The organism is Micrococcus sp. KRD026, assembly GCF_017168445.1.
Classification (GTDB): domain Bacteria; phylum Actinomycetota; class Actinomycetes; order Actinomycetales; family Micrococcaceae; genus Micrococcus; species Micrococcus luteus.
In genome coordinates this window covers 120,461-160,897 of sequence record NZ_JABFBA010000023.1, presented here as the reverse complement: position 1 = coordinate 160,897, position 40,437 = coordinate 120,461, and the positions used below count along the sequence as shown (strand labels likewise).

38 protein-coding genes and 1 pseudogene are annotated in these 40,437 nt (G+C 72.0%); 12 read left to right on the top strand and 27 right to left on the bottom strand.

The genetic code is table 11. From position 1 onward, the window contains the following. Positions 1-86 precede the first annotated feature (86 nt). From J1M40_RS08390 to J1M40_RS08385, 4 genes and pseudogenes are all read left to right on the top strand, one after another. Positions 87-1,286, top strand: coding sequence for a glutamate--cysteine ligase (locus J1M40_RS08390; protein ID WP_206450694.1), 1,200 nt, complete (start codon positions 87-89; stop codon positions 1,284-1,286). Between the two features lie 365 nt (positions 1,287-1,651). Continuing rightward, positions 1,652-1,798, top strand: coding sequence for a transposase family protein (locus tag J1M40_RS13050; protein WP_356972578.1), 147 nt, complete (start codon positions 1,652-1,654; stop codon positions 1,796-1,798). A 9-nt stretch (positions 1,799-1,807) separates the two neighbouring features. Then, positions 1,808-1,885 (top strand): annotated as a pseudogene (locus tag J1M40_RS12995) (hypothetical protein); the annotation flags it as partial. Next, a complete protein-coding gene (locus J1M40_RS08385; protein WP_342356895.1) occupies positions 1,886-2,920 on the top strand; it encodes a transposase in 1,035 nt (344 codons plus the stop codon). A gap of 125 nt (positions 2,921-3,045) precedes the next feature. On the opposite strand, the gene J1M40_RS13045 is transcribed toward J1M40_RS08385, so the two are convergent. The 13 genes from J1M40_RS13045 to J1M40_RS08320 all read right to left on the bottom strand — a co-directional run bounded on the left by J1M40_RS13045 (position 3,046) and on the right by J1M40_RS08320 (position 17,738). After that, positions 3,046-3,846, bottom strand: a complete 801-nt coding sequence (locus tag J1M40_RS13045) for an O-antigen ligase family protein (RefSeq protein WP_356972599.1) — start codon at positions 3,844-3,846, stop codon at positions 3,046-3,048. A 476-nt stretch (positions 3,847-4,322) separates the two neighbouring features. Further along, positions 4,323-5,318, bottom strand: coding sequence for a Gfo/Idh/MocA family protein (locus J1M40_RS08375; protein WP_206450692.1), 996 nt, complete (start codon positions 5,316-5,318; stop codon positions 4,323-4,325). Then, on the bottom strand, positions 5,315-6,418 hold the full coding sequence (locus J1M40_RS08370) for a DegT/DnrJ/EryC1/StrS family aminotransferase (RefSeq protein ID WP_206450691.1): 1,104 nt from the start codon (positions 6,416-6,418) through the stop codon (positions 5,315-5,317). Before J1M40_RS08370 ends, J1M40_RS08375 begins: the two co-directional genes overlap by 4 nt. Next, positions 6,411-7,028: an acyltransferase gene (locus J1M40_RS08365; RefSeq protein ID WP_206450690.1), complete on the bottom strand. Its 618-nt coding sequence runs from the start codon at positions 7,026-7,028 to the stop codon at positions 6,411-6,413. Before J1M40_RS08365 ends, J1M40_RS08370 begins: the two co-directional genes overlap by 8 nt. Beyond that, on the bottom strand, positions 7,025-8,335 hold the full coding sequence (locus tag J1M40_RS08360; protein ID WP_206450708.1) for a nucleotide sugar dehydrogenase: 1,311 nt from the start codon (positions 8,333-8,335) through the stop codon (positions 7,025-7,027). Before J1M40_RS08360 ends, J1M40_RS08365 begins: the two co-directional genes overlap by 4 nt. A gap of 58 nt (positions 8,336-8,393) precedes the next feature. Next, positions 8,394-9,563: a lipopolysaccharide biosynthesis protein gene (locus J1M40_RS08355; RefSeq protein ID WP_206450689.1), complete on the bottom strand. Its 1,170-nt coding sequence runs from the start codon at positions 9,561-9,563 to the stop codon at positions 8,394-8,396. 77 nt (positions 9,564-9,640) lie between these two features. Next, positions 9,641-11,089 (bottom strand): hypothetical protein, encoded by a 1,449-nt coding sequence (locus J1M40_RS08350; RefSeq protein WP_206450688.1) that lies wholly within the window; start codon positions 11,087-11,089, stop codon positions 9,641-9,643. Then, positions 11,086-12,237, bottom strand: coding sequence for a glycosyltransferase family 4 protein (locus tag J1M40_RS08345; RefSeq protein WP_206450687.1), 1,152 nt, complete (start codon positions 12,235-12,237; stop codon positions 11,086-11,088). The genes J1M40_RS08350 and J1M40_RS08345 overlap by 4 nt, the downstream gene beginning before the upstream one ends. Next, positions 12,206-13,495 (bottom strand): glycosyltransferase family 4 protein, encoded by a 1,290-nt coding sequence (locus J1M40_RS08340; protein WP_206450686.1) that lies wholly within the window; start codon positions 13,493-13,495, stop codon positions 12,206-12,208. The genes J1M40_RS08345 and J1M40_RS08340 overlap by 32 nt, the downstream gene beginning before the upstream one ends. After that, positions 13,492-14,133 (bottom strand): NeuD/PglB/VioB family sugar acetyltransferase, encoded by a 642-nt coding sequence (locus tag J1M40_RS08335; protein WP_206450685.1) that lies wholly within the window; start codon positions 14,131-14,133, stop codon positions 13,492-13,494. The genes J1M40_RS08340 and J1M40_RS08335 overlap by 4 nt, the downstream gene beginning before the upstream one ends. After that, positions 14,130-14,768 carry a sugar transferase gene (locus J1M40_RS08330; RefSeq protein WP_270618484.1) on the bottom strand — a complete coding sequence of 213 codons (639 nt, stop codon included), beginning with the start codon at positions 14,766-14,768 and terminating at the stop codon, positions 14,130-14,132. The genes J1M40_RS08335 and J1M40_RS08330 overlap by 4 nt, the downstream gene beginning before the upstream one ends. Beyond that, on the bottom strand, positions 14,765-15,895 hold the full coding sequence (locus tag J1M40_RS08325; RefSeq protein ID WP_206450684.1) for a DegT/DnrJ/EryC1/StrS aminotransferase family protein: 1,131 nt from the start codon (positions 15,893-15,895) through the stop codon (positions 14,765-14,767). Before J1M40_RS08325 ends, J1M40_RS08330 begins: the two co-directional genes overlap by 4 nt. Further along, positions 15,888-17,738, bottom strand: coding sequence for a nucleoside-diphosphate sugar epimerase/dehydratase (locus J1M40_RS08320; RefSeq protein ID WP_206450683.1), 1,851 nt, complete (start codon positions 17,736-17,738; stop codon positions 15,888-15,890). Before J1M40_RS08320 ends, J1M40_RS08325 begins: the two co-directional genes overlap by 8 nt. A gap of 532 nt (positions 17,739-18,270) precedes the next feature. Here J1M40_RS08320 and J1M40_RS08315 point away from each other — a divergent pair. From J1M40_RS08315 to J1M40_RS08295, 5 genes are all read left to right on the top strand, one after another. Further along, positions 18,271-19,707 (top strand): polysaccharide biosynthesis tyrosine autokinase, encoded by a 1,437-nt coding sequence (locus tag J1M40_RS08315; protein WP_206450682.1) that lies wholly within the window; start codon positions 18,271-18,273, stop codon positions 19,705-19,707. Positions 19,708-19,779: 72 nt separating this feature from the next. Beyond that, positions 19,780-20,955 carry an alcohol dehydrogenase catalytic domain-containing protein gene (locus J1M40_RS08310; RefSeq protein ID WP_145015318.1) on the top strand — a complete coding sequence of 392 codons (1,176 nt, stop codon included), beginning with the start codon at positions 19,780-19,782 and terminating at the stop codon, positions 20,953-20,955. After that, the gene (locus J1M40_RS08305) at positions 20,952-21,983 is read left to right on the top strand and encodes an NAD-dependent epimerase/dehydratase family protein (protein WP_206450681.1); all 1,032 of its coding nucleotides are present in this window, start codon (positions 20,952-20,954) and stop codon (positions 21,981-21,983) included. The genes J1M40_RS08310 and J1M40_RS08305 overlap by 4 nt, the downstream gene beginning before the upstream one ends. Positions 21,984-21,988: 5 nt before the next feature. Continuing rightward, positions 21,989-22,483: an ABC transporter substrate-binding protein gene (locus J1M40_RS08300; protein WP_069941270.1), complete on the top strand. Its 495-nt coding sequence runs from the start codon at positions 21,989-21,991 to the stop codon at positions 22,481-22,483. Then, a complete protein-coding gene (locus tag J1M40_RS08295) occupies positions 22,480-23,511 on the top strand; it encodes a cation diffusion facilitator family transporter (protein WP_206450680.1) in 1,032 nt (343 codons plus the stop codon). Before J1M40_RS08300 ends, J1M40_RS08295 begins: the two co-directional genes overlap by 4 nt. Positions 23,512-23,519: 8 nt before the next feature. Here J1M40_RS08295 and J1M40_RS08290 read toward each other — a convergent pair whose 3' ends face one another. From J1M40_RS08290 to galE, 12 genes are all read right to left on the bottom strand, one after another. Beyond that, on the bottom strand, positions 23,520-24,050 hold the full coding sequence (locus J1M40_RS08290; protein WP_206450679.1) for a hypothetical protein: 531 nt from the start codon (positions 24,048-24,050) through the stop codon (positions 23,520-23,522). A 50-nt stretch (positions 24,051-24,100) separates the two neighbouring features. Then, entirely contained in the window at positions 24,101-25,192 is a 1,092-nt protein-coding gene (gene tsaD, locus J1M40_RS08285; RefSeq protein ID WP_070708738.1) for a tRNA (adenosine(37)-N6)-threonylcarbamoyltransferase complex transferase subunit TsaD, read from the bottom strand. Between the two features lie 26 nt (positions 25,193-25,218). Beyond that, complete coding sequence (locus tag J1M40_RS08280; protein WP_206450678.1) at positions 25,219-25,806, bottom strand: GNAT family N-acetyltransferase; 588 nt, start codon at positions 25,804-25,806, stop codon at positions 25,219-25,221. Further along, positions 25,803-26,474, bottom strand: a complete 672-nt coding sequence (gene tsaB / locus J1M40_RS08275; protein ID WP_206450677.1) for a tRNA (adenosine(37)-N6)-threonylcarbamoyltransferase complex dimerization subunit type 1 TsaB — start codon at positions 26,472-26,474, stop codon at positions 25,803-25,805. The genes J1M40_RS08280 and tsaB overlap by 4 nt, the downstream gene beginning before the upstream one ends. A gap of 10 nt (positions 26,475-26,484) precedes the next feature. Further along, positions 26,485-27,111 carry a tRNA (adenosine(37)-N6)-threonylcarbamoyltransferase complex ATPase subunit type 1 TsaE gene (tsaE, locus tag J1M40_RS08270; protein ID WP_036315863.1) on the bottom strand — a complete coding sequence of 209 codons (627 nt, stop codon included), beginning with the start codon at positions 27,109-27,111 and terminating at the stop codon, positions 26,485-26,487. After that, positions 27,108-28,313, bottom strand: coding sequence for an alanine racemase (gene alr / locus J1M40_RS08265; protein WP_206450676.1), 1,206 nt, complete (start codon positions 28,311-28,313; stop codon positions 27,108-27,110). The genes tsaE and alr overlap by 4 nt, the downstream gene beginning before the upstream one ends. Further along, complete coding sequence (locus tag J1M40_RS08260; RefSeq protein ID WP_206450675.1) at positions 28,310-29,887, bottom strand: NAD(P)H-hydrate dehydratase; 1,578 nt, start codon at positions 29,885-29,887, stop codon at positions 28,310-28,312. The genes alr and J1M40_RS08260 overlap by 4 nt, the downstream gene beginning before the upstream one ends. Continuing rightward, positions 29,884-30,264, bottom strand: coding sequence for a holo-ACP synthase (locus tag J1M40_RS08255; protein WP_036338002.1), 381 nt, complete (start codon positions 30,262-30,264; stop codon positions 29,884-29,886). The genes J1M40_RS08260 and J1M40_RS08255 overlap by 4 nt, the downstream gene beginning before the upstream one ends. Then, entirely contained in the window at positions 30,261-30,992 is a 732-nt protein-coding gene (locus tag J1M40_RS08250) for a hypothetical protein (protein WP_070709052.1), read from the bottom strand. The genes J1M40_RS08255 and J1M40_RS08250 overlap by 4 nt, the downstream gene beginning before the upstream one ends. Further along, a complete protein-coding gene (glgX, locus tag J1M40_RS08245) occupies positions 30,989-33,118 on the bottom strand; it encodes a glycogen debranching protein GlgX (protein WP_036315853.1) in 2,130 nt (709 codons plus the stop codon). The genes J1M40_RS08250 and glgX overlap by 4 nt, the downstream gene beginning before the upstream one ends. A gap of 157 nt (positions 33,119-33,275) precedes the next feature. Next, the gene (gene glmS, locus J1M40_RS08240) at positions 33,276-35,147 is read right to left on the bottom strand and encodes a glutamine--fructose-6-phosphate transaminase (isomerizing) (RefSeq protein ID WP_206450674.1); all 1,872 of its coding nucleotides are present in this window, start codon (positions 35,145-35,147) and stop codon (positions 33,276-33,278) included. A 50-nt stretch (positions 35,148-35,197) separates the two neighbouring features. Continuing rightward, positions 35,198-36,253, bottom strand: coding sequence for a UDP-glucose 4-epimerase GalE (gene galE, locus J1M40_RS08235; RefSeq protein ID WP_041103284.1), 1,056 nt, complete (start codon positions 36,251-36,253; stop codon positions 35,198-35,200). Positions 36,254-36,363: 110 nt separating this feature from the next. Here galE and coaA point away from each other — a divergent pair, with 110 nt between their 5' ends. Genes coaA through mscL form a run of 3 tightly spaced genes read left to right on the top strand, consistent with a single transcriptional unit; the run spans position 36,364 to position 38,573 of the window. Continuing rightward, the gene (coaA, locus tag J1M40_RS08230; RefSeq protein WP_227717996.1) at positions 36,364-37,338 is read left to right on the top strand and encodes a type I pantothenate kinase; all 975 of its coding nucleotides are present in this window, start codon (positions 36,364-36,366) and stop codon (positions 37,336-37,338) included. 3 nt (positions 37,339-37,341) lie between these two features. After that, a complete protein-coding gene (locus J1M40_RS08225; RefSeq protein WP_206450673.1) occupies positions 37,342-38,091 on the top strand; it encodes a D-alanyl-D-alanine carboxypeptidase family protein in 750 nt (249 codons plus the stop codon). Positions 38,092-38,150: 59 nt separating this feature from the next. Further along, on the top strand, positions 38,151-38,573 hold the full coding sequence (gene mscL, locus J1M40_RS08220) for a large conductance mechanosensitive channel protein MscL (RefSeq protein ID WP_095353616.1): 423 nt from the start codon (positions 38,151-38,153) through the stop codon (positions 38,571-38,573). A gap of 94 nt (positions 38,574-38,667) precedes the next feature. Here mscL and J1M40_RS08215 read toward each other — a convergent pair whose 3' ends face one another. Both J1M40_RS08215 and glmM read right to left on the bottom strand, forming a co-directional pair. Beyond that, complete coding sequence (locus J1M40_RS08215) at positions 38,668-38,895, bottom strand: hypothetical protein (RefSeq protein ID WP_010080407.1); 228 nt, start codon at positions 38,893-38,895, stop codon at positions 38,668-38,670. 8 nt (positions 38,896-38,903) lie between these two features. Further along, a complete protein-coding gene (gene glmM / locus J1M40_RS08210) occupies positions 38,904-40,259 on the bottom strand; it encodes a phosphoglucosamine mutase (protein WP_179288534.1) in 1,356 nt (451 codons plus the stop codon). Positions 40,260-40,437: the final 178 nt, after the last annotated feature.

The following is a 40,437-nucleotide window of genomic DNA, read 5'->3' as shown; positions in this document are numbered from 1 at the left end:
GGGCGGGGGCGGGCCATGCGCCCCACCCTAGGTCCGAAGCGTGGACCCCGGGCGCAGACCCGGCACGGGCTTCTAGGATGGGCGGCATGACTCTGCCCTTCGCCGACTCCGCGCAGTCCACTCTCGGAATCGAGTGGGAGCTCGCGCTCGTGGACGCCGTGTCCGGCGAGCTGCGCTCCGAGGCCCCGGACCTGCTGCGCGCCCTGCATGTGACCGAGGGCCTCGCCGAGGACGACGTGAACCCGCACATGACCAGCGAGCTCCTGCAGAACACGGTGGAGCTCGTCACGGGTGTGCACGAGCGCGTCGACGCCGCGACGGCGGACCTCGGCCGGATCGCCGCGCGCGTGGCCGACGCCGCGGCTGCGCGGGGCATCTCCCTGTTCTGCCAGGGCACGCACCCGTTCGCGGACGCGATCGCGCAGCCCTCGACGCCCAGTGAGCGCTACGACCGCATGCTGGATCTCACCCAGTACTGGGGTCGGCAGCTGCTGATCTTCGGCGTGCACGTGCACGTGGGCCTGGACGACGTCTCCAAGGCCATGCCGGTGGTGAACGGCCTGGTCAACCGAGTGCCGCACCTGCTCGCACTCTCGGCCTCCTCCCCCTTCTGGGCGGGCACGGACACGGGCTACCAGTCCCAGCGCACCCTCCTGTTCCAGCAGCTGCCCACGGCCGGCCTGCCGTTCCAGTTCCAGGAGTGGGAGGACTTCGAGCGCTGCGTGGCCCAGATGGAGCAGGTGGGCATGATCGCGGACGTCACCGAGTGCCGCTGGGACGTGCGGGCCGTGCCCCGCCTGGGCACGGTGGAGATGCGCGCGTGCGACGGCCTGGCCACGCTCGAGGAGATCGCCGCCGTGACCGCCTACACGCAGTGCCTCGTGGATGACCTGTCCGCGAGCCTGGAGCGCGGCGAGACGGTCGAGGTCCTGCCGCCGTGGCACGTGCAGGAGAACAAGTGGCGCGCCGCCCGGTACGGCATGGACGCCACCGTGATCGTGGACGCCCTCGGCACCCAGGTCCCGCTGGCGGAGCACCTGCCGGCGGAGATCGAGCGGCTGGCCCCGGTTGCCGAGCGGCTGGGCTGCGCGGCGGAGCTCGCCGGCGTCCAGGCGATGATCGACGACGGCGGCGCCACGGCCCGGCAGCGCCGTGTGGAGGCGCAGGCCCTGGCCGGCCCGCCGGCCGCGGGTGAGGACGCGGATGACGCGGTGGCCCCGCTGCGCGCCGTGGTGCTCGACGCGGCGGCGCGGACTCGTGATTCGTTGCAAGGGACATCACTCTGAACGGCAGCCTCTGCTCATCACAGGGCCGGACCACACTATGCTTCCAGGCAGCACGCACCCGCTAATGGTTTAACCCATCTGGGGCTCTTCGCCGTTGAGCGTGGAGTGAGGGCGACGCGCTGAAATGCTGGGGTCCGCCGGGTAGGGGTCGAGGCCCTAGAGGATACGAGGACTTCTACCTCTTCTGATCGCAAGGACTTCGACGTGAATGAGCCCACTTCGTGCTGCCCTGACAGCGGCGACTGCGACCGATGCGACCTACTGGTCGGGTTGCCGGGGCTGAGCGTGGCCTCGGTCGCGAGTGAGGGTGGAGACGCCTTGACGATCACGGTGGAGTCGCCGCCGACAGTGATGGGCTGCCGAGAATGCGGGGCATCGCTCATGCCCATGGCCGGGTCGCTGTGCGCCTGGTCGACGCGCCGGCGTTCGGCCGGCCGGTGCGGATCGTATGGCGCAAGCGCCGCTGGCTGTGCCCGGAAACCGGCTATCCTGTCGGGTCGTTCGTCGAGTAAGACGAGAACATCGCGGCACCTCGCTCGAAGCTCACGGCACGGGCGGCTCGGTGGGCGATCGAGCAGATCGGTCGCCAGCACGCGTCCGTGAACGGTGTCCGACGTCAGCTTGGCTGCGGCTGGCGCACGGTGTGGGACACGATTAAGCCGCTCCTGCAGGCTGCGGCCCAGGACCCGGCCCGGTTCGAGGACGTCACCCGACTCGGCGTGGACGAACATATCTGGCACCACGTCTTCAGCAAGCCGATCGAGGACGGCGGGCATGGCCCGAGAGAGCTGACCGGGATGGTCGACCTGTCCCACCACCCCGACAGCACGGGTGAACTGAGGGTCAGGGCGCGACTGCTGGACCTGGTCCCGGGCCGCTCCGGTCAGACCTACTGGACCTGGCTTCAGGATTGCGGCGACGCCTTCCGAGCGCGGGTCGGGGTAGCAACACTGGATCCGTTCCACGGGTACAAGAACGCCATCGATGACCAGCTCCAGGACGCCCGCTCGGTCATGGACGCGTTCCATGTCTTCACGCTCGCCACCGCCGTCGTCGACGATGTCCGCCGCCGCGTCCAGCGGGAGATCCGCGGTTACTGCGGCCGCAAGAGCTATCCCCTCTATCGGATCCGGAACATTCTGCGCTCCGGACGAGAGAACCTCACCGACCGGCAACGCGTCCGACTCCAGGCGGCGTGGGCAGCCGACGAACGGCACATCGAGGTCGAGGTCGCCTGGCTGTGCGCCCGACAGGTCTGCTCCGTCTACCGCCAAGACACACCCGCCACCGGCAGAGCAATCGCCGAGGTAATCCTCGGGGCCTTCGCGACCTGCCCGATCGCAGAGGTCAAGCGCCTCGGCAAGGCCCTGAACCAGTGGCGCAGCGAGATTCCTAGGCTACTTCGACACCGGCGGCGCGAACAACCGCGGCACCGAAGCCATCAACGGACTCATCGAGCTCCACCGCCGCATCGCCCGCGAGTTCCGCAACCGCGATACCCGCCGCCTGCGCATGATCCTCATCGGCGACGGACTCAACCTATGACCCCACAATCAACGGCGAATAGCCCCATATGGCATGAAGCGGGGCGCGGCCGACGATCGGCCCGTGGGACCTCTGGCACCCCGCGTTGACTGCCAGACAAGTACTAGATTGCATAGTTACCAAGCTTACTTCCTGACAGCGGCGGATGCTCCAATTCGAGCTCTACAGGTGGAGCAAATTTGCCAAAGTCTCGCCGCTATCCGTTTCGTCAAGCTCACATCCTTCTAGAAGTGAGAACGCACCCCTGGGCGTTGGTGCGAAGTGGTGACTTAAGACGGTTCGAAGAGTTGCAGCTTACCATTCGACCCGCAGACCGGCTACGACCACCTACGGCAATTCCCCAGGCGGCTGCAGCCGTAATCCACAGCAATCGGTTGTCATTTATATCGCCAGAAAACATAGCATTAATTACAGAAAATACAAAGAGGCTAAATGTGGACAAAACCAGGGAGCTTGACCCCGCCAGGAACCAGAGGCGAAATCCAGACGAAAGAAGGACTAGTAGCACAAACCCGCCAATGATCCACCCGGCCTCCAATATCAACTCTATGGCAAAGTTGTGGGGGTATCGATAGTAATCTGAAATGAAAGGAAGATCCGTAAACCCACCCCATCCGAGGCCAAGGGGGTTGTGACGCGCGGCCAGCAACCCCTGCTCCCAGAGAAACTGACGCGCCTGAGTGGACGTGTCACGCTCGCCCGACAACCAGGCGACCGATCGAGACTCCAAATCAACAGCGTCGGACTGGATTAGACGCCACAATGCCATCACAGAAAGGAGTGAACCTGAAAAGATAAAGGCCGAACGTAACCTGTTGCTTCGACCTGCGACTAACAATACCACGAGGACCATCGCCACACCGAGAGCCAAAAGGGGGGCGCGACTTCCCGTCTGAAGCATTCGAGCGCCAAGAAATACAACTGCGGCGATGGATAGAATCCTAACGAGCCACTTGAGCTTGCCCTTCCACGTCAGACCCAGAACCCAGAGGACGATTGCCCCAGACCCAATCATTCTAGCCGTCCCGATAGTGTTGGCCCCTTCGAGAATTGTGCGATCCTCGATGCCGCCTTCAAATGTAACTGTTGACGACCCCGCTAGCAGCGCGATGCCGACGAGAGTGGCTACAAATCCGAGTCTACCAGCACGTTCCACAAATAGTGGCAGAACCCCCAATAGCTAAACTGGCATTACGACGAGTAGCGCGATTAATTTGGAATGCGCATACACGGATCCACCCGACCATGCGGCCGGGATAAGCAAAAGAATCCAGACAAAAATGGGGACAACCGACGATGCCGGGAAGCGAACTCCCGTCAACGCAAGGATGGCACTCGAGGCCACGGCCACCGCAAGAGATGCTGCGAGAAAATTAACGGGGAACCAGGAGAACCACGGACTGGCTGCGAGCTGCCCACCGTAGACCACGGCGGCCAACGCGCTTCCGCCCGCAAATCCAACGAATCGGCGCGAGCGCATGAAAGGCCGCGTCATTTGGATTGCAGGGAGATATAATCCCCCCGTTCGGCGGACGCGATGAGGGCCTCGGCCACGCGCAGTGTGGCCAGACCCTCCGCCATGGACACGTGCTCCTGCCGGACTCCGAGGATCGCGTCGCGGAATGCCTCGTGCTCGGTGTGCAGCGGCTCGGGCTTCTCGATCGCCAGACGGGTGACGTCCCCCTCGGAGACGCCACGGAACGCGGACACCGCGTCCCAGCGGGTGCGGACCGATCCGTTGGCCTGGAAGGTCAGGTCCGCGTGCACGGTGTCCGCCACGAACGCGCCGAGCTCGCCGGTGACGACGGTCTGGCGGATCTTCACCGGCGAGAGCCAGTTCACCACGTGGCTCGTGATGGCCCCGCACTCGAGGCGGCCGTTGGCGACCACCATGTCCTCGTGCTCACGGCCGGAGTTGGTCATGGTCTCCGCGGCCACGCGCGTGAACGGGCTGTCCGCCAGCCACGCGGTCAGGTCGATGTCGTGCGTGCCGAGGTCCTTGACGACCCCGACGTCGGCGATGCGGGCGGGGAAGCCGCCCTGGCGCACGGTCGTGATCTGCAGGACCCGGCCCAGCTCGCCGGCCTGGATCCGGCGGCGCATCTCCTGGAGGGCGGGGTTGAACCGCTCGATGTGGCCCACGGCGCCGACGAGGCCGGCCTCGTCGAAGGCGCGGACCAGGCGGGTGCCGGCCTCGGTGCTGTGCGCGATGGGCTTCTCGACCATCACGTGCACGCCGGCCTCGGCCAGGGCCAGGCCGACCTCTTCGTGCAGGCCGGTCGGGACCGCGCACATGACGGCGTCCACGCCGTGGTCGATCAGGCCCTGCACGGAGTCGTACAGAGGCAGATCCCCGGCCACGCCGTGCGGATCACCCATCGCGTCGGCGACGGCGACCAGCTCGGTGCCCTCGATCCCGCGCATGACGCGCGCGTGGTGGCGTCCCATCATGCCCAGGCCGATCAGTCCAGTGCGCAGCACGCTCATGCGCCGGCCTCCGCCACCACGGTGTTGACGGCCTCGACGACGCGCGTGACGTCCGCGTCCGTCAGGGACGGGTGGACCGGGATGGAGAACACGGTGGACGCGGCCACGCGGGTGTTCGGCAGGTCCGCCTCGACGCCGAAGGAGGGCAGCTCATTGGTGGGCACCGGGTAGTAGACACCCGTGCCGACCCCGAACTCGTCCTTCAGGCGGGCGAGCATGTCCGCCCGCGTCCCGGCCAGCTCCTCGGGTAGGCGGACCGTGTACTGGTGGTACACGTGCTCGGCGCCCTCGAGCACCGTCGGCACGGTGACCCCGCGCAGCTCGGCGTCGAAGCGGGCGGCGATCTCCTGCCGGCGCCGGGTCCATGCGCCGACCTTGGTCAGCTGCACCCGGCCGATGGCCGCGTGGATGTCCGTCATGCGGTTGTTGAAGCCCACGAGCTCATTGCGGTACTGGACCTCCATGCCCTGGTTGCGCAGCAGGCGCAGGCGACGAGCGACGTCATCCTCCCCCACGGAGACCATGCCGCCCTCGCCCGAGGTCATGTTCTTGGTCGGGTAGAGGCTGAACATGCCCCACGCCCCGAAGGTGCCCACGGGGCGCCCCTTCCAGCGGGCGCCGTGCGCCTGCGCCGCATCCTCGAACAGCTGGAGACCGTGCTCGCGGCAGATCACCTCGAGCTCGTCCATGCGGGCCGGGTGGCCGTACAGGTGCACCGGCATGACGGCGGCGGTCCGCTCCGTCACCTTGGCGCGCACGTCCTGGGGGTCGAGGGTGTATGTCTGGAGGTCCACGTCCGCGAAGACCGGGGTCGCACCCGTCAGGGCGACGGCGTTGCCGGTCGCCGCGAAGGTGAAGGCGGGCACGATGACCTCGTCGCCGGGGCCGACGCCCGAGGCGAGCAGGCCGAGGTGCTGGCCGGAGGTGCCGGAGTTGACGGCGACGCAGTCCCAGCCCTCCACGAGGACCTCGCCGAACTCCTCCTCGAAGGCCTTGACCTCCGGTCCCTGGGCGACCATGCCCGAGCGGAGCACGCGGTCGACGGCGGCGCGCTCCTCGTCTCCGATGATGGGCTTGGCGGGCGGGATGAACTCAGCCACGGGTCTCCTCCTGGTCCTCGGCCGGGCGCAGCACGCCGTCGGCCTCCACGAACGTCTCGGACGTGTCCGGGCAGACCCAGACCCCGTCCCTCTCCTCGAGCCGGCGGCCGGTGCGGCCCACCCACCCGATCCGACGCGCGGGCACCCCGGCCACGAGGCCGAAGTCCGGCACGTCACGGGTCACCACGGACCCGGCTGCCACGAGCGCCCACGCGCCGATGCGCACGGGGGCCACGCACACGGAGCGGGCGCCGATCGCGGCCCCGTCCCCGATGTCCACGCCCACGGCGTCCCAGTCCGAGGCGGACTTCTGGGACAGGTCCGGGTTCACGGCGCGGGGGTAGGTGTCGTTGGTGAGCACCACGGCGGGGCCGATGAACACGCCCCGGCCCAGCGTGGCCGGCTCGTACACGAGCGCGAGGTTCTGGACCTTGCAGTCGTCGCCGAGCTCCACCCCGGTGCCGATGTAGGCCGCGCGACCGACGATGCAGCGTTCGCCGAGGCGGGCCTGCTCACGGACCTGCGCGAGGTGCCAGACCTTGGTGCCGGCGCCGAGGACGGCGTCCTCGGCCACGTCGGCCGAGGCGGCGGTGAAGACGTTCCCGCTCACCGGGTGGCCTCGGCGTCCTGCGGCAGGCCGATGACCCGACGGGTCACGCCCGCCCAGGCGTCGGCGTCGGTGACGTTGCGGCCGTCCACGAAGGTGCGCACGCCCGGCAGGTCGGCCGGGGTGAGGGCGCGGTACTCGGCGTGGTCCGTCTGCAGGATGGCGGCGTCGACCTCGGCGCCCGCGGTGTGCGGGGTGAAGCCCAGCGCGGTGAGCTCCTCGTCCGTGTACATCGGGTCGTCCACGGTGACCTCGGCGCCGCGGGTGCGCAGGGCGCCCACGGTGGCGAACACACCGGAGAACGCGGTCTCCTTCACGCCGCCGCGGTAGGCGGCGCCCAGCACGACGACGCGCTGACCGGCGAGGTCGCCGTGGGCCTGGGCGAGCAGGTCCACGGCGAAGTCCGGCATCGAGGCGTTCACGGCGCGCGCGGTGCGGACGATGTCCGCGGCCGGGTCGTTCCACAGGTACAGGCGCGGGTAGACCGGGATGCAGTGGCCGCCCACCGCGATGCCCGGGCGGTGGATGTGGCTGTACGGCTGCGAGTTGGAGGCCTCGATCACCTGGTAGATGTCGATCCCGGCCGAGCCGGCGTAGCGGGCGAACTCGTTCGCCAGGCCGATGTTGACGTCGCGGTAGGTGGTCTCCGCGAGCTTGGCCATCTCGGAGGCCTCCGCGGAGCCGAGGTCCCACACGCCGTTGGGACGGGACAGGTCAGGCCGCTCGTCGAAGTCCAGCACGGCCTCGTAGAACTCGCGGGCGCGCTCGGCGCCGGCCGGGGTCAGGCCGCCGATCAGCTTGGGGTAGCGGCGCAGGTCCTCGAACACGCGGCCCGTGAGCACGCGCTCCGGGGAGAACACCAGATGGAAGTCCTCGCCCTCGGTCAGGCCGGAGCCCTCCTCCAGCATCGGCTTCCAGCGGGTGCGGGTGGTGCCCACGGGCAGGGTGGTCTCGTAGGACACGAGCGTGCCCGGGGTCAGGTGCTTCGCCAGCTCGGCGGTGGCCCCGTCCATCCAGCCGAAGTCGGGGCGCGCCTCCTCGTCCACGAACAGCGGCACCACGAGGACCACGGCGTCCGCGCCGGGGATCGCGTCCCCGTACTCGGTGGTGGCGCGCAGCCGGCCGTCGGAGACGGCCTCGGAGAGCTTCTCCTGCAGGTGGGCCTCGCCGGGGAACGGCTCGGTGCCCGCGTTGACCAGGTCCACGACGGCGGCGTTGACGTCCACGCCCACCACCTCGTGTCCCTTGCTGGCGAACTGCACTGCGAGCGGCAGGCCGATCTTGCCGAGGGCGACGACGGCGATCTTCAAGGGTGTGGGTTGAGTCACGGTATTTCTCTTTCCAATGGGCAGATGCGCGGAGACCACCTTAGGCAGATCCCGCCGGGCTCAGCGAGAGGTCATGGGCGCGGGCGCTCTGTAGCACCAGCGCCAGGTAGGCGAGGTAGCAGACGCCGAGCACCGAGGCGAGGGCGACCACCATGGAAGCGGCATCCGCGAAGATCCAGGGCGCGGCCACCGACAGGGCAACCAGGCTCCCGAAACGGCATGCGTCCCACGCCAGCTGGGTCCGAGGACGGCCGAGAACCACCAGGAGCTGTCCCAGCGGACCCGCGAGGATCTGCGCCCCCACGAAGAATGCCAGGGCGCGGGTGTAGACGCCCACGCCCTCGAACTCGGGGCCGAAGAGCAGCACGAGCCAGGAGCCGGGGACGAGCCACAGCGTCACGGTCACGAGGAGGCCGACGGGCAGCAGGAGCCGCAGCCAGCGCCGGGTCGGCCCGCCGACGGTCCGACCGTTTCGGACCGCCGCACCCACTCCTCCGGTGACCAGCGGGAGGAGGGAGGCCGTGACCAGGCCAACTGGAGTGATCAGAACTCTGAAGACCGCCGAGTAGAGCCCTGCCTCGTGGTCCCCGAAGTGCAGGCGGACAGCGAAGAGGATAAGCCAGAGCGACATCACGTTCATCACTCCCGCCAGTGCCAGACGGAGGCCGGATGCGAGGAGCGCGTGTCGCTCCGCCGACGGGGGACGGCCGACGACGTCGGGGCGCGCCCGCCGCCCCGCACGTTGCACGACGAAGCTGGAGAGATAGCCGACGGCGTAGCCGAGTTCCAGACCGTTCGAAAGGAGCCCTCGAAGTCCGGCCCCGAGCTGCGTGGCTGCGGTGGCCAGGCCCGTGGTGGCCTTGCCGAGGGCGATCCTCCCGTACCGCTGCTCCCGGATGAGGGACTGCGCGGACACGGCCATGGCTCCCAGGCTGAAGGACGCGACCCAGAAGAACAGGATGCCGACGCCGTCGCCCGGCCGGATCAGCGCACCGTAGACGACCGCGGCCATGAAGGAGATGATCAGTGCCGCCCGGTATCCCGTGCGCTCGAGCCAGCGAGCCTCACCCTCCCCCGCGGCCGGCATGAGCAGCTCGAGGCGCAGGGTCAGGAGCGGAGAGAGCACGGCGGTGAGGCCGAGGAAGACGGTGGCGTCGCCCAGAGCGGCCGGGCCGTACAGGCGCGCGACGAGCGGAGTAGTCAGGACCACGGCGCCCTGCCCCACCAGCAGCCCGATCCCGACAAGGCCGGCCCCTCCGAGGGCGGTACGGAGTCGACGCCGCGCGTTCACCGGTCGGCCCCCCGTGGGAGGCGGACTCCTGGCCTACCGCGGACCGGCTTCGAGGACGCCGCGGGCCTCGTCCGGCGCCGTGATGACGAGGGGCCAGACCGCTGCCACCCCGTAGCCGGGGCGGTCAGTAGGAGGACTAGCGCCAAGCCGAGGCCGTGGGAAAGGACCGCCGTGAAGAGCGAGGTGTTGGACAGGGCGATGGTGGGCATGACCATCACCAGCGCGGCGACCCAGCCCGGCAGATGCGTGGAGACGGCGTCCACCGTGCGCGCGTAGAGGGCGAGGAACACCGCCACCCCCACGACGCCGCCCCACCCGAAGTTGGCGAAGCCGTCCGCGAAGAGGTTGGCGTTGGCGGCCATGGACGGCAGACCCGCCATCCAGTCCCCGATCACGTAGGGGATGGAGGTCTCGTAGGGATAGTCAAAGAAGGGGCTCAAGACCGAGTGGCCCAGGAAGGCCAGGGGGTTCTCGGAGAAGAAGGCCACATAGACCGAGGTGAACACGCCCGGGGTCATCAGGAATCGCCGCCCGAACAGCGAGGTCAGACTCGCCTGGTTGTCCGTGGCCGCGTCCACTCCCCAGGCGAGGAGCATGACGGCGCACGCACCGAAGAGGACGAGGATGCCCAGGGGATTCCGTCTCAGGTAGATCACCATGACGATCACGAGGACGAGCGTGGAGAAGATGACGGTCTTGAATCCGGTGCTCGCGTAGAGGGTCCACTGGCCCAGCAGTCCCGCCGCGGCGAGGTGCCACCGGCCAGACCGAATCCCCCGGGCGAAGATCAGCGGATTGACCACGTTCGCCTGGTTGAACACGAGGTAGCCGAGAAGTGCGTTGGAGCCCACCACCGCGGAGTAGTCCTCCCGCAGGTCGTATACGGAGTCCAGGCCCACGGGGGAGACAGACAGCGCCCCCTCGACAGCCAGGATCCCGTACGTCAGGGCGCAGACGAGGAGCAGGATCGCCCGGAAGAGCCACGGGGGGAGGGAGACGTCAAGCCGAGCCGCCGTCGACGGGCGGGTGAGGAGGACGGCCACGGCGTAGGAGAAGCCCAGGACCAGGCAGGTCGTCACCGCTCGGTCCGGGCCGAGGTAGGACGTGTATCCCGCCATCAGCAGGGACGGGGCCACCGTGAGGACGAACAGCACCCACAGGATGAGCGCGGAGGGCCGCCGCATGGAAGCCGGCAGCAGCATCGCGACCAGCCACACCACGACGAGCGAGAGGACCGTGTAGCCCGGCGTCGGCGCCTTGTACCGATACCCCAGGTAGGAGAAAAACGGACTAATCTGCGTGGAGTAGAGATGATGCAGGAGCCAGGCGTAGGCCAGAACCAGGGCCAGCGCCAGGAACGGACGCAGGAGCGCTCGTCCCGTCGGCCCCACCGACCGGGTGTCGACCCCGGCCCGGCGGAGACTCTGCAGGGTCCCGGCGCTCACAGCGCCTCGTAGGCCGCGACGAGGACCCGGCTCTCGGCCTCCCAGTTCACCTCCGTGCGGTACGCATGCAGGGCGTTCGCGGAGTGACGCTCCAGGAATTCCGGATCCTCGGCGTACCGGCGGACCGCGGACGCGATCTGCTCGGGGTCGCCCGCGTCCACCAGGATGCCGCAGTCGTACCGCTCCAGGATGGAGCGCCACAGCGGGAAGTCGGAGGCGATCACCGGTGTCCCGGCGGCCATGTACTCGAACATCTTGGTGGGCAGCGCGAGCCGGTGGTTCGGGGTGTCGCGGAGGACGACCAGCCCGACGCGGGCCTCGGCCACTAGGCGGCGGGCGTCCAGGGGTGCGACGAGGCCGTGGTGCTCGACGCGCGACCACCCTCGCTCCGCCTTTAGCCCATCCACCAGGAAGCCGGCGCCGGGGCCCGCCATCGACAGCGTCCAACCCTCGGGCCAGGCCTCGGAGCCGGCGGCCGCGACGAGGTCGCCGGTCCCCCGCGCCTCGGAGAGCCCGCCCACGTACACGGCGGTGAGGGGCCGCCGGGACACCGGGACGATGGCCCGCTCCTGGGGGACAGCCTGCGGGAAGTTGCGGACCACGACGGTGTGCGAGGGGTCGAAGCGCTCGGCCACCGTCTCCGTCGCGGCCACGACCAGGTCTGCCCGGTCCGCCACCCGCAGGAGGGCTGAGGAGACTGCGGCGAGCCCCGTGCGCACCACCGGATGGATGTAGGGCTTGTGCATGACCTGGGAAGGGAGGTCCTCGTGGGCGTCGTAGACCACCGTGCGGCCCAACGCCTGGAGGACGGGCACGGTCCAGATCAGCTCGGGATCGTGGAGGTGCACCACCTGGGCCCGTGAACGCACCGCGGCGCGCAGGGCACTGACGGCGCCCAGGGTCATCCGTCCCAGACGCCCTCGAGGGGCGGTCCGAACCACGCGGACCCCGGTCTCCACCGCCGAGAGGTCGTTGTCCACCGCGACCAGGCCGACGTCCATCCCGGCCTTGGCCAGAGCAGACGCCTCCCGGAGGTGGATCCGGTTGTCGGTCCACGGGTGGGCGGAGGACAGGTGCAGGATGCGCCCCTCCACCGTGCGGGGTCGTGCCTGCCGGTCAGCGCCCATGGTGTGCTTCCGAGACTTCATCGAGCATCCTTTCGAAGCGCGTGGCCGAGGCCTTGTAGGTGTAGTTTTCGAGGACGTGCGCCGCACCGTTCTCAGCCCAGCGACGACGCTGGTCCTCGTCGGCCGCCATCATGGCCTCCATGGCCCCGCGGATCGCCTCGGCGTCGTCGCCGGGCACGGTGAGGCCCGCGTCAGCGTCCCGGACGATGTTGTTCTTCGCGCTGGCCGCGAAGATCACGGGTTTCCGGGCGAGCAGGTAGTCGAACATCTTGTTGAGTGCGACGCCGTAGCGGTAGAGGTCGAGGTTCCTCATGTTCGCCACGAGGGCGTCCGCACGCTGGGCGTAGGCCACGACCTCGTCCCGGGGTATCCGCCCGGTGAACACGACCCGCCCGTCCATCCCCAGGCCCTCGGCGAGGTCCTTGAGCGCCTCGGCGAGAGGGCCGCTGCCCACGATCTCGAGGGTGGCGGCACCGGGCCCGTGGGCCTGCGCGAGTTCGGCGAACGCGTGGATGATCGTGTCCACGGCGTTCGCGTGGCCGAGTGAGCCGAAGTACATGAACCGGAACGGCTCGCCGGCCTCCCGGGGCGCGGCCCCGGCGGACGGGGTCGCACCCTCGGGCACGGCGATCCCGTTGGGGATCCAGTGGAACGGCTTGGACCCGAACCCCCGGTCACGGAGGTAGTCGTCGATGTGGGGCAGGGGGGACATCACGGCGTCGGCGGAGCGGATGAGCACCGTCTCCGTCGCGCCCAGCGCCCGCGCTACGATGCCGCCCTCGCGCACCTTCCCCAGCTCCACCAGGGTCGCCGGCCAGATGTCGCTGATCTCCAGTACATAAGGGACGCCCAGCGCCTTGGCCATGAGCCAGCTGGTGACCGCGGCCGCGGGGTTCACGACGCGGCCCGTCACCACGTCGGGACGCGGGACGGCGCGCAGGACCCGGGGGTCGAGGAGCCGGAGGCTGAACACGGCCATGTTGCGGATCCGGGCCAGCCCGTTCCCCTCGTACTCGGGCACACGGAGCCAGAAGGACCTCGCACCGCGCGAGTAGACCTCTTCCACAGGGCGGTCGCCCTTCATAGCGGAGCGACCCCCGGGGTGGGAGGTGCCCGCCGCCACGACGTGGACGTCCCAGGTCGAGTGCTGGAGCTCCCGTGCCATCTCGAGGTGGAGTCCGGACCACCCGTCCTTCTCGGGGAAGGGCGCGTAGTGGTTGATGATGCTGACGGACCTGCGGGCGCGGGGGCTCCGTACGCGGGGGCGGGGGAATCTCATCGAGCAGGCACTCCCTTCACAATCGCCCGGTCCGCCACGTCGCGGGTGACGCAGGCCATGGCTCCCACGGTGCTCCGGGCTCCCACCACGAGGCCCTGGAGCACGGTGGCACCGGCGCCGATCAGGGTGCAGGTCCGCACGAGGACCTCCCCCGAGATGACGGCGGCCGGGTTGACGGACACGCAGTCCTCGAGCCGCGCGTCGTGGCCGATCGTGGAGTGGGGGTTCAGGTGGACGTGGTCGCCCAGCGTGACATTGGTGGACACATGCACGCCGCCGCAGACGACGACCCCGTCTCCCATCGTCAGGCGGCTGCCGACGACGGCCTCGGGGTGCACCACGGCGGGGAAGGTCCAGCCCGCCGCGGCGGCGCGGGCGCTCACCCGTTGCCGCGCCACGGGGTCGCCGATCGCTACGATCAGTCCCGCGCCCGGCTCCGGCGGGTTGGGCGGAAGGGCGCCCAGGTAGGCGAGACCCCGTTCCTCCAGCCGCCGCAGTTTCTGCTCGGAGATGGCGTCGTCATAGACGCCGGCCAGCGTCCATCCGGCCGTCGTCCCCGCTCGCAGCGCCGCCTCGACAACGTCGGCCGCCTCCCTGCCGAAGCCTCCGGCCCCGAGGATGTGGAGCGGGCGGTTCATGAGCGGGCCTCCTGGTCTCGGACGGTGCTCCCCAGGAAGGGGGCGACGGTGGCGTGGCCCTCGGCGGAGATCCCCTCACGGACGAGGACGGAGCGGGCGGTCCGCAGGAGGATGCGGAGATCGTTGGCGAGGGAGAGGTCGTCCACGTAGCGAACATCGAGGGCGAAGCGGTCCTCCCAGCTCACGGCGTTGCGGCCGGAGACCTGGGCGAGGCCGGTGATCCCGGGGCGCACCTCGTGTCGCCGGGCCTGGGCAGGGGTGTACAGGGGCAGGTATGCCTCCAGGAGTGGCCGCGGACCCACCAACGACATGTCCCCCCGAAGGACGTTCCACAGCGACGGCAGCTCGTCCAGGCTCGTGGCCCGGAGGAACCCGCCCAGGGGGGTCATGCGGTCGGCATCGCTGACGAGCCCCTCGGCCGGCGACGCGTTCCTCATGGTGCGGAACTTGTAGAGGGTGAACACCTCGCCGTTCCGGCCGGGCCGTCGCTGCGTGAACAGCACGGGGAGGCCCAGACGGGCGGCGACAGCGGCGGCGGTCACTGCCATGACCGGGGCCGCGGCGACGAGCCCGACGCCGGCCACGGCCACGTCCATCGCCCGCTTGAGCGGGAGGTATGCCCGGCCCGCGATCACAGGCCCCACGCCTCGGCGAGCACGGTGCGAACACGGTCGAACGCCTCGGGGGTCATGGCCGAGCCGGACGGCAGCGTCAGGCCGGTGGCGAAGAGACGGTCCGCCGCGCCGGTGACGGCGGACGGCCGGTCGGCGAACACGGGCTGGCGGTGCATGGGCTTCCATAGGGGGCGGGACTCGATGTGCGCGGCGTCCAGAAGTCGGCGGAGCTCCTCGGCCGACTGCGGCGCGACGGCCGGGTCCACCACGATCGAGGTGAGCCAGCAGTTGTCCTCCTCGTCGTCGCCGCCGAAGACCTCGACGCCATCCACCTGGGCGACGAGCTCGCGATACCCCTCGCGCCACCGGCGGCGGCGGTCCATCATCTCGTCCAACCGCGACAGCTGCGCCCGGCCGAGCGCGGCCAGGAGGTTGGAGAGTCGATAGTTGTAGCCAATGTCCGTGTGCTCGTAGTGCACCACCGGCTGCCGCGCCTGGGTCGCGAGGTAGCGGACCCGGTTCGCGAACGCCTCGTCGTCGGTCACCAGCATGCCGCCACCGGACGTCGTCAGGATCTTGTTGCCGTTGAAGGAGAAGGCCGACGCCCGTCCGAAGCGGCCGGTGGGCACTCCGTCGTGGGACGCTCCGAGTGACTCCGCCGCGTCGCAGAGCACGGGGACCCCGTAGGCCTCAGCCACCGGGAGGAGCGCGCCGTAGTCGCAGGCCTTCCCCAGCAGGTCCACAGGCACGAGGGCTGCGGCCGGGCGGCCCTCGGCCCTCAGGTCGCCCAAGACCTGCTCGAGGAGCGCGGGATCCATGTTCCCGCTGTCCTCGAGGCAGTCAACGAAATAGGGGGTGGCCCCCGTGTACTCGATGACGTTCGCCGTGGCGGCGAAGGTCATGGAGGAGGTGACGACCACATCCCCCGGGCCGACACCCAGGGTCAGGAGGCCGAGGTGGAGGGCCGCGGTCCCGGAGGACAGCGCAACGGCGTGGCCCACCCCGAGACGGGCTGCCATATCCCCCTCGAACGCGTCCACGTCGGGTCCCAGAGGCGCGATCCAGCCGGAGCGGATGGCTGCGACGACCGCCGCCTCCTCCGCCGGGCCGACGTCGGGCGTGGACATCAGGATGCGGTCTTCACTCATGCTCGGGCACTTCCTTCGACTGCGGGTCCGGGAGAGGGGCATGCTTGGCCGGCAAGACGTCGCCGTCGGCGCCGACCACGTACCCCATGCGCTCCAACCAGGTGCGACGGTCCATGAGCTCCGGGTCGAGGGGCCGCACCCGCGCGTGGGAGATCTTCGGGTGGAAGGGACGGTCATCCGTCTCGCCCTGCCCGATGAGCTCCTCGTGGAGCTTCTCCCCGTGGCGGAGTCCTGTGAACGTGATAGGGACGTCCTTCCCGGACATGGCGATCATCCGCTGGGCGATGTCCAGAATCCGCACCGGCTCCCCCATATCCAGGATCATCACCTCACCTGGCCGGCCGATGGCTCCGGCCTGGATGACCAGATGGCAGGCCTCCGGGATGGTCATGAAGTATCGGGTCACCTCCGGGTGGGTGACGGTCACCGGGCCGCCCTGTTCAATCAGCCGCCGGAACGTGGGCAACATGGATCCGCGGCTGCCGATCACATTGCCGAACCTCACGGAGAGGTAGGGCCGCCCCGTCTCCCGCGCCATCCAGGCCGTGAGCTTCTCAGCCACCCGCTTGGAGTGCCCGAGGGCGGACGTGGGGTTGGCCGCCTTGTCCGTGGAGATGTTGATGAACACATCGACGCCCACCGCCCGGGCCGCCTCAAGCACGTTCAACGTGCCGAGGACGTTGGACTTCCACGCCTCCTCGGGGTACTGCTCCAGCATGGGCAGATGCTTCAGGGCTGCGGCGTGATACACCACCTCCGGGCGGCGGTCCTGGAAGATGCGGTTCAGAGCAGCCACGTCACGGATATCCGCCAAAACCACATCCTCGGTGTCCAGAAGCCCGTGGCCCACGGTCGCCAGCTGGGCGTCCTGCAGGGCGGTCTCATCCCGGTCCACCATGATCAGCTCCGCCGGGGCGTACTTCACGATCTGACGGCACAGCTCCGAGCCGATCGACCCGCCGGCGCCAGTGACGAGCACCCGCTTCCCCACAAGGTACTCGGCCGCCGTGTCCACCTGAGTGTCCACCGGCTCGCGGCCGATCAGGTCCTCGATGGACAGGTTCCGCAGGTCCTCCAGACCCACGGCGGACGTCAGCTGGCGGTCCAGCACCGGCAGCACCCGCACATGGAGGCTCAACGGGGCGGCGGCATCCGCCACCGCGCGGATGAGGCGGTTGTCGGCGGCCGCGATGGCCACGATCAGCTCGGTGGCACCCGTGCGGTCCACTGCCCTGCGCAGATCCTTGAGAGCCCCCACCACGGGGACACCCCGCACCACACGCCGCCGCAGGCCGGGGTCGTCGTCCAGGAACCCGACGGGCCGGTACTCGGACTCCGAGTCGATCTGCATCCGGCGCGCAAGAACCTCGCCCAGCATGCCTGCCCCGTAGATGAGGGTGGGGGCGGCGTCCTCGCCGGGGCCAATCCTCGCCTCCCGCCGCAGGCGATGGATGTAGCGCAGCCCCAGCATGAGGACCAGCGCAATGGGCCCCGCGATGAGCAGTAGGCTCCGCGGGACCTGCCATGCGTCCCCCACCACCAGCAACACGGCAGTGACCAGGGCCGACACGCCGATAACAAGTGCCGTCAGACCGCGGACCTCTTCAAACGTGCCGTAGCCGTACCGTCCGCGGTAGAAGCCCATGAGGTACCCAGCCACCAGTTGCACCACCGCGGTGAGCACGACGACGCTGAGCACGCCCGCCCATCGGACCGGGCCCACGGCGAAGTCAAAACGGAACAGCGTGGCAACGGCCAGCGCCACCGCCCACACCCCGACATCGCACACGAGGGTGATCGCCCAATCGGGGCGTCTCGCTGCCGTCCACGCCTTGGTTGTCATCGCCGTACTCCTTCTCTTTCCGCACCCCTCGACATCACAGAACGGTCACGTTATCCCCGGCGGAGAACAGATTGCGGGTGCCGTACACGGGTACGCGGAGTGTTGCAACGGCCGAGTGGTCCACGTCGGCACGGTCGGAGGTCACTACCACGTCATAGCCCGCCTCGACCACTCGCATGCAGACGGGCAGCCGAACATATCCCGGGCCGATGACCACCAATCTCATCGCATGACCCCGCTTCCCCGTGCGCTGCACATCGACTCTGACGACCGACAAGGGCATCTCGCGGGATCTGTGATGACCGCTCAGCCTCGCTGGCGTGAGCGTACATCACACCCGAAATGCGGCCCGCAGTTGCCTCATCAAAGCGATGACCTCGAAAACCTGACCTTAATTCCACTTGAATATCGGGTGGACGCCAATGGCGGGCCGCGGCGGCGCTACGCTGACCTGCAAGACAACGGGGTCGGTGACCCTGCCGGCCCCGCCGGCAGATCCCCTCCCCGATCGGCACGGGAGACAGGGAGACGGATGGACCAGCCTCAGACGATGGACGCGACGGTGCCCGTGGAAGAGGACCCGGACGGGTTCTCGTTGCGGGACGTGTTGCAGCTCCTGCGCCGCCGCTGGAAGGCCATCACGGCGTTCACACTCCTGGGCCTGGCCGTCGCCGCGGTCCTCACCGCACTCCAGCCGCTCACTTACACGGCGTCGGCCACAGCCGTGGTCAATCCGACCGTCACGGACAATCCGGCGGCCGCACTGAGCCAGGACTCGGTGGCCAAGTCCCGGGCGGTGCAGTTCGACGAGCTGGCCGGCTCGGCCCTCGTGGCCGAGCGGGCAGCTGCCATGGTGGACTTCCCCGTCTCGACCGGTCAGGCGTTGTCCGCGGTGACCACGTCCGTGCCCACCAACACCGCCCTGATCAAGGTCCAGGCCGAGTGGTCCGACCCCGCCCAGGCCGCCCAGCTCGCCGACGCCTGGGTGCAGGCACTGCAGGACCAGGTGGGCGAGCTCGACGCGGCGGACGGGCGAGACCCGCAGGTACAGATCGACCGCCTGCTCCCGGCTACGGCGCCCGCCTCCCCTACGTCACCCAACCCGCCTCTGAACCTCGTGGTGGGGGCCGTCCTGGGCCTCGCTGCGGGAGCCGCGCTTGCCCTGGCCCTGGAGGCACTGGACCGCCGCATCCGCAGCACGGAGGATCTTCAGCGCGCCGGGGTGACGCCCATCGGTGCCGTCCCCAAGGCCTCCGGCCTCGCGAACGGACAGCGTGTCCTGGCCAAGGCCGGCAGGCAGGACGCCGACCACTTCCGGGCCCGGGAGGCGTTCAACGAGCTGCGGATCAACCTGCAATACATGAACCCGGACGACCCGCCCCGCATCATCACCGTCACCTCCACCAGCCCTGCCGACGGCAAGAGCACGGTGGCCGCGAACCTCGCCATCGCCCTGGTCCGCGCAGGCGTACCGGCCGTCTTGGTGGACGCCGACCTGCGCCGGCCCACGGTGGCTACGACTTTCGGCCTGCCCGCGGGCGCCGGCCTGAGCGATGTGGTGGTGGGGCGGGCCAGCTTCGTGGACGTGCTCCATGAGTCCGCGGACCCGCAGGGCCTCGTGATCCTGCCTGCCGGTCAGCTCCCCCCGAACCCCACCGAGCTGCTCACCTCGGCCCGGTTCAAGGAGGCCATCGAGGCGCTCGCCGAGACGCACATGGTGATCGTGGACGCTCCCCCGCTGCTCGCCGTCCCGGACGCGTCCGTGGTGGCCACTCGGCTGGACGGGGCACTGCTCGTCCTGGACGCCGAGTCCACCACGCGTGATGAGCTGCGCCACGCCGTGCAGGCGCTCCAACGTGTCCACGCCCCGATCCTGGGCGCCGTGCTCAACCGCGTGGACTTCAAGGACCGATCCGGCCGGTACGCCTACTACCGCTCGGACTACACCTCCCCCGCATCCACCGCCTGACCTGGGCCGACCCGCACGACCTGCGCGGGCGAGGGGTACTCGCCCCGGTGGCGGGCCCGTAGTGTCTGCACCATGCGAGCACTCACATGGCAGGGAAAGCGCAACGTCGCCGTCGAGGACGTCCCGGATCCGCGGATCCAGGAGCCGACGGACGCGATCATCGAGGTCACCTCGACCGGCATCTGCGGGTCAGACCTGCACCTCTACGAGGTCCTGGGGCCGTTCATGGACGCAGGGGACGTGATCGGCCACGAACCGATGGGCATCGTCCGCGAGGTCGGGTCCGAGGTCACCCACATCCGGCCCGGTGACCGCGTGGTCGTGCCCTTCACCATCTCCTGCGGCCGGTGCTGGATGTGTCAGCGCGGGCTGCAGTCCCAGTGCGAGACCACCCAGGTGCGGGAGCAGGGCTCCGGCGCCGCACTCTTCGGCTACTCCCGGCTCTACGGCTCCGTCCCCGGCGGACAGGCCGAGCTGCTGCGCGTGCCCCACGCGGACTACGGCCCCGTGAAGGTGCCGCACACCGGCCCGGATGAGCAGTGGCTGTTCCTCTCGGACGTCGTCCCCACCGCCTGGCAGGGGGTCCAGTACGCGAACGTCCCCGACGGCGGCACGCTCGCGGTGCTCGGCCTCGGCCCCATCGGCCAGCTGGCGGCACGCATCGGCGTGCACCTGGGGTACCGGGTGATCGGCGTCGACCCGGTCCCCGAGCGCCGCGCGATGGCGGCCCGGCACGGCATCGAGGTCCTGGACGCCGACGGCGGCGAGGCCGAGGTGCTCCGCGAGCGCACCGGCGGCCGCGGCCCCGACGGGGTCGTGGACGCGGTCGGCATGGAGGCGCACGCCTCCCCGGCGGGGCATGCGGCCCACACCGCCGTGGGCCTGCTGCCCGACGCGCTCGGCCGGGCGGCCATGAAGACCGCCGGCGTCGACCGCCTGAGCGCCCTCCACACCGCGATCGACGCGGTCCGGCGCGGCGGCACGGTGTCGCTCTCCGGGGTCTACGGCGGCATGAAGGACCCGATGCCGATGCTCACCCTGTTCGACAAGCAGGTCACCCTGACGATGGGCCAGTGCAACGTCCGTCGCTGGGTGGACGACCTGCTGCCCCTGCTCGACGACCCGTCCGACCCCCTCGGCGTGCTCGACCTGACCACGCACACCGCCCCGCTCGAGGACGCGCCCGCCCTCTATGAGACGTTCCAGAAGAAGGAGGACGGCTGCGTCAAGGTGGTACTCAAGCCGTGAGGATCGTCGTCCTGGGCGCGACGGGCAACGTCGGCACCGCTGTCCTGCACCGCCTCCAGGCCGCGGACGAGGTGAGCTCGATCGTGGGCGTGAGCCGGCGCGGCCCGGACCGTGCCGGAGCGCCCTACGACGGCGTCGAGTGGCACCGCCTGGACGTGGCGGAGCCCACGGCGGCGGGGCGGCTGCGCGAGATCCTGGCCGGCGCCGACGCCGTCGTCGACCTGGTGTGGGTGATCCGCCCCAACCGCGACCGCGACCACCTGCGCGCCGTCAACGTGGCCGGCAACGAGCGGGTGTTCCGGGCCGTGGCCGAGGCGGGCGTGCCCCACCTGGTCTACGCGTCCTCGGTGGGCGCGTACGGGCCCGGGCCGAAGGGCCGCGCCGTGCCCGAGTCCCATCCCACCACCGGGGTCCCCACCTCGCACTACGCCGCGCAGAAGGCCGAGGTCGAGTCGATCCTCGACCGCGTGCAGGCCGAGCACCCCGAGCTGCTGGTGACCCGGCTGCGCCCCGGGCTGATCTTCCAGTCCGCCGCCGGGCCCGAGATCAAGGACTACTTCCTGGGCGACCTCGTCCCCGCCCGGCTGGTCGCCCGCCTGCGTACCCCGGTGCTGCCGTTCCCGCGGGGCCTGCGATTCCAGGCGCTCACGGCCCAGGACGTGGCGGACGCGTACTGGCGCGTGATCGTCCACCGGGCGGGCGGCGCCTTCAATGTGGCCGCCGACCCCGTGCTGGACGCGCACACCATGGGCACCGTCCTCGGGGCGCGCCGCATCCTGGAGCTGCCCGTGGGCTTGTTTCGCGCGGCCGCGGCGCTGAGCTACCGGGCACGGCTGCAGCCCACCGACCCGGGGTGGGTGGACATGGCCGCAGCGGTGCCCATCATGGACACCACGGCCCTGCGCGCCGCGACCGGCTGGTCCGAGACCACCGACGCCCGGGAGGCGGTCCGCCTCGTGCTCGACCATCTCGACGGTGCCGAAGGTCTGGGCAACGCCGGGCACCGCTCGCACTCGCCCACGGAATGAGGGCGATGACCTTCACCCGCCGGGCCGCCCTGACGGGCCTGCTCGGGGGCGCCGCCCTCGGGTTCACCGCCTGCACCTCCTCCGGCTACCCCGCCGACCCGGACGGCACCCTGGACCGCGTCACGGGCGGGGTGCTGCGCGCCGGCGTCGTGCACCACCCGCCCCACGTGGACGCCTCGGGCGCCGAGCCCGTCGGCCCCGAGCCCGACCTGATCCGCGGGTTCGCGGCGGCGCACGACGCACGCGTCGAGTGGACCGTGGCCGGGGAGGAGGCGCTCATGACCGCGCTGGAGAAGGGCGACGTGGACCTGGTGGCCGGCGGCCTGACGTCGGCGTCCCCGTGGACGTCGCACGCGAGCATCACCCGCGACTACGCCGAGGCGCAGGGTCCGGACGGCGAGCCGGTGAAGCTCGTGATGGCCGTGCCCCTGGGTGAGAATCAGATGCTCACGGCCCTCGAGGCGTACTTCGACCAGCACGCAGCGGAGGAGGCCCGATGACGCGGCGGGACACCCGGGAGACGGGGCCGAGCGGGCGCCGGTTCGGCGCCACGGAGCTGCCCCCGGAGATCGAGCGCGTGGTCCAGCAGGCCAAGCGGCTCGAATGGGTGACGCTGGGGGTGATCGTGGTCACGATCGTCCTCGTGGCGATCGTGATGGGCTCCTCGCAGGCCATGCGGGCCGCGTGGATCGAGGACCTGCTCTCCCTGATCCCGCCGATCGGGTTCCTCATCGCCCTGCGCGTGGCCCGCATGGCCCCGACGCGGGCCCGGCCCTACGGCTCTCACCGGTCCGTCGGGGTGGGGCACCTCGTGGCCGCCGTCGCCCTGTCCGTGATGGGCGTGGTCCTCGTCGGCGACTCCGTGCTGGGCCTGGTGACGGCGGAGCACCCGCCCATCGGCACGTTCGACCTGTTCGGGCACACCGTGTGGCAGGGCTGGTTCATGATGGCCGTGATGGCCCTGTCCGTGCCCGGGCCCATGATCCTCGGCCACAAGAAGCTCAAGCTGGCCGAGCAGCTCCACGACCGCGTGCTGTACGCGGACGCGGACATGAACAAGGCGGACTGGCAGACGGGCGTGGCCACCATCGTCGGCGTGGCCGGCATCGGCCTGGGCTGGTGGTGGGCGGACTCCGCTGCGGCGATCTTCGTGGGCGTGAGCATCGTGCTGGACGGCTGGAAGAACCTGAAGGAGGCCGTCACGAACCTGGCGGATCGCCGCGCCGCCACGATCGACGGCGCCCGGCCGCACCCGCTCATCGACCGTGCCGAGCGGGTCGCCTGGGCCGAGCCGTGGGTACGCCACGCGGGCGCCCGCGTCCGGGACGAGGGCCACGTGTTCCACGTCGAGATGTTCGTGGTGCCGCACGAGGGGGCGGACGTGACGGTGGCCCGCTGCTGCGCGCTGCGGGACGCGATCGCCGCCCTGGACTGGAAGCTGCAGGACGTCGTCGTCGCCCCGGTGGACGAGCTGCCCGCCGAGGTGCACGGCGGTCGGTCCGGGGAGCATCAGACGGGCGAGGAGTAGCCCGGGCCTCAGCCGGCCAGGAACCGGCCCTCGAGGGTGGCGGAGGTGATGCGCTGGACCTCGCGCCGCTGCTCCGCGGTCTTCTCACACAACCCGCGCATCTCGGCGGCATCGACCGCCGGCAGGTGCGGCGCCAGCTGCTCGAGGACGCGCCACATGGAGAGCTTGGCCTGGAGCATCCCCTGCAGCAGGTCCAGTTCGATCTGCGTCCAGGCGGAGCCGCGCGTGCGCAGCGCGTTCACGGGGTTGAGGCGTCCGCCGACCTCGGCCGCCGCGCCGGCGGCCCGGTCCACCAGCGGGGTGCGGAGGCCCAGTTCGCCGATGAGCGCCTCGAGGCGGTCCTGGTCCTCCTGGACGCCGTCGCCGATGCGGCGCAGCGCGGCCTCCTGCGGGGTGCCGGCCCAGGTCTGCTCGGCGGCGCGGAACGCCTTCACACCGGAGCGGGAGCCGAGCAGGTGCTGATTGAGGAAGTCCTCCAGCATCTCCTCGTCCACGGCGGCAGAGGTGGGCTCGGGGCGGGGGTGGTCAAGGCCGGTCACGGGCCCTGTCTACGGAACGCGTGGGCGTGGCGGCAAGAGGCCGGGCGCGGTCAGACGCTGACGATCTCGACCGGCTGTCCCGGGTCCGCGCCGAACCACGCGTCGGAGGGGGCGACGCCGTCGCGCACCAGGCGTGCACCGAGCGCGGCGACCATCGCCCCGTTGTCGGTGCACAGGTTCACGGGCGGGACGGTCAGCTCGATGCCGGCGGAGCGGCACCGGTCGGCGAGCAGGGCGCGCAGGCGCGAGTTCGCCGCGACGCCGCCGCCCAGCATCAGGTGGGTGAGCCCGTGCTCGCGGCAGGCGCGGACGGCCTTGGCGGTGATCACGTCCGCGACGGCCTCCTGGAAGGAGGCGGCGATGTCCGCGCGCGGCACCTCGAGGCCGCGGGCCTCGAACTGCTCCACGGCGCGGGAGACGGCGGTCTTCAGCCCGGAGAAGGACCAGTCGTGCCGGTGCGGGCCGGGCTCCTCGGCGCTGCCGACGAACTTGCCCGCGGTGAGCCCGCGCGGGAAGCGGAAGGCCGTCGGGTCGCCCTGGGCGGCGAGCCGGTCGATCACGGGGCCCCCGGGGTAGCCCGCCCCGATGAGGCGGGCGACCTTGTCGTACGCCTCGCCGGCCGCGTCGTCGATGGTCGAGCCCAGCAGCTCGACCTCGGAGCTGATCCGGCCCACGCGCAGGATCTCGGTGTGCCCGCCGGAGACGAGCAGCGCGCCCAGGTCCGCGGGCAGGTCGTCCCACTGCGCGGGCCGCACGCCGTCCAGCATGCCGACGCCCACGTGCGCCACGAGGTGGTTGATGCCGTAGAGGGGCGTGCCGAGGGCCGTGGCCAGCGCCTTCGCCCCCGCGACCCCCACCATGAGGGCGCCCGCCAGACCCGGGCCGGAGGTGACGGCGATCGCGTCGAGGTCCGCGAGGGTGACGTCGGCGGTGTCCAGGGCGCGGCGGATCGTGGGCACGAGGGCCTCGAGGTGGGCGCGGGCGGCGATCTCCGGGATCACGCCGCCGAAGCGCACGTGCTCCTCGACGGAGGAGGCGACCTCGTGGGCCAGCAGGGCGGTGCCGCGGACGACGCCGACGCCGGTCTCGTCGCAGGAGGACTCGATGCCGAGCACGAGGGGGGCTGCGGTGGCGGTGGGCATGGGCTCCAGTCTAGTGAGCGGCCCGGTCACAGGGGCTTGCGCATGATCACGGCGTCCTCGCCGCCCGGGTAGTAGCGGCGGCGCACGTGCAGCTCCTGGAATCCGTGGCGCGCGTAGAGCCGCCGGGCGGCGGCGTTGGAGGCCCGGACCTCGAGCATGAGCGAGCTCGCACCGCGCGCCGCGGCCTCCGCGGCCATCCAGCGCAGCTGGGCCGCCCCGATCCCCCGCCCCTGCTCCGCCGCGACCGTGCCCACGGTCTGCACGTCGGCGACGTCGCCGACCACCATGATCCCGCCGTAGCCGACGATCTCGCCGGGGGCGGGGCCGTCGTCGTCCGTGGAGCCGGGCGCGGCCACATCGCGGACGACGACACGGTAGTCCCGGGTGGGCGGGCGGCCGTGCGCGTCCCGTCCGCCGGCGGGGCCGGTCTGGGCGAGCTCCTCCTCGTAGAAGTGCGCGGGCCAGGCGTCGAGCGGGAAGAGCGTGGCCTCGTGGGCGAGCACCTCTGGGACGTCCCACACGGTCATGGGGCGCAGCAGGTACCCGGGCGGCAGCCCGTGCTCGTCCTCGGCGGGGCGCCCGTCGCCGGTCGGGGCCGGCTCGGCCGGGCTCACGCGCCCGCCCGCTTGCGGGGGCCGGGGACCTTGGCGTCGGACTCGCGCAGGTAGAGCGGCTCGGCGGGCACGAGGCCGCGGCCGCGCCGCAGGGCGAGCTCGGCCACCTGCCCCACCCCGACGGCGGACGGCGTGGCCGTCTCCCAGTCCGGCACCGCGCGCAGCGCTTCGGGGTAGAGCCCGGCCCCCGCGCCGTAGACGGGCAGCGGGGTGAGCTCGTCCGCGGGCGAGACGAAGGGGCCGTGCAGCAGCGTCGGCTGCCCGCCGACCTGCGCGTAGTGGGCCCAGTAGACCTCGCGGCGGCGGGCGTCCGTGGCGACCACGAACTCCTCGATCCCGTGGCGGAAGGCGTCGACGCCGGCCGCGTGGGCGAGCGCGTCGAGGCTGCGGACCCCGTGCACGGGCACGTCCCAGGCCAGGCCGAGGGCGGCCGCCGTCGCCAGGCCCGCGCGCAGTCCCGTGAAGGGTCCGGGGCCGACGCCGACCGCGAGCGCGTCCAGCGCGGTGCCGGTGACGCCGGCCTCGCCGAGCACGGTCTGCACCGCGGGGGCGAGCACCTCGGCGTGGGCGTGGGTGTCGTCCGTGGCCCAGCGCGCGAGCTCCTCACCGTCCCGCAGGACGGCGACGGAGGCGGCGGCGGAGGAGTCGATCGCGAGGAGCAGGGCCATGGCCGCCAGTCTACGGAAGCACGACGCCGGCCCAGCGCGGGCCGCGGCCGGTCACGACGGCCGAACGCAGCTCCTCGGCCTGGCCTCCGTCCTCGTCGGAGAAGTCGGTGACGATGCCGTCCTCGCCCTCCCCCGCCGGGGCCGCGGGGGCGTCCTCACCCCCGCGGGCCCGGACGATCTCGATGTCCAGCCACGAGGCGTCCGGGTCCTCGGGGAACCCGGCGAGGGACTCGGCCATGCCCCGGCCCCACTCGACGACGGTCACGGAGCGGTCGACGCTCGCGTCCAGGTCGAGGTCCGTGAGCTCCCCCGCCGAGCGCAGCCGGTACGCGTCCACGTGCACGAGGTCCGGGGTGCCCGCCGGGGCGTCGGCCGGGGCGGGGTGGACGCGGGAGAGGACGAACGTCGGCGAGACCACGCCGGAGGCCACGCCGAATCCGCTGGCCAGCCCCTGGGTGAAGGTCGTCTTGCCCGCGCCGAGGTCGCCCGTGAGGATCAGCACGTCGCCGGCGCGGAGCACCCCGGCGAGGGCGCGGCCGAACGCCCGGGTGCCGTCGGCGCCCTCGAGCGGGACCGTCGCCGTCAGCACGGGCTCGGGCAGGGTCGCGCCCGGGGCGGGGATCGCGTGGTCGCTCATGGGCGGGCCTCCTGGGTCGGCGTGGGGTCCACGTGCTGCCGGTCCACGCGGCCCCCGATGCGGGTCACCAGCTCGTAGTTGATCGTCCCGGCGGCCGCGGCCCACTCCTCCACCGGAATGCCGGAGGCCGGTCCGAACAGCTCGACGGCGTCGCCGGGCGCGTCCGCGGCGTCCGGGCCGAGGTCCACCACGAACTGGTCCATCGCGATGCGGCCCACCACGGGGACGGCCCGGCCGCCGACGTGGACGCGCGTGCCCTCGACGACCCGCGGGACGCCGTCGGCGTAGCCGACGGGCACGAGCCCGAGCGTGGTGGGCTCCGCCGTGACGTGGCGGAACCCGTAGGACACGCCCTGCCCGGCGGGGACGGCCTTGACGTTGGCGAGGACGGTGACGAGGGACATGGCCGGGCGCAGCCCGAGCTCGGCCGCGGTGACGTCCGCGAACGGCGAGAGCCCGTACAGGCCCAGGCCGACGCGCACCATGTCCAGGTGCGTGTCCGGCCGGGCGAGGGCGGCGGGCGTGTTGGCCAGGTGGCGCAGCAGCGGGTGGCCGAGCGTCTCGGCGGCCTCGGCGGCCATCCGTTCGAACCGCAGCAGCTGCGCCGTGGTCTCGGCGGCCCGGTCCGGCTCGTCCGCCACGCCGAGGTGGGAGAACACGCCCTCCACCCGCACGAGGCCCGCGGCCTCGAGCTCGGCGGCATGCGCCACGAAGGCGGGCCACCGCTCGGGCGTGCAGCCGTGGCGGCCCAGGCCGGTGTCCGCCTTCAGGTGCAGGACGGCGCGGACGTCTTGTCCGGCCCCGCCGCGGGCCCGCAGCCCGCGGACGGCGTCGGCGGCGGCGTCGAGGTCCCAGCCCGAGACGCCGAGGGTCACCTCCGCCTCCACCGCGGCGGCGAAGTCCGTGGCCCCGGTGTGCAGCCACGCGAGCACGGGCAGGCGCACCCCCGCCGCGCGCAGGGCCAGGGCCTCGCGCACGTGGGCCACGCCGAGCCGGTCCGCGCCGGCGGCCGCGGCGGCGCGGGCGACGGCCACCGCGCCGTGGCCGTAGGCGTCGGCCTTGACGACGGCGGTCAGCAGCGGCCGGCTGCCGTCGGGGCGGCGGATCCGCTCCCGCAGCACGCCCACGTTGTGCCGGACGGCCGCCAGGTCGATGCGTGCGGCGCGCTCGGTGTCGACCGGGCTGACGTCGGCGAGGCTCATCGGACGGACTCCGGCTCGGCGTCGTCCGGCCACCACAGGCGCGCGACGCGCGCCCCCAGCGCGGCCGGCAACGTGGCCGTGGTGATCCGTCCGGCGCGGGCCTGGTCGGCCCCGGCCCGGGCGTGCAGCCAGGCGGCGGCGGCCGCGAGCCGGGCCGTGGGCGCCGGGCCGGGATCCTCCCCGGCCCGGCGCGCCCGCGAGCGCCGCGCCACGTCCGCGGCCAGGACGGCACCGATCGCCCCGGAGAGCACGTCGCCGGTGCCGCCCATCGCGAGTTCGGGCCCGCCGCCGGTCACGACCCACGCCTCGCCGTCCGGGGCGACCACGAGGGTGCGCGGACCCTTGAGCAGGACGGTGGCGCCGTGCGCAGCGGTCCACGCCCGCAGCGCCGCGAGCGGGTCGGCGGTGTCGGCGCCGTCCGCGGGGACGCGCTCGCGCAGCCGGGACCACTCCCCGGCGTGCGGCGTCAGGACCACGGGCGTGCCGGCCGCGCGCAACGACCGCAGCTCGGCGGCGGTGACCAGGTCCAGGGCCGAGGCGTCGGCGACCAGGGCCGCCTCCGGCCGTTCCTCGAGCGCGGCGAGGACGCCGGCCCAGCGCCGCCGCGCGTCGTGCTCGGTGTCCAGGCCGGGGCCGGCCACCCAGGCGTCCGCGCGCGACGGCTCGGGCCCATCCGCCGAGACCAGCGCCTCGGGGTGGGCGGCGAGCACCAGGTCCCGGGTGGTCTGCGGGCCGGCGTGGTGCACCATGCCCGCGCCCGTCTGCAGCGTGCCCGCGCTCGCGAGCACGGCGGCCCCCGGGTAGCGCTCCGATCCGGCGACGACGGCCACCACGCCGCGCGTGTACTTGTGGGCCTTGGCTGCGGGGGCCGGGTGGGCGGTCCGTGCGGCGGCCTCGTCCATCACGCCCAGCCGCGCGGCCGGCGACGTCGGCAGGTGCGGTCCCAGCCCGATGTCCACCACGTGCACGGTGCCCGCGCGCGCCGCCCCCTCCCCGAGGACGAGACCGGACTTGAGGGCGCCGAACGTCACGGTCGCGTCCGCGCGGAGGGCCTCCCCCCGCACCTCGCCGGTGTCCGCGTCCACGCCGGAGGGCACGTCGCACGCCAGCACGAGCGCCTCCGCCGGCAGCGCGCGCGCCGCGGCGGGCAGCTCATACTCGCCGGTGAAGCCCGTGCCGAGCACGCCGTCCACCACGAGCGCGGCCTCGGGCGGCACCGCGTCCGCGCGGCGTCCCCCGGCCGCCTGCAGCGCAGCCCAGCCCTCGGCGTGCCAGCGCGGGGCGCCGTCGTCGTCCCGGCGGACGGGCACGGCGACCGCGGCCACGCCCCGGCGGCGCAGGAAGGCGAGGGCGAACAGCGCGTCCCCGCCGTTGTTGCCGGGGCCGACGAGGGCGGCCACGGTCGCCCCGGCCACGGGGCCGCGCTCACGCAGCAGGGCGGCGGCGTGCTCGGCCAGGGCCCAGGCGGCCGCGCGCATCAGCTCCGGGCCGCGCCCGGCCGCGAGCAGGGGCTCCTCGGCCGTGCGCACGGCCGAGCCGGTCACGGCGATGCGGGTCAGGTCATCGGCGGTCATGCGGACTCCTCCTCGGCCGCGCGGCGTTCGGCGACCACGTAGGCGGTGGCGACGTCCCCGTCATGACTGAGGGAGAGGTGCCAGTGGGTGATGCCCAGGGCCTCGGCCTGGGCCTGGACGGTGCCGGTCAGGTGCACGGTGGGGCGGCCGTCGCCGTGGTCCGGGCGCGGGATCCAGCAGTGGTGCCACATCATCCCGGGCGGGGCGCCCATGGCCTTGGCGACCGCCTCCTTGGCGGCGAAGCGCGCGGCCAGCGAGCGCAGCGGCAGGTCCCGCTCGTCCTCGGTGAACAGGCGTGCGCGCAGCGCCGGCGTGCGCTCGAGCTGCGCCCGGAACCGCGGGACGTCCACCACGTCCACCCCCACGCCGACGATCACACCGCCCCCGCCCGCCGGGCGCCCACGACGACGGCGCCGGCCTCGTCCCCGACGGGCTGCCCGCGCAGTCGCTTGGCCAGGTCGAGCGGCCACTGCAGCACGCCGGGCAGCTGCTGGTCGCAGCCCGGCGTGAGCATCGCCTTCCCGTAGGCCAGCACGCCGTAGACGCCGTGCTGCAGGCGGCCGAGCCGGTCGAAGCCGGCGTCGAACGCGTACAGGGACACACGGCCCTCCTCGGGGGTGAAGCACCGCTCCGCCAGCAGCCGCGCGCGCTCCACGTGCTGGTGGAAGGTGAGCACGCCCAGGTGGTGCAGGCCGAGCTCGCGCATGCGTTCGCCCGCGTGGATGACCTCGCCCTGGGTGGTCACCGGATCGGGCGCGAAGCACTCGACGGTGACGCCGGCCAGCCGCGGGTCGCGCTCCTCCGGGCCGCCGCACAGCTTCTCGTGCCCGTCCGGCCCCAGGTACGCGGAGACGAAGAGCCGGTCGGTGAGGCCGGACGCGGCGAGCTCGATCGCGGCGTCGTAGACGCGGGGCTGGCTGTAGAGGACGAGGAGGGCGTCCACACGCGGTGCGTCGTCCGGGTGCGGGTCCGTCACGGCGTGCGTGGCCCACCCCGCGCCGAAGGCCAGTGCCAGCGCCGCCAGGGTGGCCACGGTGGCGCAGAGGGCCCGCGCCCACCGCGGCAGGCCACGGCGGACGCGCCCCCGGTCGACCCGCTCGTTCATGCGCCCTCGGGCACCTGCCGCAGCACGACGGTGGAGCGGGCCGGGAGCTCAAGCACGTCCCCGGCACGCACGCGGGGGCGGGTGCCGTCCGGGGCGACGTGGGACGAGGTGTCCACGACGACCTCCCACTCCGCCGGGAACGTGGGCCCGGGCAGGGTGTACGGCACGGGCTCCCACCACGCGTTCATGAGGACGTAGAAGTCCCGGTAGGGCTCCTCCCCTTCCTCGTCCCCGCGGGTGAGCATGTGCCCGTTGAGGTAGAAGCCGATCGACCGGGCCTCGGCGCCCCAGTCGTCCTCCGTCTTGGCGGTCGCGTCCGGCTCGAGCCACACGATGTCCGGCAGGGGCGCCTCGACGTCGCGGGCCGCGGGGCGACCGTCGAAGTGGTGGCGACGGCGGAACACCGCGTGGTCACGGCGCAGCGCGATCAGGTCGCGGGTGAACGCCACGAGCGAGTCGTCCATGGCGGACCAGTCGATCCACGAGATCTCGTTGTCCTGGCAGTAGACGTTGTTGTTGCCGCCCTGGGTGCGGCCCAGCTCGTCGCCGTGGCTGATCATGGGCACGCCCTGGCTGATCAGCAGGGTGGCCAGGAAGTTGCGGCGCTGGCGGGCGCGGAGCGTCACGACCTCGGGGTCGTCGGTCTCCCCCTCCACGCCGCAGTTCCACGAGCGGTTGTGCGCCTCGCCGTCGTTGTTGTCCTCGCCGTTGGCCTCGTTGTGCTTCTCGTTGTAGGAGACGAGGTCGCGCAGCGTGAAGCCGTCGTGGGCCGTGACGAAGTTCACGGACGCACCGGGGCCGCGCCCGTCCCCCTCATACAGGTCGGCCGAGCCGGTCAGGCGGGTGGCGAACTCGCCGAGGGTGCCGGGCTCGCCGCGCCAGAAGTCGCGTACCGCGTCCCGGTACATGCCGTTCCACTCGGACCAGAGGCCGGGGAAGTTGCCCACCTGGTAGCCGCCCCAGCCCACGTCCCACGGCTCGGCGATGAGCTTGACGGTGCGCAGCACCGGGTCCTGGCGGACCACGTCGAAGAACCCGGAGAACATGTCCGGGCCCTGCTCCCCCTCCACCCGGGTGAGGGTGGTGGCCAGGTCGAACCGGAAGCCGTCCACGTGCATCTCGGTGACCCAGTAGCGCAGGGAGTCCATGACCAGCTGGAGGGCCTTGGGGCTGGAGAGGTCCACCGAGTTCCCGGTGCCCGTGTAGTCCATGTAGTGCCGCTCGTCGCCCTCGACGAGGTGGTAGTAGCCGGCGTTGTCCAGCCCGCGCAGGCTGAGCATGGGGCCCTTGTCGTTGCCCTCGGCCGTGTGGTTGTAGACCACGTCGAGGATCACCTCGAGACCAGCGGCGTGCAGGTCCTTCACCATCTGCTTGAACTCGCGGACCTGGCCGCCCACCTCCGAGGAGGAGGCGTAGGCGGCGTGCGGGGCGAAGAAGCCGAGCGTGTTGTAGCCCCAGTAGTTGCTCAGCCCCTTCTCCTGCAGGGTGGCGTCGTTGACGAACTGGTGCACGGGCATCAGCTCGACGGCGGTCACCCCGAGCTCGGTCAGGTGGCGGACCACCTCCGGGTGGGCCATGCCCGCGTAGGTGCCGCGCAGCTCCTCGGGGACGGCGGGGTGCAGCTTGGTCATGCCCTTGACGTGGGTCTCGTAGATCACCGTGTCCGTGAGCTCGACGGCGGGTGGGGCGTCATCGCCCCAGTCGAAGTCCTCGGCGACGACGACGCCGAGCATGCTCGTGCCCAGGTTGTCCGAGGTATCGATGCGGTCCGGCTCGTCGAAGTCGTACGAGTGGTGCTGCTGGCCCCACTCGTAGTCGCCGGTGAACGCCCGCGCGTACGGGTCCACGAGGATCTTGGCCGGGTTGTGCCACAGGCCGCGGGCGGGGTCCCAGGGGCCGTGCACGCGGTAGCCGTAGCGCTGCCCGTGGCCGATGCCCGCCACGTGGGCGTGCCATGTGGTGCCGTGCCGCTCCTCGAGAGGGATGCGCGTCTCCGTGCCGTCGTCGGCGACGAGGCACAGCTCGACCGCCTCCACCTCGCGGGAGACCGCGAGGGCGAAGTTGGTGCCGGTCTCGTCCACGGTGGCCCCGAGGGGGTACGGCTGGCCGATCTCCACTGTGTGCATGACTCTCCGGGGTCTCGTCGTGCGGCCCGCCGGGTGCGGCGGGCCTCCTCGGGGAGTCTACTGGGGCGGGAGGACACCGTCCCGGACGCGTCGCGGGCCCGGCCGCTGTGTGGCGGCCGGGCCCGGCAGGAGAGGTCTCGGTGGCCTCAGCGGCGGATCACTCCACCGTGACGGACTTGGCGAGGTTGCGCGGCTGGTCCACGTCGTAGCCCTTCGCCGTGGCGAGCTCGAGGGCGAAGATCTGCAGCGGGACCGTGGTCAGCAGCGGCATGAGCATCGGCTGGGTCTCGGGGACCTCGAAGACGACCTCGGCCTGGCCGCGCACGGCCGCGTCGCCGCGCTCGGCGACGGCGAAGGTGCGGGCGCCGCGGGCGCGGACCTCCTGGATGTTCGAGACCACCTTGGCGTGCAGCGAGTGACGGTCCAGGGGCGAGGGCATGACCACGAAGACCGGCTGGCCGTCGTCGATCAGGGCGATCGGGCCGTGCTTGAGCTCGCCCGCGGCGAAGCCCTCGGCGTGGATGTAGGCGAGCTCCTTGAGCTTGAGCGCGCCCTCCATGGCCACCGGGTAGCCGACGTTGCGGCCGAGGAACAGGACGGAGGTGGCGTCGGCCATGGAGCGGGCGAGCTCCTTGACCTGGTCCTTGGCGGCGAGGATCTCCTCGATCTTGCCGGGGATCGCCCCGAGGTCCGCCAGGATGTCCTTGATCTGGCCGCTGAACAGCTTCTTGTTCAGCTGGGCCAGGTACAGGCCCAGCAGGTAGGCGGCGGTGATCTGCGCCAGGAACGCCTTGGTGGAGGCGACGGCGATCTCGGGGCCGGCGTGCGTGTAGAGCACGGCGTCCGACTCGCGCGGGATCGTGGAGCCGTTGGTGTTGCAGATGGACACGGTGCGGGCGCCCTGCTCCTTGGCGTAGCGGACCGCCATGAGGGTGTCCATGGTCTCGCCGGACTGGGAGATGGACACCACGAGGGTGTGCGGGTCGATGATCGGGTCGCGGTAGCGGAACTCGTGGGAGAGCTCCACCTCCACGGGGATCCGGCACCAGTGCTCGATGGCGTACTTGGCCACCGTGCCCGCATAGGCGGACGTGCCGCACGCCAGGACGATGATCTTGTCGACGGCCTTGAGCTCCTCGGGGTCGATCCGCAGCTCGTCCAGCATCAGGGCGCCGGCGGCGTCCGTGCGGCCCAGCAGGGTGTCCTGCACGGCCTGGGGCTGGTCGTGGATCTCCTTCTCCATGAAGGTCTCGAAGCCGCCCTTCTCCGCGGCCGAGGCGTCCCAGTCCACGGTGAAGCGCTTGCCGTCGGCGGGGCCGCCCCGGAAGTCCGAGATCTCGACGGCGTCGGCCGTGATCGTCACGACCTGGTCCTGCTCGAGCTCGATGGCCTCGCGGGTGAAGTCGATGAAGCCGGAGACGTCCGAGCCGAGGAAGTTCTCCCCCTCGCCCAGGCCGACGACGAGCGGCGAGTTGCGGCGCGAGGCCACCACGCGGTCGGGGTGGTCCACGTGCACGGCCAGCAGGGTGAAGGCACCCTCGAGGCGCTGGGAGGCCAGCTGCATGGCGCGGGTCAGGTCCTGGCCGGCCGCGTGCCGGTAGACGTCGGCGAGGAGGTGGGCGGCCACCTCGGTGTCCGTCTCGGAGAGGAACTCGACGCCCTTGGCGAGCAGCTCCTCGCGCAGCTCGGCGTAGTTCTCGATGATGCCGTTGTGGATCAGCGCCAGGCGGCCCTCGTCCGCCACCTGCGGGTGGGCGTTGCGGTCGGTGGGGCCGCCGTGGGTGGCCCACCGGGTGTGGCCGATGCCGACGAGGCCGGTGGGGATGGGGTGATCGGCGAGCTCCTCGGCGAGGTTGGCGAGCTTGCCCGCCTTCTTCCGGTGGTACAGCTGACCGCCGTCCACCACGGCCACACCGGCGGAGTCGTATCCGCGGTATTCAAGACGACGCAGGCCCTCCATCAGGACGTCGAGAGCGCCGTGCTCACGATCCGACTGGGGCTGGCCGATGTATCCGACGATTCCGCACATGCGCACGAGAATACCGGGCCGGACCCGACTTCGGCGCACGGCGGGCCGGGTCACTCCGTCCGGGACGAGAACCCCGCGGGGTTGGCCTCCTGCCAGGCCCAGAGGTCCCGCACCATCGCGGTCACATCGCGTCGGGCGTGCCAGCCCACCTCGGCGCCGATCGCGTCCACGGCCGCGCACGACTCGGCGATGTCCCCGGGCCGGCGCTCGACCACGCGGTAGGGGATGCGGCCGCCCGTGACCGCCTCGAAGGCGCGCACCATCTCGAACACGGTGACGCCCTCGCCCCGGCCGATGTTCCAGACCCGGGTCGTCGTACCGCCCCCGGCCGCCACCCGGGCCGCGAGCCAGTCGAGCCCGGCCACGTGCGCCTCCGCGAGGTCCATCACGTGGATGAAGTCGCGCACGGCGCTGCCGTCGCGCGTGTCGAAGTCCGCGCCGAACACCCGCAGCTCGGGGTACGCGCCGGAGGCCACCCGCGCCACGAAGGGCATGAGGTTCGCCGGCACCCCGCTCGGGTCCTCGCCCAGCCGCCCGGAGGGATGCGCGCCGACCGGGTTGAAGTAGCGCAGCATCGCCAGCCCGCCGCCGTCGACCGTGGCGCAGACGTCGCGCAGCACCTGCTCCGCCATGAGCTTGGAGTGTCCGTAGGGCGAGACCGGGTCCGTGGCCGCGTCCTCGGCGACCGGCACCGGCGCGCGGTCGCCGTACACGGTCGCGGAGGAGGAGAACAGGACCGTGCGGACGCCGGCCGCGAGCGCGGCCTCGGCGACGGCGGCCGTGCCGCCCACGTTCACGTCGTAGTAGGCGGCGGGGCGGGTCATCGACTCGGTGGGCGACTTCAGCCCGGCGAAGTGCACGAGTGCGGCCGGGCCGAAGTCCGCGAGCGCCCCGCGGTAGTCCTCGGGGCGGCGGATGTCGGCCACGTGCAGGCGCAGCCGCGACCCGCCCAGACGCGTTCCGGCGAGCTCGGCGACGCGCTCCAGCGACGTCGTCGTCGCCGTGACCAGGCTGTCCAGGACGAGGACGTCGTGGCCCGCCTCGAGCAGCGTGAGCACGGTGTGGGATCCGAGGTATCCGGCACCGCCGGTCACGAGAACGCGCATGGGCCGATCCTATCCGGGCCCTGTGACGTCACGCGGGGGCCCGCTCCGGGCGGGCCGCGGCCATAATGGATCGGGTGACCTACACCCCCCCGACCTCCGAGCTGCCCCTCGTGGGCCCCGAGGAGCCCGCGGACGCCGTGCCCGACGGCCACCAGCGCTCCCCCTTCGTGGAGCTGGACCGCCAGACCTGGGCCCGTCTCGCCTCGGAGATGGCGCAGCCCTTCGACCAGGCGGACGTGGAGCGTCTGCGCGGCCTCGGCGAGCATCTGTCCCTGCGCGAGGTTGCCGAGGTCTACCTTCCGCTCTCGCGCCTGCTGAGCATCAACGTGGAGGCCTCCGCGGCCCTGCGCAGCGCGACCAACGCGTTCCTCGGCGAGCGGACGGGGCGCACCCCGTACGTGATCGGGGTGGCCGGGTCGGTCGCCGTCGGCAAGTCGACGACGGCGCGCGTGCTCCAGGAGATGCTGCGCCGCTGGCCGACGACGCCGCGCGTCGAGCTGGTCACCACGGACGGCTTCCTGCACCCCAACGCGGTGCTGCACGAGCGCGGCATCATGTCCCGCAAGGGCTTCCCCGAGTCCTACGACCGCCGCGCGCTGCTGCGCTTCATGGCGGACGTCAAGTCCGGGGCGCAGGAGGTGCGCGCGCCCGTGTACTCGCACATCACCTACGACATCGTGCCGGGCGAGGAACAGGTGGTGCACCGTCCCGACGTGCTGATCGTGGAGGGACTCAACGTGCTGGCCCCGCCGCGCACCCGGGCCGACGGCACCGCCGGGCTCTCCGTCTCCGACTTCTTCGACTTCTCGGTGTACGTGGACGCGCGCGCGTCCTGGATCCGGTCCTGGTACATCGACCGGTTCATGGGTCTGCGCTCGGGGGCCTTCGCCGACCCGCGCAGCTACTTCCACCGGTACTCCTCCCTGTCGGACGCCGAGGCTCAGGCGACGGCCGAGTCCATCTGGGACTCCATCAACGGCCCGAACCTCGAGCAGAACGTGCGCCCGACCCGCGGGCGCGCCCGGCTGGTGCTCACGAAGAACGCGCAACACGAGGTGACCCGCGTGCTGCTGAGGAAGGTCTGATCCATGCGTCGCACCCTCCCTCTCGCCGCGCTGGCCGCGCTCGCGCTGCTCGTGGCCGGTTGCGGCACGCCCGCCGCGGGCCCGTCCTCGACGCCGACGACGCCGACGTCCGGCGCCGCGAGCGCGGCCGCGTCGTCCGGCGCCGCCTCGAGCACGGCGCCGTCGTCGAGCACGCACGCCGACCCGGCCGCCCTCGACGTCGTCGTGAACAAGACCCGCCCCGTGGCTCCGCCCGACTGGGCGCCCTCGGATCTGGTGGCCGTGCCCGGCAGCGAGCTGCCCCTGCGCGCGGAGGCCGCGACGGCGGCCGGTGACCTGCTGGATGCCGCCGCGGCGGCGGGTCACCGCCTCACCACCCTGAGCGCCTACCGCTCGTACGACTACCAGGTCCGGACGTACGGCCACTGGGTCGACGAGCTGGGCCGCGCCGAGGCCGACCGCGTCTCGGCGCGTCCGGGGTACTCCGAGCACCAGACCGGCCTGGCCTGGGACGTGGGCGACGCCGCGACCCCCGCGTGTGACCTGGAAGCGTGCTTCGGCGACACCGCCGCGGGCCGCTGGGTGGCCGCGCACGCCGCCGAGTACGGGTTCGTCATCCGCTATCCCGTCGGGGCCGAGGACGTGACGGGCTTCGCCCACGAGCCGTGGCACCTGCGCTACGTCGGGTCCGCGGAGGCGGCCCGGGTCGAGGCGGCCGGCGGCGTCCTCGAGACCGCGTGGGGCCTGCCTCCGGCGCCGGACTACGCGGACTGAGACGCACGACTCGCTCGACGGTGTACCGCGCCGAATTCGCCACACGTAGGATTCTCCCCATGCTCCAGGGATTCAAAGACTTCATCATGAAGGGCAACGTCCTCGACCTTGCCGTCGCCGTCATCATCGGCGCCGCCTTCGGCAAGATCGTGAACGCGCTCGTCGAGGCGGTCCTCATGCCGCTCATCGCCGCCGCCGTGGGCTCGCCGAACTTCGACTCGTTCGCCGTGCTGACGGTCAACGGCAACGACGTGAAGTTCGGCGTGCTGCTCACCGCCATCGTCAACTTCCTGCTCATCGCCGCGGCCGTGTACTTCGCCATCGTGATGCCGATGAACAAGATGACCGAGGCCCGCAACCGCCGCCTCGGCATCGACCCCGCCGAGGAGGAGGTGCCCGCCGACGTCGCCGTGCTCACCGAGATCCGCGACCTGCTCGCCGAGCGCCGCGGCGGCCCCACCTCCGGGACCACCACCCTCTGATCTCCCCCTGTCCGACGCCGAAGGGCCCGGGACGACTCACACGAGTCGCCCCGCGCCCTTCCTTCATGCCCTCGGCGGCACCGGGGCCGTGCCCTCAGGGCCGCGACGTCGTCCGGTCCGCGCTGGACCCGGCGTCCGGGGCGACCTCCGAGTCCTGCCGGTCCGGATCCAGGCACGGCAACCACTCCACGGGGGCGCTCTGCCGCGCACACACGGGCGCGTCCACGGCGAGGAACGCGGCCGACCACAGGACCGCCAGCCCCGCGAGCAGCCCCGCGAACAGGGTCCAGCGGCGGGGCCGGGGGGCCGCGTCCGACGTCATCGGTCCGGTCAGTCGTGCAGGCGCAGCTCGCGCTGCACGACGTCGGCCAGCACCTGGGCCTCCCGGCCGGCGGTCTCCTCGTCCGGGGCCTCGACCATGACGCGCACGACCGGCTCCGTGCCCGACGGGCGCAGCAGCACGCGGCCGGTCGCGCCGAGGCGGGCCTCCGCCTCGGCCACCGCCGCCTGGACGGCCTCGTCCTCGGCGGCGCGGGACTTGTCCACGCCGCGCACGTTCACGAGGACCTGGGGCAGCCGGTCCATCACCGCGGCCAGCTCGGAGAGCGGGGTGCCGGTCTCGGCGACGCGCGAGGCGAGCTGCAGGCCGGTGAGGACCCCGTCACCGGTGGTGGCGTGGTCCGAGAAGATCACGTGGCCGGACTGCTCGCCGCCGAGCGAGTAGTCGCCGAGCTTCATGCCGGCCAGGACGTAGCGGTCGCCCACCTGGGTCTCGACGAGCTGGACGCCCTCCCGGCCCATGGCCAGCTTCAGGCCCAGGTTGGACATGACGGTCACGACCAGGGTGTCGTCGCGCAGGACGCCGCGGTCCTTGAGTGCCACGGCCATGACGCCCATGATCTGGTCGCCGTCGACGACCTCGCCGCGCTCGTCCACGGCGAGGCACCGGTCGGCGTCGCCGTCGTGCGCGATGCCGAGGTCCGCGCCGTGCTCGCGCACGGCCGCCTGGAGCTTCTCGAGGTGGGTGGAGCCGTAGCCGTCGTTGATGTTGAGTCCGTCCGGGGACGCGCCGATCACCACGACCTCCGCGCCGGCGGCGCGGAACGCCTCGGGCGAGCAGCCGGCGGCCGCGCCGTGTGCGCAGTCCAGGACGACCTTGAGCCCGTCCAGCCGGTGCGGGAGGGTCTGCAGGAGGTGGAGGACGTAGCGGTCCTCGGCGTCCGCGAAGACGCGCACGCGGCCCACGTCCGCGCCCTGGGGCCGCCGCGGCGTCACGCCCTCGAGGTGACGGATGATCTCGTCCTCCTGCGCGTCGGTCAGCTTCTCGCCGCCGCGCGCGAGGAACTTGATGCCGTTGTCCGGGGCCGGGTTGTGGGAGGCGGAGATCATCACGCCGAAGTCGGCGTCCAGGTCCCCCACGAGATAGGCGGCGGCGGGAGTCGGCAGCACGCCGGCGTCCCACACGTCCACGCCCGAGGACGCCAGACCCGCCTGCACGGCGGCCGCGATGAACTCGCCGCTGATGCGCGGGTCCCGGGCCACGACGGCGACCGGGCGTCGGCCGGCGTCGAAGGCCTCCGCGCCGAGGACGGGCGAGGCGGCCTGGGCCAGCTGGACGGACAACTCCACGGTGAGGGTCTCGTTGGCCAGGCCACGGACGCCATCGGTTCCGAACAATCTCGACATGATCAGTCAGTGTAGGGGCCGCCCCTGCGGCCTGCATCACGGGAGGGTCACGAAACGGGCCCGGGGGCGGTAGCATCGGACCGGTCGAGCCCCCGCGGCCGCGCGCCCGTCCGCTCACATCCGCCCGGGAGGCCCCGCCCCGAACCCGAAGGACCTCGATCCATGCCCGACGTGACCC

Bases quoted from the DNA above. Each gene is read 5' to 3' on its own strand.
- J1M40_RS08390 (WP_206450694.1), top strand. From the start codon at position 87: ATGACTCTGCCCTTCGCCGACTCCGCGCAGTCCACTCTCGGAATCGAG.
- J1M40_RS13050 (WP_356972578.1), top strand. From the start codon at position 1,652: ATGCGGGGCATCGCTCATGCCCATGGCCGGGTCGCTGTGCGCCTGGTC.
- J1M40_RS13045 (WP_356972599.1), bottom strand. From the start codon at position 3,846: ATGATTGGGTCTGGGGCAATCGTCCTCTGGGTTCTGGGTCTGACGTGG.
- J1M40_RS08375 (WP_206450692.1), bottom strand. From the start codon at position 5,318: ATGAGCGTGCTGCGCACTGGACTGATCGGCCTGGGCATGATGGGACGC.
- J1M40_RS08345 (WP_206450687.1), bottom strand. From the start codon at position 12,237: ATGAAGTCTCGGAAGCACACCATGGGCGCTGACCGGCAGGCACGACCC.
- J1M40_RS08340 (WP_206450686.1), bottom strand. From the start codon at position 13,495: ATGAGATTCCCCCGCCCCCGCGTACGGAGCCCCCGCGCCCGCAGGTCC.
- J1M40_RS08335 (WP_206450685.1), bottom strand. From the start codon at position 14,133: ATGAACCGCCCGCTCCACATCCTCGGGGCCGGAGGCTTCGGCAGGGAG.
- J1M40_RS08325 (WP_206450684.1), bottom strand. From the start codon at position 15,895: ATGAGTGAAGACCGCATCCTGATGTCCACGCCCGACGTCGGCCCGGCG.
- J1M40_RS08320 (WP_206450683.1), bottom strand. From the start codon at position 17,738: ATGACAACCAAGGCGTGGACGGCAGCGAGACGCCCCGATTGGGCGATC.
- J1M40_RS08315 (WP_206450682.1), top strand. From the start codon at position 18,271: ATGGACCAGCCTCAGACGATGGACGCGACGGTGCCCGTGGAAGAGGAC.
- J1M40_RS08310 (WP_145015318.1), top strand. From the start codon at position 19,780: ATGCGAGCACTCACATGGCAGGGAAAGCGCAACGTCGCCGTCGAGGAC.
- J1M40_RS08300 (WP_069941270.1), top strand. From the start codon at position 21,989: ATGACCTTCACCCGCCGGGCCGCCCTGACGGGCCTGCTCGGGGGCGCC.
- J1M40_RS08295 (WP_206450680.1), top strand. From the start codon at position 22,480: ATGACGCGGCGGGACACCCGGGAGACGGGGCCGAGCGGGCGCCGGTTC.
- tsaD (WP_070708738.1), bottom strand. From the start codon at position 25,192: ATGCCCACCGCCACCGCAGCCCCCCTCGTGCTCGGCATCGAGTCCTCC.
- tsaB (WP_206450677.1), bottom strand. From the start codon at position 26,474: ATGGCCCTGCTCCTCGCGATCGACTCCTCCGCCGCCGCCTCCGTCGCC.
- tsaE (WP_036315863.1), bottom strand. From the start codon at position 27,111: ATGAGCGACCACGCGATCCCCGCCCCGGGCGCGACCCTGCCCGAGCCC.
- alr (WP_206450676.1), bottom strand. From the start codon at position 28,313: ATGAGCCTCGCCGACGTCAGCCCGGTCGACACCGAGCGCGCCGCACGC.
- J1M40_RS08260 (WP_206450675.1), bottom strand. From the start codon at position 29,887: ATGACCGCCGATGACCTGACCCGCATCGCCGTGACCGGCTCGGCCGTG.
- J1M40_RS08250 (WP_070709052.1), bottom strand. From the start codon at position 30,992: ATGAACGAGCGGGTCGACCGGGGGCGCGTCCGCCGTGGCCTGCCGCGG.
- glgX (WP_036315853.1), bottom strand. From the start codon at position 33,118: ATGCACACAGTGGAGATCGGCCAGCCGTACCCCCTCGGGGCCACCGTG.
- glmS (WP_206450674.1), bottom strand. From the start codon at position 35,147: ATGTGCGGAATCGTCGGATACATCGGCCAGCCCCAGTCGGATCGTGAG.
- galE (WP_041103284.1), bottom strand. From the start codon at position 36,253: ATGCGCGTTCTCGTGACCGGCGGTGCCGGATACCTCGGATCCCACACC.
- J1M40_RS08225 (WP_206450673.1), top strand. From the start codon at position 37,342: ATGCGTCGCACCCTCCCTCTCGCCGCGCTGGCCGCGCTCGCGCTGCTC.
- mscL (WP_095353616.1), top strand. From the start codon at position 38,151: ATGCTCCAGGGATTCAAAGACTTCATCATGAAGGGCAACGTCCTCGAC.
- J1M40_RS08215 (WP_010080407.1), bottom strand. From the start codon at position 38,895: ATGACGTCGGACGCGGCCCCCCGGCCCCGCCGCTGGACCCTGTTCGCG.
- glmM (WP_179288534.1), bottom strand. From the start codon at position 40,259: ATGTCGAGATTGTTCGGAACCGATGGCGTCCGTGGCCTGGCCAACGAG.